The organism is Streptomyces albospinus, assembly GCF_014648695.1.
Lineage (GTDB): Bacteria > Actinomycetota > Actinomycetes > Streptomycetales > Streptomycetaceae > Streptomyces > Streptomyces albospinus.
This window is the reverse complement of sequence record NZ_BMRP01000019.1, coordinates 74,274-123,860: the sequence shown is the minus strand read 5'-3', so window position 1 is coordinate 123,860 and position 49,587 is coordinate 74,274. Positions and strand designations below refer to the sequence as shown.

Genomic DNA, 49,587 nt, shown 5'->3' with positions numbered 1-49,587 from the left:
ATCCGGCGGACGGCCAGGAACTCCAGCACCGTGTCGTCGCGGTGGAAGTCCACCACGAAACTCATGGCCTCCAGGAGGAGTTGCGGGTCCAGGCTGGTGACGTAGGTGCCGTCGCCCTGGCGGACGTCCAGGATCCGGATGAGCGAGAGCGCCCGCACCGCCTCCCGGAGGGAGTTGCGGGACAGCCCGAGTTCGGCCGCCAGCTCGCTCTCCTTCGGCAGCCGGTCGCCCGGCCGCAGCGACCCGGAGACGATCATGCCTTTGATCTTCTCGATGGCCTCGTCGGTGACCGCCATGGCCGCCCTCCCCGCTCGGACCCGCCCGGACCTCCGCACCGACCGGCACAGACATCCGATGTCTGGGCCCATTATGGCCCGCGGGGCCTTTGCCCGGGGCGCCCTCGCGCGGTTCTACACCCCTGCCTCCTCCCACAGGGTGCTCGGCGCCTCCCGGCGCACCACGGGCGCGATCTCCTCGGCGAACCGCTGAAGCGTCTCCAACTGCTCACCGTGCTCCAGGCCGAAGCCGTCGACGGTGATCGACTGGAGATCGTGCCCGTACACCCCGTGGTAGCCCAGGATCTTGTCGATGATCTGCTGCGGGGAGCCGATCAGCTGGGGGCCGTCGGCGATGGCGTCCTCGATGGTGCGGAACGGGGTGTTGTAGCCGGCCCGGCCCGCCAGGTGCGGTCGGAAGGTCTGGGCGACCCTGGCCTCGTAGAGGTCCTTGTAGCGCGCCGCGGCCTGCCGCTCGGTGTCCGCGACGAGCAGCCCGCCGGAGCCCGCGGCGACCCGCGCCCGCGCCGGGTCGTGGCCGTACGCGGCGAACCGCTCGCGGTAGTACGCGATGAGTTCGGCGTAGGCGGCGCGCGGCTGTATCGCGTTCGCGGTGAACAGCGGATCGCCGTGCTTCGCGGCCAGTTCGGGGGAGTTGCGGCTGGTGGCGGAGCCGTGCCAGATGCGCGGCGGCCCGCCGTAGGGGCGCGGCAGCGTCGTCACGTTCTTCAGCGGCGGCCGGAACTCGCTCCCAGTCCACGCCTTCCTCGCTCCACAGGCGGCGCAGCAGCTCGTACTTCTCGGCCTGGAGGTCCCACTGCCGCGCCTCGTCGAGCCCGAAGAGATCGAAGTGGCCGGCCTCCGCGCCCTTGCCGATGACCAGCTCGATCCGGCCGCGGGCGAGCTGGGTGAGCGTCGCGTAGTCCTCGGCGACCCGTACGGGATCGAGGACCGCCACCACCGTCACCCCGGTCAGCAGCCGGATCCGGGAGGTCCGGGCGGCCAGCGCCCCCAGCACCACCGACGGGCTCGACGACAGGAACGGCCCGGCGTGCCGCTCGCCGACGGCGTACGCGTCGAAGCCGAGCCGCTCGGCCGCAGCGCCGGTCGCGACGACCTCCTCGAACCGGTCCGCGGGGGAGGGGAGCCGGCCGGTCAGCGGGTGCGGTGCGTGGCCGATGAGGGAGAGCACGGAGAATTTCATGGGTCCTTCCGGCGTCGGATACCGCCCGTCGGGGGCCCTCTCACTGTGCGCGCCGGACATTGCCGCGGTATGTCAGTGGCATGGCACGGTCACGGGGTGTCCGGGCGCCGTCGTACGCGGCGTCCGCCCGGCCCCGGACACGGCGATGGGGCGGCCCTCGGCCGCCCCATCATCGTTCACCCACGGCGCTCTGACGCGCCGTCAGGTATGGGCGTCAGTCCGTCAGCATCCCCTTGACCCGGGCCCGCACGTCCTCCGTGTCCAGCCCGCGGATGGTCAGCGTGGTACGGCGGCGCAGCACGTCGTCGACCGTCGCGGCCCACTCGTGGTCCCGGGCGTAGGCGACCTGCGCCCAGATCTCCGGGGCGTCCGGGTGGATGCGCTCGGCCAGCGCCGGATCGTCGTTCGCCAGCCGGGCGATGTCGAAGGACAGCGAGCCGTAGTGGGTGGCGAGGTGCCGCGCGGTCTCGGGGGCCATCCGCGGTCCGGGGGTGCCGCCGTCGACGAGCAGCCGGTGGGCGACCGCGTTGGGGTTGGCGATACCGGGCAGCGGGAGCTTCTTCGGAAGCTGCGAGATCGGCTCCATGTCGTCGGCCAGCGGGTGGCCGGGCAGCGCGGCGAGCTTGTTCATGACCGTGCGGCCGATGTGCCGGAAGGTCGTCCACTTGCCGCCGGCGACCGACAGCATGCCGCCGCTGCCCTCGGTGACCACCGTCTCGCGCTTGGCCTTGGAGGTGTCGCCGGGGCCGCCGGGCAGTACCCGCAGACCCGCGAAGGAGTAGGTGATCAGGTCGCGGGACAGCTGCTGGTCGCGGATGGAGAACGCGGCCTCGTCCAGGATCTGGGCGGTGTCCTTCTCGGTGACCGTGAGGTCCGCGGGGTCGCCCTCGTACTCCTCGTCGGTGGTGCCGAGGAGCAGCATGTCCTCCCAGGGGAGGGCGAAGGTGATGCGGTACTTGTCGATCGGGGTGGCCAGCGCGGCCTTCCAGGGGGCGGTCCGCTTGAGGACCAGGTGGGCGCCCTTGGAGAGGCGGATGGAGGGGGCCGCGTTCGGGTCCTCCATCTTGCGCAGGTGGTCCACCCACGGGCCGGTGGCGTTGAGCACCAGGCGGGCGTTCACGCCGAACTCCTGGCCGTCCATCCGGTCCTTGAGCTCGGCGCCGGTGACCCGGCCCTGGGTGAAGCGGAGGCCGGTGACCTCGGCGTGGTTGAGGACCGTGGCGCCGGCCGCGACGGCCGCGCGGACGGTCATCAGGGCCATCCGGGAGTCGTTCATCTGGTCGTCGCCGTACACGGCCACGGCCTTGAGGTTGTCGGTGCGCAGCTCCGGCACGTCGCGCTGGGCCTTGGCCGGGCTTATGACGTGGCCGACGCCGTCACCGAACGCGGACAGCGCGGAGTAGGCGAAGACGCCCGCGCCGAGCTTGGCCGCGCCGTGCGGGCCGCCCTTGTAGACGGGCAGGTAGAAGGTGAGGGGGTTGGCGAGGTGCGGGGCGACCTGGCGGGACACCGCACGCCGCTCGAAGTGGTTCTCCGCGACCAGCTTGACCGCACCGGTCTGGAGGTAGCGCAGTCCGCCGTGCAGCAGCTTGGAGGAAGCGGAGGAGGTGGCGCCGGCGAAGTCGCCGGCGTCCACCAGGGCCACCCGCAGCCCGGCCTGCGCGGCATGCCAGGCGGTGGAGATGCCCAGGATGCCGCCGCCGATCACCAGGAGGTCGTACGTCGCCTTGGACAGCTGCTCCCGGGTTTCGGCGCGGCTCGGGGTGGAACCGTCGGCCGGGTGCGTCCCGAGGGCCGGGACGCTCTGCAGGGTGCTCATGATGTGCTCCTCGTCAGCTCTCGTCGTCGAGCCAGCCCATGGTCCGCTCAACGGCCTTGAGCCAGTTCTTGTACTCGCGGTCACGGGTGGCCGCGTCCATGCGGGGGGTCCATTCGGCGGCCCGGCGCCAGTTGGCGCGCAGCTCGTCGGTGCTGGACCAGAAGCCGACGGCCAGTCCGGCCGCGTAGGCAGCGCCGAGGCAGGTGGTCTCGGCGACCATCGGGCGCACCACGGGTGCGTCCAGGAAGTCCGAGATGGTCTGCATCAGCAGGTTGTTGGAGGTCATTCCGCCGTCGACCTTGAGCGCGGTCAGGTCGACGCCGGAGTCCTTGGTCATGGCGTCGGTGATCTCGCGGGTCTGCCAGGCGGTGGCCTCTAGGACGGCCCGGGCGATGTGCGCCTTGGTGACGTAGCGGGTCAGGCCCGCGATGACACCGCGCGCGTCCGAGCGCCAGTAGGGGGCGAACAGGCCGGAGAAGGCCGGCACGAAGTACGCGCCGCCGTTGTCCTCGACCGTGCTGGCCAGGGTCTCGATCTCGGCCGCGCTGTTGATGAGCCCCATCTGGTCGCGCATCCACTGGACGAGCGAGCCGGTGACGGCGATGGAGCCTTCCAGCGCGTAGACCGGCTGCTGGTCGCCGATGCGGTAACCGACCGTGGTGAGCAGCCCGTTGTACGAGTTGACCGGCTCGTGGCCGGTGTTCATCAGCATGAAGGTGCCGGTGCCGTACGTGGACTTGGCCTCGCCCTGGTCGAAGCAGGTCTGGCCGAAGAGCGCGGCCTGCTGGTCGCCGAGCGCCGAGGCGACGGGGACGCCGGCCAGCGCGCCGGAGGCGGAGGTGCCGTAGACCTCGGCGGAGGAGCGGATCTCCGGCAGCACGGCCGCCGGGATGTCGATCGACGCGAGGATCTTCTCGTCCCACTCCAGGGTGTGCAGGTTCATCAGGAGGGTGCGCGAGGCGTTGGTGACGTCGGTGACGTGGTGGCCGCCGTCGACGCCGCCGGTGAGGTTCCAGATGACCCAGGAGTCCATGGTGCCGAAGAGGATCTCGCCGCGCTCGGCGCGCTCGCGCAGGCCCTCGACGTTGTCCAGCAGCCAGCGGATCTTCGGCCCGGCGAAGTACGAGGCGAGCGGCAGCCCGGTCTCCCGGCGGAACCGGTCCTGGCCGACGTTGCGGCCGAGTTCCTTGCACAGCGCGTCGGTGCGGGTGTCCTGCCAGACGATGGCGTTGTGGACCGGCTCACCGGTGTTCTTGTCCCAGAGGACCGTGGTCTCGCGCTGGTTGGTGATGCCGATCGCCTTGACGTCGGCGGAGGTGATCCCGGCCTTCTGGACGGCGTTGTCGACGACCTGCTGCACATTGGCCCAGATCTCGGCCGCGTCGTGCTCGACCCAGCCCGGCTTCGGGAAGATCTGCTCGTGTTCCTTCTGGTCGACCGAGACGATCCGGCCGTCCTTGTCGAAGACGATGCAGCGGCTGGAGGTCGTGCCCTGGTCGATGGCGGCGATGAACGGACCGTGGCCGTGGGAGGAGGTGCTGTGGGTGTCGCTCATGGTGTGTGCTCCAAGAAGTCTGTGCGGGCTGAGGCGGGCGGTCGGACGGCTCAGGCGAACGCCAGCTGGTAGATGCCACCGGCGAGGACGCCGCCGACGAGCGGGCCGACGACCGGGATCCAGGCGTAACCCCAGTCTGAACCGCCCTTGTTCGGCAGCGGCAGCAGCGCGTGCACGATGCGCGGGCCGAGGTCGCGGACCGGGTTGATGGCGTATCCGGTCGGGCCGCCCAGCGACAGGCCGATGCCGGTGACGACCAGTGCGACCAGCAGCGTGCCGATCGGGCCGACGCCCTTGCCGTTGTCGCTCAGCCCGAGGGTGAGGATCGCCAGCACGAGCACAATGGTGGCGATGATCTCGGTGGCCAGGTTCTGCACGACGTTCCGGATCTCCGGACCGGTGGAGAAGATGCCGAGCACCGGGCCGGCCTTCGGCGCGGCGGTCGGATCGACCATGCCCTCTTCGCTGGTGTGGTTGGCCAGCACCTCGGGGTCGGTCAGATGGGCCCGGAACTGTCCGTAGTACACGACCCACACCAGCACCGCGCCGATCATGGCGCCGAGCATTTCACCGGCGAAGTACACCGGCACCTGGCTCCACTGGATGGCGCCCTTGATGGCGAGGCCGATGGTGACGGCGGGGTTGAGATGCGCGCCGGACTTCGCGGCGATGTAGGCGCCCGTGAGGACGGCGAAGCCCCACCCGAAGGCGATGGCGACCCACCCGGCGTTGAACGCCTTGGAGCGCTTGAACGTGACGGCGGCACAGACGCCGCCACCCATCAAGATCAGAACTGCGGTACCGATCGTTTCGCTGAGGAAGATGTCGGAGCTGGACACCGGCGACTCCTTTGTCCTTCGTCCAGGGGAAGGCGAACCCCGGGTCCCTCCGGTGGTCCGCGCCCTCCGAGAGGGCGTTGGTCGGCCCGCGGCAGTCCACACCATAGCGAATATTGTCGTTAGGTGTTCGACAATGCCGACCGACGAACGGCAGTTTTGTTCACCTCCCAGACCTCGTCAAGGGTTCTATGGCGAAAAACTTAGGTGGACATTCGCCACAAAACCGGTCAGAACCGTCCTGCTCCGAGATCCCTGGACACCGCACGTGCGCAATCCCTCACAGCAGCGACGATTTCCGGCCGCAGTTCGCCGTCCCGGCATACCCGCTCCACGGCTCCGGTGACCCCCACGGCGCCCACCGGCATCCGCCGCCGGTCATGGATCGGCGCGGCAATGGAGGCGACGCCATCCCAGGTCTCCTCCACGTCCGCGGCCCAGCCGCGCGCCCGCGTCAGGTCCAGCAGCCCCTCGAAGTCCGTCAGCCCGGTCACCGTCCGCGGCGTGAACGGCTCCCGCTCCGCCTCCACGACCTCGCTGTGCGCCACCGGGTCGTACGCCGACAGGACCTTGCCCAGCGCCGTGCTGTGCAGCGGCTGCATCGCGCCGACCTCCAGCACCTGCCGGCTGTCGTCCGGTCGGAAGACGTGGTGCACGATCAGCACGCCCTGCTGGTGCAGCACGCCCAGATAGACGCTCTCCCCGCTGGAGCGGGCCAGGTCGTCGGTCCACACCAGGGCGCGGGCGCGCAGCTCATGGACGTCCAGATAGCTGTTGCCCAGCCGCAGCAGCTCGGCGCCCAGCTGGTAGCGGCCCGAGGCCGCGTCCTGCTCGACGAATCCCTCCTGCTGGAGCGTGCGCAGGATGCCGTGCGCGGTGCCCTTGGCCAGCCCCAGGGAGGAGGAGATGTCGGAGAGCCCCAGCCGTCGTTCTCCCCCTGCGAGCAGCCGCAGCATCGCGGCTGCGCGCTCCAACGACTGGATGGTGCGTGCCATCGGGCGACCTCCGAAGTATGCGGTTCGACAATGCTGAACGATATCGGTCCATGCCGACTCTTGGGGAGCGATTCGGGCCAACAACGATCATGGATAGTCGATGGAGCCTCACCCGGGCGCCGCTGTCCACGGCGTGGAATGGGGAACGCCTGTCCTGCACCCGGCAGCTACGCTGGCCGGGTGCGCCCTCTCCAGGAGGGTGCAAAGCCGACAGCCGTCGCAACCCCGGGAGCATCTCCATGGCCTCGAAGACGCCATCGTCCACCAGCCCGACCCGAGTCGCCTCACTCCGCGAAGCCCTCGCCTCACGCGTGGTGGTCGCCGATGGGGCCATGGGCACGATGTTGCAGGCGCAGGACCCCTCCCTGGAGGACTTCCAGCAGCTGGAGGGCTGCAACGAGATCCTGAACGTCACCCGTCCCGACATCGTGCGCTCGGTCCACGAGGCGTACTTCGCCGTCGGCGTCGACTGCGTCGAGACCAACACCTTCGGCGCGAACCACGCCGCGCTCGCCGAGTACGAGATCCCCGAGCGGGTCTTCGAGCTGTCCGAGTCCGGCGCCCGGATCGCCCGCGAGGTTGCCGACGAGTTCACCGCCTCCACGGGGCAGCAGCGCTACGTCCTGGGCTCCATGGGCCCCGGCACCAAGCTGCCCACCCTCGGCCACGCCCCGTACCTCACCCTCCGCGACGCGTACCAGCAGAACGCCGAGGGCATGATCGCCGGCGGTGCGGACGCGCTGCTGGTGGAGACCACCCAGGACCTGCTCCAGACCAAGGCCGCCGTGCTCGGCGCCCGCCGCGCCCTGGCCGCCACCGGTACCGACCTGCCCGTCATCTGCTCGGTGACGGTGGAGACCACCGGCACGATGCTGCTCGGCTCGGAGATCGGCGCGGCGCTCACCGCCCTGGAGCCGCTGGGCATCGACATGATCGGCCTGAACTGCGCCACCGGCCCGGCCGAGATGAGCGAGCACCTGCGCTATCTGGCCCGGCACTCCCGCATCCCGCTGTCCTGCATGCCGAACGCCGGCCTGCCGGTGCTGGGCAAGGACGGTGCGCACTACCCGCTCACCGCCACCGAGCTGGCCGACGCCCAGGAGACCTTCGTCGGCGAGTACGGCCTGTCCCTGGTCGGCGGCTGCTGTGGTACGACGCCGGAGCATCTGCGGCAGGTCGTCGAGCGGGTGCGCGACCTCACGCCGCCCGCGCGCGAGCCGCGCCCCGAGCCCGGCGCCGCCTCCCTCTACCAGACCGTCCCGTTCCGCCAGGACACCTCGTACCTGGCCATCGGCGAGCGCACCAACGCCAACGGGTCGAAGAAGTTCCGCGAGGCGATGCTGGAGGGCCGCTGGGACGACTGCGTGGAGATGGCCCGCGACCAGATCCGCGAGGGCGCCCACATGCTCGACCTGTGCGTCGACTACGTCGGCCGGGACGGCGTCGCCGACATGGAGGAGCTGGCCGGCCGCTTCGCCACCGCCTCCACCCTGCCCATCGTCCTGGACTCCACCGAACTCGACGTGCTGCGCGCCGGCCTGGAGAAGCTGGGCGGACGCGCCGTCATCAACTCCGTCAACTACGAGGACGGCGACGGCCCCGAGTCCCGCTTCGCCAAGGTCACCGCGCTGGCCACGGAGCACGGCGCCGCGCTGATCGCGCTGACCATCGACGAGGAGGGCCAGGCCCGTACGGCGGAGCACAAGGTCGCCATCGCCGAGCGGCTGATCGCCGACCTGACGGGCAACTGGGGGGTGCGGGAGTCGGACATCCTCATCGACTGCCTGACCTTCACCATCTGCACCGGCCAGGAGGAGTCCCGCAAGGACGGCATCGCCACCATCGAGGCGATCCGCGAACTCAAGCGCCGCCACCCCGACGTCCAGACGACCCTGGGCCTGTCGAACATCTCCTTCGGCCTGAACCCGGCCGCCCGGATCATCCTGAACTCCGTCTTCCTCGACGAGTGCGTCAAGGCCGGTCTGGACTCGGCGATCGTGCACGCCTCCAAGATCCTGCCGATCGCCCGCTTCGAAGAGGAGCAGGTCACGGTGGCGCGGGACCTGATCCACGACCGGCGCGCCGAGGGCTACGACCCGCTCCAGAAGCTGATGGAGCTCTTCGAGGGCGCCACGGCGAAGTCGCTCAAGGCGGGCAAGGCCGAGGAGCTGGCGGCCCTCCCGCTGGAGGAGCGGCTCAAGCGGCGCATCATCGACGGCGAGAAGAACGGCCTGGAGGACGACCTCGACGCGGCCCTCCGGGACCGCCCGGCCCTTGAGATCGTCAACGAAACCCTCCTGGACGGGATGAAGGTGGTCGGTGAACTGTTCGGTTCCGGCCAGATGCAGCTGCCGTTCGTCCTCCAGTCCGCCGAGGTCATGAAGAGCGCGGTGGCCTACCTGGAGCCGCACATGGAGAAGTCCGACGCTGAGGGCAAGGGCACCATCGTCCTGGCCACCGTCCGCGGCGACGTCCACGACATCGGCAAGAACCTGGTCGACATCATCCTGTCCAACAACGGCTACAACGTCGTCAACCTCGGCATCAAGCAGCCGGTCTCGGCGATCCTGGAGGCCGCCGAGGAGCACCGTGCCGACGTCATCGGCATGTCCGGCCTGCTGGTCAAGTCCACGGTGATCATGAAGGAGAACCTGGAGGAGCTCAACCAGCGCAAGATGGCCGCCGACTTCCCGGTGATCCTCGGGGGCGCGGCCCTCACCCGCGCCTACGTGGAGCAGGACCTGCACGAGATCTACGAGGGCGAAGTCCGCTACGCCCGCGACGCGTTCGAGGGCCTGCGCCTGATGGACGCGCTGATCGCGGTCAAGCGCGGCGTGCCCGGCGCGACCCTGCCCGAACTCAAGCAGCGCCGCGTCCCCAAGCGGGACGGGCAGACCGCCGCCGAGGCAGCAGCGGCCGGCGCCGCGGGTCTGCGGGAGGAGGGCGCGGGCCGCTCCGACGTCGCCACCGACAACCCCGTCCCCACCCCGCCGTTCTGGGGCACCCGGGTCATCAAGGGCATCCAGCTCGCCGACTACGCCTCCTGGTTGGACGAGGGCGCGCTCTTCAAGGGCCAGTGGGGGCTCAAGCAGGCCCGTACCGGCGAGGGCCCCACCTACGAGGAGCTGGTGGAGACCGAGGGCCGGCCGCGGCTGCGGGGCCTGCTGGACAAGCTCCAGACCGAGAACCTGCTGGAAGCCGCCGTGGTGCACGGCTACTTCCCGTGCGTCTCCAAGGGCGACGACCTGATCCTGCTCCACGAGGACGGCACCGAGCGCACCCGCTTCACCTTCCCGCGCCAGCGCCGTGGCCGCCGGCTGTGCCTGGCCGACTTCTTCCGCCCGGAGGAGTCCGGCGAGACGGACGTGGTCGGCCTCCAGGTCGTCACCGTCGGCTCGAAGATCGGAGACGCCACCGCCGAGCTCTTCGCGTCCAACTCCTACCGCGACTACCTCGAACTGCACGGCCTGTCCGTCCAGTTGGCCGAGGCGCTGGCCGAGTACTGGCACGCCCGGGTGCGCTCCGAACTGGGCTTCGCCGGCGAGGACCCGGCCGACGTCGAGGACATGTTCGCGCTGAAGTACCGCGGCGCGCGCTTCTCGCTCGGCTACGGCGCCTGCCCCGACCTGGAGGACCGCGCCAAGATCGCCGACCTCCTCCGGCCCGAGCGGATCGGCGTCCAGCTCTCCGAGGAGTTCCAGCTCCACCCCGAGCAGTCCACCGACGCGATCGTCATCCACCACCCGGAAGCGAAGTACTTCAACGCACGGTAACCGGAGGTACGCGCCCCGCCCTCCGCACGGAGATCCGCGCTCGCCACGCGTTTCGCCGCACACGGTCGTACACTGGTCGGTCCGGTAGCGGCCGGTCGTTTCCCCAGCCCGGGGAGGCGGCCGGCCCTTTCGTCCCTCCGGGGACGTCCCAACGGAGGTGGATGGATGACCAGCAGCATCCCCGCAGTCGGCACCCGTACAGCCGAAGCCGCGACCCTCCAAGCCGTATTCCTCGATCTGGACGGCACCCTCGTCGATACGGAGGGGTTCTGGTGGGAGGCGGAGTCCGAGGTCTTCGCCGAGCTCGGCCACACCCTCGACGACGCCCACCGCGAGGTCGTCGTCGGCGGGCCGATGACCCGCAGTGCCGGCTATCTGCTCCGGGCCACCGGCGCCGACATCGGACTGGCGGAGCTGAGCGCGCTGCTCAACGCGGCGTTCACGGCCCGGATCGGCCGCGGGGTCCCGCTGATGCCGGGCGCCCGCAGACTGCTGGCCGAGCTGGCCGCCCACGAGGTCCCCACGGCCCTGGTCTCCGCCGCGCACCGGAGCATCATCGAGCGGATGCTGCACTCCCTCGGCCCCGAGAACTTCCGTCTGACGCTCGCGGGCGACGACCTGGAGCGTACGAAGCCGCACCCGGACCCGTATCTGACGGCCGCCGCGCGGCTGGGCGTGGACCCGGCCCGGTGCGCCGTCGTCGAGGACACCCTGACCGGGGTCACGGCGGGGGAGGCGGCGGGCTGCCGGGTGGTCGCGGTGCCGTCCGTGACGGCCATCCCGCCCGCCCCGGGCCGTACCGTCGTGGACTCGCTAGAGGAAGTCGATCTCCCTTTTCTCCGGGCGCTCATCACGGAAAGCCGCTGAGCCGTGCACTGAGCGTGTCCCGGGGAATCCCGCGGAACTCAGGGCAGCGGTTCGCTCATTTTCCGTGACGAATACACCTGTGAAATTCCTGTGGTCCACAGGTTCATTGAACGCGTGACGTTTCTCACGTCCCCGGCCGTCGACAGCGGGCCCGAACGGTGATCCACCCCGCTCCGCGGGGGGTTTCTACGGGGGTAAGTGTCCGGATTGGTGGAACAACGCGTGAAACGTTCCACCGTTCGGATATCGATCACCGTGCTGCCGCTATCCCGCGCCATATCGCTGCAACTCCATTGCGTCGATGACCCGCTGGCGGTGCCTACTAATCTCGACGCGAGCAACACCTCTGCGCTGATAAGGAACCTGCCGACGATGAATCGCAAGACCTTGGTGCTGCCGGCGCTGGCCGGACTCCTCGCCCCGGCTCTCGCTGCGTGCGGCAGCTCGGACGGCGCGGGCTCGGGCGGCTCGCCGATCGTCATCGGCGTCGCCGCGCAGATCGAGGCAGCCAAGGCGGCGCCGGCGCCCCTGGACCCGGCGCAGGCGTACGACGTCGACGCGTGGAACGTGTTGCGCAGCACCCTCCAGACGCTGATGCGGCAGCCCCGGACCGGTACCGCTCCGGTGCCGGAGGCCGCCGACTCGTGCGGCTTCCGCGACACCCAGAACGAGCAGTACCGATGTACCTTGCGCACCGGCCTGAAGTTTTCGAACGGGCATGCGCTGACGTCGCGGGACGTGAAGTTCTCCATCGACCGCCTGCGGACCATCAACTACACCAACGGCCCGGTGTCGCTGCTCAACGACATCGACCGGGTCGAGACCCCGAGCGACCGTGAGGTGGTCTTCCACCTCACCAAGCCGGACGCCACCTTCCCGCAGAAGCTCGCCACCCCGGCCGCCGCGATCGTCGACAGCCAGGTCTACCCGAACAACAGCCTCTACAAGGGCTGGGACGTGGTCGGCTCCGGCCCGTACACCGTCAAGACCGAGCGCGACGGCGACCACATCACCAAGGCCACCTTCACCAAGAACCCCGACTACAAGGGCGGGCTGACGGTGAAGAACGACAAGGTCGAGATGCGGTTCTTCGACAACTCCACGGAGATGGAGTCGGCGCTCCGCAAGGGCGACGTGGACCTGGTGAACCGCGGCCTGTCGCCGGACCAGGTCAAGGGACTCCAGAACTCCGGGGACAAGCACATCATGCTCCAGGAGATGCCGGGCCAGGAGATCCGCTACATCGCCTTCAACACCAAGGACCCGGCCGTCTCCAACAAGGCCGTACGGCAGGCGATGGCACAGGTCGTCAACCGCTCCCAGCTCGTGCGCGACGTCTACTCGTACACCGGCGACCCGCTCTACTCGCTCGTGCCCACCGGCCTCACCGGCCACATCAACTCCTTCTTCACCAAGTACGGCAACCCCGACGTCCCCGCTGCCCGCCAGACCCTGTCGCAGGCGAACATCACCACCCCGGTGAAGTTCACCCTGACGTACACCAAGAACCACTACGGCTCCAGCACGGCGAAGGAGTTCCAGGCGCTCCAGCAGCAGCTCAACAGCACCAAGCTCTTCGACGTCAGCATCCAGGGCGTCGACAAGTGGCAGCAGTTCCGCACCGACGAGTCGAGCGGCAAGTACGCGGCGTACGGCATGGGGTGGTTCGCCGACATCCCCGACGCGGACAACTACATCGCGCCCTTCATCGGCAAGGGGAACTTCCTCAACCTGCCCTACCGGAACGACAAGATCGAGTCAGATCTGATTCCGGCCACCCGGCAGCAGGCCGACCGCAACGCCGCCGCGGCTGGCTTCAAGGAGGCGCAGGACATCCTCGCCGACGACGTCCCGATCCTCCCGCTGTGGCAGGGCAAGCAGTATGTTGCCGCGCGCGATAACGTCACCGGCGTCGAATGGGCCCTCAACTCCTCCTCGGCGCTACAGATCTGGGAGCTCGGCCGCGGCGTCTCCCGCTGACCGCGTGCCGCGTACCCTCACCTCGCATCCACCTGCCGCCGCGGCGCCCCCGCCGCGGCCCGACCGGCATCACCCAGAACGTGAGGAACCACCGAGTGAAGCGTGACCAGTGGCTGGCCGCCCCGATCCGAGCGGGGCTGGCGACAGCTCTGCTCGCGGTCGCCGGATGCGGCACGGACAACTCACCGGCGGCCGGCCACGGGGAGCCCGTGGTCATGGGCATGACGGACAAGGTTGTCGCCACAGACCCCGCCGCCGGCTATGACCCCGGCTCCTGGCTTCTGTTCAACAACGTCTTCCAGTCGCTGCTGAGCTTCCCCAAGGGCAGTACGACCCCGGAACCGGAAGCCGCCGAGAGCTGCGGCTTCACCGACACCGCCAGCAAGGTCTACCGCTGCACCCTCAAGGACGGCCTGACCTTCAGCAACGGCGACAAGCTCACCTCACAGGACGTCAAGTTCTCCTTCGACCGCACGCGGCGGATCAAGGACAAGGACGGCCCCGCCGTGATGTTCTCCGCCCTCGACGCGGTCGAGGCCCCGGACGCCAAGACCGTCGTCTTCCGCCTCAAGACGCCCGACGCCACCTTCCCCATGAAGATCGCCTCGGGCGCCGGCTCCATCGTCGACCACGCCGTCTACCCCGCCGACCGGCTGCGCACCGACGGCAAGGCCACCGGCTCCGGCGTCTACTCCCTCGACTCCTACGGGCCCCAGCAGGCCAAGTTCTCCGTCAACTCGTCCTACAAGGGCCCCGCCAAGGTCAAGAACGCCGGTATGACCGTGAAGTTCTTCGGCGGCACCGACCAGCTCAAGAAGGCCGTCCAGAGCGGCGACGTCGACGTCGCCTACCGCGGTCTCGCCATGAAGGACATCGCCTTACTCGACCACGCCTCCCTGGAGCAGCAGCACGGCACCCAGGTCGTCGAGGGCGGCAGCGCCGAGGTCATGCACCTGGTCTTCAACCTGAACGACCCGGTCGCCGGCAAGATCGGCGTCCGCAAGGCCATCGCCTACCTGCTCGACCGCTCCACCCTCGTACGGGACGTCTACCAGCGCACCGCCGAACCGCTCTACTCGGTCGTCCCGGCCGGCATCACCGGCCACACCACCCCGTTCTTCGACACCTACGGCGACCGCCCGCAGCCCGACAAGGCCGCCGCGGCACTCCGCGAAGCCGGCATCCAGGGCAAGGTCCAGCTCACCCTGTGGGCCACCCCCGACCGGTACGGCCCCGGCACCGTCCCCGCCGTCCGGGAAATCGCCCAACAGCTCAACGCCAGCAAGCTGTTCGACGCCCAGGTGCGCAGCGTCCCCACCCACGAGTACGAGCAGGGCATGGCGTCCGGCCGCTTCGGCACCTACGTGAAGGGCTGGATCCCGGACTACCCGGACCCGGACAACTTCACCCAGCCGTTCTTCGGCAAGGACAACGTGCTGGACAACCACTACAACTCGCCCGTCATCTCGGGCCAGCTGCTGCCGAAGACGGCCGACCAGCCCAACCGCGGCGCCACCAAGGGGGCCTTCCGCGAGCTCCAGGACATCGTCGCCAAGGACCTGCCGGTCATCCCGATCTGGCAGGGCAAGCAGTACGCGGTGGCCCGCCAGGGCATCTCCGGCCTGGAGTGGACGCTCGACTCGTCGACCGTCTTCCGCTTCTGGGAGATCAGCAAGTCCGCCGCGGGCTGACCGGCCCGCAGACGACGCCGGGGCCGGTCCGGGAACTCCCCGGACCGGCCCCGCCTGCTCTGCGCTCCTGACGCGGCCCGCGGGCCGCCAAGGGCTACTGCGCGCCGGGCCGCACCAACCCGCTCTCGTACGCGTACACCGCGGCCTGCACCCGGTCCCGCAGCCCCAGCTTCGTCAGCACATGGCCCACATGCGTCTTCACCGTCGTCTCGCTGACGAACAGATCCGCCGCGATCTCCGCGTTCGACAACCCGCGCGCCACCAGCTTCAGCACCTCCACCTCCCGCTCGGTGAGCGTATGGAGGGTGTCCGGCACCGGCTCCTCGCCCGACGGCAGATGACCGGCGTACTTGTCCAGCAGCCGCCGGGTGATGCTCGGCGCGAGCATCGCCTCGCCGGCCGCCACCACCCGGATCGCCTGCACCAGCTCATTTGCCGGCGCGTCCTTCAGCAGAAAGCCGCTCGCCCCGGCCCGCAGCGCCTCGACGACATACTCGTCCAGATCGAACGTCGTCAGCACCAGCACCTTGGCCGGACCGTCCTTCGCCGGACCGGTGATCTGACGGGTCGCCTCGACACCGTCCATCCGCGGCATCCGGATGTCCATCAGCACCACATCGGGCTGGAGTGCCCGGACCTGGTCCAGCGCCTGGAGACCGTCGCCCGCCTCACCGACGACCGCCAGATCCTGCTCCGCCTCCAGAATCATCCGGAAACCCGTACGCAGCAGGGGCTGGTCGTCGACCAGCAGGACGCGGATAGCCACAAGCGCTCCTTCGACAGGGCTCGATCTATTCGATCAGCTCCATTCTGCCCTGCGGCCCGCCCTCGCCGTCCGCCGGGCGCACCAGCAACGACCGCGTCCGCGGGGAGCAACCCCCGGACCCCTGGCCGGATCAGCCACCGCCGCCCGCACGGGCTACGACTGCGTCTCCCGTGGGGCAACCCCCGGCCCTCCGGCCGGATCAGCCACCGCCGCCCGCACGGGCAACGGGTACACCGGGGGAGTGCCACCGAACTCCGGGCAGTGCGCCTGGTGGTCGCACCAGCCGCACAGCTTCGTCGGCCGGGGGCGCCAGTCCCCGGTCTCCGTCGCCACCCGGATCGCCTCCCACAGGGCCAGCAACTTCCGCTCCACGGCCCGCAGATCGGCCTCACCCGGGTCGTACGTGACCACCTCCCCGCTGCCCAGATACACCAGCTGGAGCCGCCGCGGCACCACACCCCGCAGCCGCCACACCACCAGTGCGTAGAACTTCATCTGGAACAGCGCGCCCTCGGCGAACTGCGGTCGCGGCGCCTTGCCCGTCTTGTAGTCGACCAGCCGCACCTCGCCCGTCGGCGCCACATCGACGCGGTCGATGAACCCCCGCAGCCGCAGCCCCGAATCCAGCACCGTCTCCACGTACAGCTCGCGGTCCGCCGGCTCCAGCCGCGTCGGGTCCTCCAGCGAGAACCACCGCTCCACCAGCGCCTCGGCCTCCGCAAGCCACTGCCCCAGCCGCGCCCCGTCCGCGTCGTCCTCGAACAACCCGGCCAGCTCCGGGCGCTTGGCCAGCAGCTTCTCCCACTCGCCGGGCACCATCGCCCGCGCCCCGGACGCCGTACGCTCCGCCGCCGGGGCGTCGAAGAGCCGCTCCAGCACCGCGTGCACGACCGTGCCCCGGGTCGCCGCCGCGCTCGGCTTCTCCGGCAGCTTGTCGATCACGCGGAAGCGGTAGAGCAGCGGGCACTGCATGAAATCGCCGGCCCGCGACGGCGACAGCGCCACCGGCGGCTGCGCCCCGCCCTGCGCCGGCACCCCGGCCGCCTCCTGCGCCGCACCGGACTCGCGCCCGCCACCCTGCGGCGCCGCCTCGGTCTTCTCCGTGCTCCATCCCATGCCACGAAACCCTACGGCCCGCCACTGACAATCGCCGACGGGTCACGAGCGGTGAGCGCCCCGGCCCGCGAACTGCCCGCCGCAGACCGGGTGACAGCCCCCGGCACCCGCGTCGGATCACGGCGGGAAGCTCCGCATACCATCGACGTCGGGCACCTTTGCCCTGCATGATCGAGTTATCACGCAGAGCAGGCGCCAATGCCGTATTCGACGAGGGGATGCCGTGGACGAGAGCGGGAAGCCGCAGGACCCCGAGGAGTCCGCGCAGACCCAGCCGCCCCAGCAGCCCGAGGACACCAGCGGCTCCAAGGGACCGGCGCCGGGCAGGCAGCGGGGCACCGGCGGCGGCATCCTCATGGGTCGCCCCTTCGGCGTGCCCGTCTACGTCGCGCCCAGCTGGTTCCTGGTCGCCGCCCTGATCACCTGGGTCTTCGGCGGCCAACTGGAGCGCGTGCTGCCCGAGCTCGGCGCCGCCCGCTACCTGGTCTCCCTCTTCTTCGCGGTCGCCTTCTACGCCTCCGTGCTCGTCCACGAACTCGCGCACACCGTCGCGGCGCTCAGCTTCAAGCTCCCCGTGCGCCGCATCCAGCTCCAGTTCTTCGGCGGCGTCTCCGAGATCGAGAAGGAGACCGAGACCCCCGGCCGGGAATTCGTCCTCGCCTTCGTCGGCCCGCTGCTCTCCCTCGTCCTCGCCGGCGTCTTCTACGTGGGCATGCAGATGGTCGAACCGGGCACCGTCCCCGGCGTCCTGCTCGCCGGCCTGATGATCTCCAACCTCATCGTCGCGATCTTCAACCTGCTCCCCGGCCTCCCCCTGGACGGCGGCCGGATGCTGCGCGCCGTCGTCTGGAAGATCACCGGCAGGCCCATGAGCGGCACCATCGCCGCTGCCTGGGTCGGCCGCGCGCTCGCCGTCACCGTCCTCATCGGCCTGCCGCTGCTCACCCACACCGGCGCTCTCGGCCGCGCCCCCGAAGAGATCGGCGGCGCCGACTCGCTCACCGACGCCCTGCTCGCCGCGATCCTCGCCGCCATCATCTGGACCGGCGCCGGCAACAGCCTCCGCATGGCCCGGCTGCGCGAACGCCTCCCCGACCTCACCGCCCGCACGCTCACCCGGCGCGCCATCCCCGTCGAGACCGACACCCCGCTCTCCGAGGCGCTGCGCCGTGCCAACGACGCCGGCGCCCGCGCCCTGGTCGTCGTCGACCGCCAGGGCACCCCCACCGCCCTCGTCCGCGAGGCCGCCATCGTCGGCGTCCCCGACCACCGCCGCCCCTGGGTCCCCGTGGGCACCCTCGCCCAGGACCTCAAGGACGGGATGCGCGTCGGCGCCGAACTGGCCGGCGAGGACCTCCTGGAGTACCTCCGCGCCACCCCGGCCACCGAATACCTGGTCGTGGAGGGAACCGGCGAGATCTACGGCGTCCTGTCCACCGCCGACGTGGAACGCGCCTTCGTCGCCGCCATGGCCCGCCCGTCCTGAGCCGCCTCGGCCACCCGTACGGTCCGCGCGTCCTAGCCTGCCCGCGCCGGCCCCGCACCGGCTGCGCGCGGCCGTCCTGCCGACGCCCTCGGCCGCACCCTCCCGCCCTCCCCGCCCCCCGGCCCGTCCCCGCACCCGCGGTTCTCGCCGCGCACCCCTGGGTAGCCCCCAGCCGGGGGGACAGCCGCGTTCGACGGTCCCGATAGCGCCCGGCCCGCGGCCCCCCCGCACCGCCGCCCGCCCGGAGGCGCGGCCGGCCCCGCGCTCCGGCACCCCGCCCGCGGCTCCCCTGGTACGGGGCATGCCGCGTGGCCGGTAGGCTGGTCACATGTCCGAACCGACCGGTGCCGCCCGCCGTCGCGGGCCCTTCAAGGTCGGGGACCAGGTCCAGCTCACCGACCCCAAGGGACGCCACTACACCTTCACGCTCGAAGAGGGCAAGAGCTTCCACACCCACAAGGGAGCCTTCCCCCACGACGAGCTGATCGGCGCTCCCGAGGGCAGTGTTGTCCGTACCACCGGGAACGTCGCCTACCTCGCGCTGCGCCCCCTGCTCCCCGACTACGTCCTGTCCATGCCCCGCGGTGCCGCCGTGGTCTACCCCAAGGACGCGGGGCAGATCCTGGCGATGGCCGACATCTTCCCCGGCGCCCGCGTCGTCGAGGCGGGGGTGGGATCCGGCTCCCTCAGCAGCTTCCTGCTGCGCGCCATCGGCGACGACGGCATGCTGCACTCCTACGAGCGCCGCGCCGACTTCGCCGAGATCGCCACCCAGAACGTGGAGCGTTACTTCGGCGGCCCGCACCCCGCCTGGACGCTCACCGTCGGCGACCTCCAGGACAACCTCTCCGACACCGACGTCGACCGCGTCATCCTGGACATGCTCGCCCCCTGGGAGTGCCTGGAGGCCGTCTCCAAGGCGCTGGTGCCCGGCGGCATCCTGTGCGCCTACGTGGCCACCACCACGCAGCTGGCCCGCACCGTCGAGGCGATCCGCGAACACGGCACCTTCAACGAGCCGTCGGCCTGGGAGACCATGGTCCGCACCTGGCACGTCGAGGGCCTCGCCGTCCGCCCCGACCACCGCATGATCGGCCACACCGGCTTCCTGCTCACCGCGCGCCGTCTCGCCGACGGCGTCGAGCCCCCGCTGCGCCGCCGCCGGCCGGCGAAGGGCGCCTACGGGGAGGACTACACCGGGCCGGGTGGGCGGGAGAAGAGCGCACCCGGAAGGCCCGACGGGGCGGCGGCAACCGGCCGCCCGGACGGCTCCGCCGAGGGCGGCTGACGCACCCGGCCCGGCCGCCGAACCACCAGGCGCCGCCGACGAGTTCCCCTGTCCGGGAACCGCCGGCGGCGCCGTTTCGTTTCCACCCCGGCATCTGCACGGAAAACTCCGCCCCCGCCGGTTCCTTGCCGCCCTCTCCTGTGGAACGATGCTGGGCACTCCCACCGCCACAGCACTTCACAGGAGTTACCCCACGTGCAGCCCTTGGCAGGCCAGGACCTGTTGCACACCCAGCCCCACTCCATGCACTGGCTCGCCACCGCGACCGCCATCTCGGCGGTCATCGCGGTCTCGTCCCTCATCCAGCCGCCCGATGCCACGGCCACGGCGGTCGCCACCACCCGGTCCGCCCGGTCCGCGCCGGCCCCCGACCCGGGCAGGGTGACGTTCCCGGTCGACTGCGGACCCAACCGCCTCGACGTGACCCGGAAGGTCTCCGGCGACCTCGACGGCACCGGCGGCACGGAGACCGTCGCCGTGGTCCGCTGCCACAGCGACACCGGCACCCCGCCCAGCGGCGTCTACGTCCTCGCGCAGCCCTCCGACCCCAAGGCCGCACCGCGCATCGTCGCGACCCTCCTGGCGCCCGCCCAGCGGCTCACGGTCCAGGACCTCGACATCCAGGGCCGGGAGATCTCCACGACGCTCCTGGGCTACTCCACGCTCGATGTGCCGCGCTGCTGCCCCGACGTCCACAAGAGCCTCAAGTGGCAATGGCGGGGCGGGAAGTTCGTCCAGAGCGAACTCCCCGCCGGTGCCACAACCGAGGGTGCCTGATCCGTCACACGACGTGCTCGCATCCGGCGTTTCCCTACGCCTCGGCTACGCCCTGTCCGTGCCGCGTCTACGCCGCGTGATCCATGCCGTTCACTCCGCGTCCGGCCCGTAGACCTCGACCAGGTCGGCGACGCGGCGCACGTGGATGCAGTCGCCGGGGCACTCGTTGGCCGAGTCCCGTACATCGTTGAGCAGCGGCAGGGGGACGGGGGTTGTGGCCCCCTTCTCCTGCAACAGCTCGTCGTCGGGGCTCTTGACATACGCCAGGCCGTCGATGTCCAGCTCGAAGACCTCCGGCGCGTACTGCGCACAGATGCCGTCCCCGGTGCACAGGTCCTGGTCGATCCAGACTTCCAGCTCCGGTGCTTCGTCCTGCGCGGTCATCTCGCCTGCCGTTCCTGCGTACGTGAACCGTTTTTGCCTAAGTGGCGCCAGCCCTGACGGGTGTTGACCGACTCGACGATACAACCGCTCGCTTTCCGATGTTGTTGGGTGGGTATTCCCTTGGCGTGAGGACGTGCGCAAGGGTGAAGATCGGACACACCCCGACAGTCTTTTCGATCTAGGGGTTTCAACCTGCACCGGCCCAGGTAGGGTCAGGAAGCGTCCAGCTCCTTGGAGGAGGTGAGGACCGTGGCAGCCCACGACGACGACATCAACCGCGGCATCCGGCCGGGGCGCGGGTCTGAAGATCCAGCCGGCCAGGTTGCCTATCTTGAGCAGGAGATCGCCGTCCTGCGACGCAAGCTCGCCGACTCTCCGCGGCACACGAGGATTCTCGAAGAGCGGATCGTCGAGCTGCAGACCAACCTGGCCGGCGTTTCCGCTCAGAACGAGCGTCTCGCCAATACGCTCCGCGAGGCCCGCGACCAGATCGTCGCGCTCAAGGAGGAGGTCGACCGGCTCGCACAGCCGCCGGCCGGCTTCGGTGTCTTCCTACAGGCCAACGAGGACGGCACGGTCGACATTTTCACCGGAGGGCGAAAGCTCCGGGTGAACGTCAGCCCCAGCGTTGAGATCGACGACCTCCGGCGCGGCCAAGAGGTGATGCTCAACGAAGCGCTCAACGTGGTCGAAGCCATGGAGTACGAGAGCGCCGGCGACATCGTCACCCTCAAGGAAATCCTTGAGGACGGCGAGCGCGCGCTGGTCATCGGGCACACCGACGAGGAAAGGGTGGTGCGGCTCGCCGAGCCGCTGCTGGACACCACCATCCGCCCCGGCGACGCCCTGCTGCTCGAATCCCGCTCCGGCTATGTCTACGAGGTCATCCCGAAGAGCGAGGTCGAGGAACTGGTCCTCGAAGAGGTTCCGGACATCGACTACACCAAGATCGGCGGTCTGGGCGGCCAGATCGAGCAGATCCGGGACGCGGTCGAGCTCCCCTACCTCTACCCCGACCTCTTCAAGGAACACGAACTCCGCCCGCCCAAGGGTGTCTTGCTCTACGGCCCGCCCGGCTGCGGCAAGACGCTCATCGCCAAGGCGGTCGCCAACTCCCTTGCCAAGAAGGTCGCCGAAGTCACCGGGCAGCCGGCCGGGAAGAGCTTCTTCCTGAACATCAAGGGCCCCGAGCTGCTCAACAAGTACGTCGGCGAGACCGAGCGGCACATCCGCCTGGTCTTCCAGCGCGCCAGGGAAAAGGCGAGCGAGGGCACGCCCGTCATCGTCTTCTTCGACGAGATGGACTCCCTCTTCCGCACCCGCGGATCCGGTGTCAGCTCGGACGTGGAGAACACCATCGTCCCCCAGCTGCTCTCCGAGATCGACGGTGTGGAGGGCCTGGAGAACGTCATCGTGATCGGTGCCTCGAACCGCGAGGACATGATCGACCCGGCGATCCTGCGCCCCGGCCGGCTCGACGTGAAAATCAAGATCGAGCGTCCGGACGCGGAGGCCGCCAAGGACATCTTCTCGAAGTACCTCACGGAAAACCTCCCGCTGCACGCCGACGATCTCGCCGAACACGGCGATTCGCGCAAGGCCGCGGTCAGCGGGATGATTCAGTCGGTCGTCGAGCAGATGTACGCGGAATCCGAGGAAAACCGATTCCTGGAGGTCACCTATGCCAATGGTGACAAGGAAGTCCTTTACTTCAAGGATTTCAACTCCGGTGCGATGATCGAAAACATCGTCGGACGTGCGAAGAAGATGGCCATCAAGGCTTTCCTCGAGCACAACCAGAAGGGTCTGCGGGTCTCCCACCTCCTCCAGGCGTGCGTGGACGAGTTCAAGGAGAACGAGGACCTGCCCAACACCACCAACCCGGACGACTGGGCCCGGATCTCCGGAAAGAAGGGCGAGCGGATCGTATACATCCGCACCCTTGTCACCGGAAAGCAGGGCGCGGACACCGGTCGCTCCATCGACACGGTGGCGAATACCGGCCAATACCTGTAACACCGCTCTCCGGCTGCGGATGTCCTGCACGGGGCGTCCGCAGCCGGACGCTTTTCCGGGGGCGAGCGGACCGCCCCCGACAGCAGCGATGAACCAGGGAAAACCGGACTGGAGCAATGACTGTAATGATCTCCCCAGCGCCGCAGAGGCGTTCTAGGCTCTTCGGTACCGCTGCGTCACGCTGTGCGGACGCGGGGCACGCACACGGACCGGAAGCGCAGCGGTACTTGAGCGCCGTCCCCACCCGGGGGCGCCGCCGGGCAAGGAGGGCCGCATGACCGTACGGCGAGTAATGGGGATCGAGACGGAGTACGGGATCTCCGTCCCCGGCCACCCGAATGCCAATGCCATGCTCACCTCGTCCCAGGTCGTCAACGCCTACGCGGCAGCGATGCACCGGGCGCGACGTGCCCGCTGGGACTTCGAGGAGGAGAACCCGCTGCGGGACGCCCGCGGCTTCGACCTCGCCCGCGAGGCCGCCGACTCCAGCCAGCTCACCGACGAGGACATCGGCCTGGCCAATGTCATCCTCACCAACGGGGCCAGGCTCTACGTCGACCACGCGCACCCCGAGTACAGCGCTCCCGAGGTCACCAATCCGCGGGACGCGGTCCTCTGGGACAAGGCCGGTGAGCGGATCATGGCCGAGGCCGCCGAGCGGGCCGCCCAGGTCCCCGGCGCCCAGCCGATCCACCTCTACAAGAACAACACCGACAACAAGGGCGCCTCCTACGGGACGCACGAGAACTACCTGATGAAGCGGGAGACCCCCTTCTCGGACATCGTGCGCCACCTGACGCCGTTCTTCGTCTCCCGCCAGGTCGTCACCGGCGCCGGCCGGGTCGGCATCGGCCAGGACGGCCACGAGCACGGCTTCCAGATCAGCCAGCGCGCCGACTACTTCGAGGTGGAGGTGGGCCTGGAGACGACCCTCAAGCGGCCCATCATCAACACCCGCGACGAACCGCACGCGGACGCGGAGAAGTACCGCCGGCTGCACGTGATCATCGGCGACGCCAACCTCTCCGAGATCTCGACGTACCTGAAGCTGGGCACCACCTCTCTGGTGCTGTCCATGATCGAGGACGGCTTCATCGCCGTCGACCTGGCCGTCGACCAGCCCGTACGGACCCTGCACCACGTCTCGCACGACCCCACGCTGCAACACCTGATCACGCTCCGCAGCGGCCGTACGCTCACCGCCGTACAGCTCCAGATGGAGTACTACGAGCTGGCCCGCAAATTCGTCGAGGACCGCTACGGGGCGGACGCGGACGAGCAGACCAAGGACGTCCTGACCCGGTGGGAGGACGTGCTCGGGCGGCTGGAGAACGACCCGATGAGCCTGTCCGGCGAGCTGGACTGGGTCGCCAAGCGCGAGCTCATGGAGGGCTACCGCCGCCGGGACGGCCTGGACTGGGACGCCGCCCGGCTGCACCTCATCGACCTCCAGTACGCCGACGTACGGCCGGAGAAGGGCCTGTACAACCGTCTGGCGGCCCGCGGCAAGATGAAGCGGCTCCTGGACGAGCCGGCGGTCGAGCGGGCCGAGCTGAAGCCTCCGGAGGACACCAGGGCCTACTTCCGCGGTCGCTGCCTGGAGCAGTACGCGGACGACGTCGCCGCCGCCTCGTGGGATTCGGTCATCTTCGATCTGCCCGGCCGTGACTCCCTGCAACGGGTTCCCACGCTGGAGCCACTGCGCGGGACCCGTAAGCACGTCAAGGAGCTGCTGGACCGGTGCCGGACGGCAGAGGAGCTGGTCAGGACGCTGGCCGGCCGCTGATGTGCGGCAGGTTCATGGCAAATTCGCCATGATCGGCAGCTGATCCACGGCTGAAAAGGCCGCGGCGCGGGAATCATGGAGGTGACTCCCGGGCGTTGCACCAAGTGCAGGGCCGATGTCGGACCCTGCTTGTAGGGTCGGATCTTGAAGGTCACATCGAGCGGGGCGAACCGAGCGGGGTGAGGGATATGGCGACCAAGGACAGCGGCGGCGGACAGCAGAAGGCCACCCGTTCCACCGAAGAGGTCGAGGAGCAGGCGCAGGACGCGCAGGCTTCGGGCGACCTCAAGGAACGCCAGGAGAAATTGTCGGACGACGTGGATTCGGTGCTGGACGAAATCGACGACGTACTTGAGGAGAACGCCGAGGATTTCGTGCGGTCATTTGTGCAAAAAGGTGGGCAATAACGGGCATGCCGGATTCGCTCGACAAGCAGTGCACCGGGTGTAAGCGCCGTTTTTCGCTCACCTCGTTCGCTGCGGACAAGAACCGGCGTGATGGCCTTCAAGTGCGGTGCCGAGAGTGCGTGGCGGAGTGCAGCGCCGCGCGCTATCGGCGCCGCCAGGCCGCTCTGGGTAAGACGGTCCGCGAGAAGAGAGACGTCCCGCCTGGACACAAGCAGTGCCGCAGGTGCGGTGAGATCAAGCCGCACAGCGAGTGGCATCGCAACGCAACCGCCTCGGACGGACTGTCGACCCGTTGCAAATCATGCAGAGCCGCTGAAGGACGGGCCGGGTACTCGAAGCGCGAGTACGGCATCAGCGAAGCGGATCGCGACGCGATGCTCAAGGAGCAGTGGGGGTTGTGCCCGATCTGCCTGGAGTCCGACGCCGTGCATGTGGATCACGATCACGCGACGGGTAGGGTCCGGGGCGTACTGTGCTTCAGCTGCAACGCAGCCTTGGGTCAATTCAAGGACCGGCCGGACGCCTTGAGGCGGGCGGCCGGGTATCTGGAAGGAAACGTGTGGAAGCCAATACTCGAAGCACCGGGCGTCTACCGGCTGCCTTCCTGACGCCTGGATCCTCGTCGTTCATGGACTTTCTCGGCGGGCAGGCGCCCGAGCTGCTGCCGGGCAAGCGCCCGTTGCCGCCGGTGCAGGGCGCCATCGAGGCACCGCACGGCACGACCATCGTGGCGGTGTCGTTCCCCGGCGGTGTGGTGCTCGCCGGTGACCGCCGGGCGACGATGGGCAATGTGATCGCGCAGCGCGACATCGAGAAGGTCTTCCCGGCCGACGAGTACTCGGCGGTCGGCATCGCGGGCACGGCCGGGCTCGCGGTGGAGATGGTCAAGCTGTTCCAGCTGGAGCTGGAGCACTTCGAGAAGGTCGAAGGGGCCCAACTCTCCTTGGAGGGCAAGGCGAATCGTCTCTCGACGATGATTCGCAGCAACCTCGGGATGGCCATGCAGGGCCTCGCCGTGGTGCCGCTGTTCGCCGGCTACGACATCGACCGCGAGAAGGGCCGTATCTTCTCGTACGACGTCACCGGCGGGCGCTCCGAGGAGCACGGCTTCGCGGCGACGGGCTCCGGCTCGGTCTTCGCGCGCAGTGCGCTGAAGAAGCTCTTCCGCGAGGACTTCACGGAGCATCAGGCCGCCACCGCCGTCGTCCAGGGGCTGTACGACGCCGCCGACGACGACTCGGCGACCGGCGGGCCGGACATGGCGCGGCGGATCTATCCGATCGTCACGGTGATCACCGAAGAGGGCTTCAAGAAGCTCACCGAGGCCGAGGTCTCGGAGATCGCCCGTGCGGTTCACGAGCGCCGCCTCGAACAGCCCGACGGCCCGCGCGCCGCGCTGCTCTGACGGGACGGATGTTCCGCAATGCATTCGCCAGTGAGAGAGCTTTTGACAGGAAGGGACGGATAGCCGGTGTCGACGCCGTTCTATGTCTCACCCCAGCAGGCCATGGCCGACCGTGCCGAGTACGCCCGCAAGGGCATCGCGCGCGGTCGCAGCGTCGTGGTCTTGCAGTACACCGACGGCGTGGTCTTCGTCGCCGAGAATCCCTCCCGCGCCCTGCACAAGGTCAGCGAGATCTATGACCGCATCGCCTTCGCGGCGGTCGGCAAGTACAACGAGTTCGAGAACCTGCGGATCGGCGGCGTGCGCTACGCCGATCTGCGCGGCTACACCTACGACCGGGAGGACGTGACAGCGCGCGGTCTGGCGAACGTCTACGCCCAGACGCTCGGCTCGATCTTCTCCAGCGCGGCCGAGAAGCCCTACGAGGTCGAGCTGATCGTGGCCGAGGTGGGCAACGCCCCCGAGGACGACCAGATCTACCGGCTGCCGCACGACGGCTCGATCGTGGACGAGCACGGCTCGGTCGCGGTGGGCGGCAACGCCGACCAGATCAGCAGCTATCTCGACCAGCGGCACCGCGACGGGATGACGCTGGCGGAGGCGCTGCGGCTGGCGGTGGATTCGCTGTCGCGGGACACCAACGGCGGCGAGCGGACGCTGACCGCCGAGCATCTGGAGGTCGCCACCCTGGACCGTACGCGCCCGCAGCAGCGGAAGTTCAAGCGGATCCTGGGCCGCCAGCTGTCCCGGCTGCTGGACGAGCACGGTGGCTCGGGGGCGGAGAAGCCCGAGGCCGGTGCCGAGGGGGACGCGGGCGAGTCCTCGGGGGCCGGTGACGCGGCCGGCAAGGGTGCCAAGGGAAAGGGCGCCAACGGCAAGGCGGCCGACGGCGGCACCGGCGCCAAGGACGACTCCGGTCCGGGGGCCGCGGACGGGAGCGAAGCGGAGTCCGGGTCCGAGGACTGAGGATTCCGGAGGATCGCCGCCGGGCCGGTGTGCCCGGATCGCGCGCCCCGGTGGGTCATCGCCCGCCGGGGCGCGCGCTGTTGTGCGGGTCGCCCGGCGGCGGGGCCGTGGAGCCGCGCGGGACGAGCGTGACGGGGAGCGTCGGGGCGTCGGCGGGGACGCCGTCCAGTACGGCCATCAGGGCGCGCATACCGGCCTCGCCGAACTCCTCGGCGGGGAGCCGTACGGTCGTCAGTTCCGGTTCCACGGCGACGGCCAGGGCCAGGTCGTCGAAGCCGGTGACCGAGATGTCCTCGGGGATGCGCAGGCCGAGGCGGCGCACGGCCTTGCAGGCGCCGGCGGCGATGATGTCGTCGTCGCAGAGGAGCGCGGTGGGGCGGGGGCCGGGGGCGGTCAACGCGGTGTGCGCGGCGCGGAGTCCGGCCGCGACGCTCAGCGCGGCCGGCTGCCGGCACAGCACGGCGCCCGGGACGCCGGCCAGGGCGTCGGTGAGGGTCCCGGCGCGGACGGCAAAGGTCCAGGAGTCGACATCGGCCGCGAGATGGGTGATGCGGCGGTGCCCGAGGCCGGTGAGGTGGCCGGCCAACTGCCGTACGCCGTCGGCGATGTCGAGGTTGACGGTGGCGGTGGCGCGGGTGTCGGCGGGGTCGCTGTCGAGCATCACCAGGGGCAGGCCGGCGGTGCGCAGCGGGGTGAGGGCGTCGGCGGCCATGGAGGAGGCGATGACGCCGTCGAGGGTGGCGGCGGCCGAGTCGAAGGGGTCGCGGGCCGGGCCGATGCCCTCGGGGGAGGGGTAGAGGACCACGCCGAAGTCGTGGTCGGCGGCGATGCGGGCGGCGCCCGTGTAGACCCGGGCGAAGAACTCGGTGGTCAGCGCGGGGACGACGAGCAGCGCCGTACGGGTGCGGCCCATGCGCAGGCTGCGGGCGGCGAGGTTGGGGCGGTAGCCCAGCTCGCGGGCGGCGGCGCGGACGGCGTCGGCCTTGCCCGGGGAGACCCGGCCGCGCCACTTGTCGCCGAGGACGAGGGAGACGGCGGCCTGCGAGACGCCGGCGGCGCGGGCGACATCGCGGCTGGTGACGCGGCCGGCGGCGGCCGGGCTACGAGGGGGCGCGGCGTCGGCCGCTCCAGTGGAGCCGGTGCTCGCACCGGGAGGCTGCGCGGCCTCGTTGCTGGTCACCGGGGGGTCACTCCTTGCTTCCGTCCGCTGCGGGGTGGACCCGCGGATTGCCGCCATGGTACGTATGACGCCGGAAGTTATACGTAACACGTCCGGGCCGGCCCGGACGGAGAGGGGCAGGTATGGCCGCCGGATATGCGGATTTGCTCAGAACCCGGCATGCGGCCCGGCTGCTGGCGGGGACCCTGGTGGGCCGGCTGCCGAACGCCACCGCGCCGCTCGCGGTGGTCCTCTTCGTCCGTGCCGAGGGCGGCAGCTACGCGCTGGCCGGAGCGCTCTCCGCGGCCTACGGCGTCTGCAATGCGATCGGCCAGCCGCTCCTCGGACGGGCGGTGGACCTCTACGGGCAGCCGCGGGTGATGCTGCCCGCCTCGGTGCTCTCCGCGCTCGGGATGGCGCTGCTGGCGGCCGTGGGGATCGATCCGCTGTGGCTCGCCTATGCCGCCGTGGTGATCGCCGGCTTCTTCACCCCGCCGCTGGAAGGAGGGCTGCGGGCGCTGTGGCCGGGGGTGCTCCAGCGCGCGGACCGGGTGCACGCCGCGTACGCGCTGGACGCGGTGGCGCAGGAAGTCATGTTCGCGGTGGGGCCGTTGCTGGTCACGCTGTGCGTGGCGGCCTGGTCGGCCGGCGCGGCGCTGCTGGTCATCAACGCGCTCGGGGTGCTCGGTGCGCTGTCCGTCGTGGTCTCCGAGCCCTCCCGGGAATGGCGCAGCGGGCCGCGCGAGGCGCACTGGCTGGGGGCGCTGCGCTCGGCCGGGATGCTGGTGCTGATCGGCACGTTCTTCTTCGTCGGGCTGGCGCTGGGGTCGATCGCGGTGGCGGCGGTGGCGTACGCCGATGAGCACGGCGGCGGGATGATCTCCAGCTATCTGCTCTCCGCGCTCGGCGTCGGCGCGCTGGCCGGCGGCATCGTCTACGGCGCCCGGGAGTGGCCGGGGCGTCCCGAAGGGCGGCTGCGGCTGCTCGTCGCGCTGCTGGCGCTGGGGTATCTGCCGCTGGCGCTGGTGCCGGGTGTGGCCGGGATGACGGCGCTGACGGGGGTGGCCGGGGTGTTCCTGGCGCCGGCGCTGGCCTGCGCGTTCGTGGTGGTGGACCGGCATGCGCCCAAGGGGACGGTGACGGAGGCGTTTTCCTGGTTGGTGACCACGTTCGGGGTCGGATCGGCCGTGGGTGCCTCGGTGGTGGGCCCGGTGGTGGAGGCCGGCGGTTCGGCGGCCGGGTTCGCGGTCGCCGGGGCCGGCGGGATCGCCGCGCTGCTCGTCCTTTTGTCGACGAAGCGATTTCTGGGTGATCCGGTGCAGCGTACAGCGGGTGCGCGCCCGGCGGAAAATGATCGAAACGGGGCTGTCGAACCCGGTTTCAGAGCAGGCCATCAGGCGTAATGTTCAGTCATGGACCGCCGCATTTTCGGGCTGGAGAACGAGTACGGCGTCACGTGCACGTTCAGGGGACAGCGCCGACTGTCTCCTGACGAGGTGGCGCGGTACCTCTTCCGCCGTGTCGTGTCATGGGGCCGCAGCAGCAATGTCTTCCTGCGGAACGGCGCCCGCCTGTACTTGGACGTGGGTTCGCACCCGGAATACGCAACTCCCGAGTGCGACAACGTGACCGAGCTGGTCACCCACGACAAGGCCGGTGAGCGCATTCTCGAAGGTCTGCTCGTCGACGCCGAACGCCGCCTGCACGAGGAGGGAATCGCGGGCGACGTCTACCTCTTCAAGAACAACACCGATTCGGCGGGAAACTCCTACGGCTGCCACGAGAACTATCTCGTCGCCCGGCACGGTGAGTTCTCCCGGCTCGCGGACATCCTCATTCCGTTCCTGGTCACCCGGCAGCTGCTGTGCGGCGCGGGCAAGGTGCTCCAGACGCCGCGGGGCGCCGTGTACTGCGTCAGCCAGCGCGCCGAACACATCTGGGAGGGCGTCTCCTCGGCGACCACCCGCTCCCGGCCGATCATCAACACCCGCGACGAGCCGCACGCGGACGCCGAGCGCTACCGCCGGCTGCACGTCATCGTCGGCGACTCGAACATGTCCGAGACGACGATGATGCTGAAGGTCGGCGCCACCGATCTCGTCCTGCGCATGATCGAGGCGGGCACGGTCATGCGCGATCTGACGCTGGAGAACCCGATCCGGGCGATCCGCGAGGTCAGTCACGACATCACCGGACAGCGCAAGGTGCGGCTGGCGAGCGGGCGCGAGGCGTCGGCGCTCGAAGTCCAGCAGGAGTACTACGAAAAGGCCGTCGACTTCTGCGATCGGCGCGGAATCCGGACGGGCACCGTCGCACGGGTCCTGGAGTTGTGGGGCCGTACGCTGGAGGCGATCCGGGACGAGGAACTGGACCGTATCTCCACCGAGATCGACTGGGTGATGAAGCATCAGCTCATCGAGCGCTACCGCGCGAAGAACAACATCACCATGTCCCACCCGAGAGTGGCGCAGATAGACCTCGCTTATCACGACATCCACCGCCGCCGGGGGCTTTACTACCTCCTGGAGCGGAAGGGGCAGGCGGAGCGGATCTGCAACGACTTGAAGATCTTCGAGGGCAAGTCGGTGCCGCCGCAGACCACACGTGCGCGGCTGCGCGGTGACTTCATTCGCCGGGCGCAGGAGCAGCGGCGTGATTTCACGGTCGACTGGGTGCATCTGAAGCTCAATGACCAGGCGCAGCGCACGGTCCTGTGCAAGGACCCGTTCCGTTCCGTCGACGACAGGGTGGAGAAGCTGATCGCCGGGATGTGACCGGCGGAAATGCCAGGCGGTGCGCCGGGAGCGGAATGCTCCCGGCGCATTGCGTGTGTGGTGACGGGAAACCGCCACAGGCACAGGTCGTAGAGTGGCGGCCATTGCCCATCTACCCCACGAGCCCGAGTTGGACAGATGCTGAATTCTCCCGGGGGACGCTTCCCCCGTTCGTTCACCAAGCACACCCGTCGCGCCGTTGCCGCGCTGGCCGTGCCCGTTCTGCTCTTCACCGCCGCCTGCGGGTCCGACGACGGCAAGACCTCCGGCGAAGCGGTGGTCAAGGTGACGGGCACCGCGGGCAAGAAGCCCACGATCACCGTGCCCAAGAACGCCAAGCCGGCCGACAAGGCCGTCACCAAGACCCTCATCGAGGGCAAGGGCGCGGTCGTCAACAAGGGTGATCTGGTTCGGCTGGACTTCGTCGCGCAGACGATGAAGGGCCAGAACCTCGGCAGCAGCTGGACGCCCCAGCCGGGCGCCAAGCCGGGTGCGCCGCGGACCCAGGTGGTCAGCGAGGTCACCGACCAGATGACGCAGCAGATGCTGCCGCCCAAGGTCATGACCGCGGTGGCCGGGCAGAAGGTCGGCGGCCGGTTCGAGGTCGAGGGCAGCGCGAAGGCGCTGATCGGCGAGGGCCTGAACCCGCAGTCCGGCATCAAGCCGGAGGACGGCCTCGTGTGGGTCGTGGATGTGGTCGGCGCGAAGAAGGTGGACAAGAAGGCGAAGGCCGAGGGCACCCAGGCGGCGCCGGAGGACGGGATGCCGGAGGTCAAGGCCGAGGACGCCAAGGCCGCGACGATCACCATCCCCAAGGGGGAGAAGGCACCCGCGGACCTCAAGCAGCAGGTGCTGATCCAGGGCAAGGGCGCCGAGGTGAAGGCCGGTGACGGGCTGATCGCCCAGTACACCGGTGTGAAGTGGGAGGACGGCAAGAAGTTCGACTCGTCCTGGGACCACGGGGGCGCGACGGCGTTCCAGATCGGGACCGGGCAGGTCGTCCAGGGGTGGGACCAGGCGCTGGTCGGCAAGCACGTCGGGGACCGGGTGGAGATCGTGATCCCGCCGAAGCTGGGCTACGGCGCGAGCCCGGAGCACGAGCTGGCGAAGAACACGCTGGTCTTCGTGGTGGACATCGTCGGCACGGTCTGACGGCGGGTGCCGCAAGATCTGCAAGACTGGCCCGGTAATCGTAAAGATTCGTAAGTAGGAGCACATTCGTGAGCATCGACAAGCCCGAGATCGACTTCCCCGAGGGCCCGGCTCCCACCGAGCTGGAGATCGTGGACCTGAAGGAGGGCGACGGGGCGGTCGCCAAGGCCGGGGACTTCGTCAAGGTCCACTACGTCGGCGTCTCCTTCAGCAGCGGTGAGGAGTTCGACGCGAGCTGGAACCGCGGCAAGCCGCTGGAGTTCCAGCTCGGTGCCGGCCAGGTCATCCCGGGCTGGGACCAGGGTGTGCAGGGCATGAAGGTCGGTGGCCGGCGTCGCCTGACCATCCCGCCGCACCTCGCCTACGGTGAGCGCGGCGCCGGTGGCGGCCGTATCGCGCCGAACGAGACGCTGATCTTCGTCTGCGATCTGGTCGCGGTCTGAGACCCCGTCCGACGCTCCGAGGGCCCATGCTGGATGGCATGGGCCCTCGGCTTTTGCCGCACGCACACAGGACGGTACGGTCAGCGGTCGGGAGCTCAACGAGAAAGGGCGTCGATGGCGATTGCCAAGGCCGAGCGGCTGATGAGTCTGGCGCTGTGCCTGCTGGGGACGCGACGCCCGCTGTCCAAGCGCGAGCTGCGGACGTCGATCGAGGCTTACATCGAGGTCGGTAGACCGGGAAGTGCTGGGGTCGGTAGACCGGGAAGCGCTTCGGTCGGTAGGCCCGGAGGCACTGCGGCCGGTGGGGACGAGTCCTTCAACCGGATGTTCGAGCGGGACAAGGACGATCTGCGCGAACTCGGCCTGGTCATCGAGACCGTCGACGGAATCGACGGCGAGGTCGGCTATCTCGCCCGCCGCGACAGCAACCGGCTGCCCCCCATCACCCTGGACGCCGAGGAGGCCGCCGCCCTCGGGCTCGCCGCCAAGGTCTGGCAGCAGGCCCGGCTCGCCGGCGCGGCCAGCGGCGCCCTTCAGAAGCTGCGGGCGGCCGGGATGCCGCTCGCCGGGGACGACGGGGACGTGGACGCCGGGCAGCCGCACAGCGCCCTGGAACCGCGGATCCCGACCCATGAAGCCGCCTTCGAGCCGCTGATGCTGGCCTGCCGCGACCGCCGCCCGGTCGTCTTCGACTACCGCAAGTCCAATGCCGCGCGCCCCGAGCAGCGGCACATCGAGCCGTGGATCCTGGAGTGCTGGCGCGGCCACTGGTACGTCGCCGGCTGGGACCGGGAGCGGAAGGCCGAGCGGGTCTTCCGGCTGTCCCGGATCACCGGCAAGGTCCGTTCCCGGCAAGGGGCGTTCACCGCTCCGGTGCCCGACCACGTCACCGTCCGCGAGACCGTCGAGAGCTGGGCCGGGGAGACCGCCACCGGCACCGCCCGGATCAAACTCCGCGCCGAGCACGGCTATCCGCTGCGCGCCCGGGCGCTGACCGTCCGCGCGCTGGGCGGCGGCTGGGACGAGCTGGAGATCCCGTACGGGCACGGACTGGACGCCTGGCTCGTCGAGTTCGGGCCCGATGTGGTCGTACTGGAACCCGCGGAGCTGCGCGCCGACGTCATCGACCGGCTGCGCGCCGTGGCCAAGGGCTGAGAGGGACGGGAAGCGGACTCCATGGCGACGAACGCGATCGACCAGACCCGCCGGATGCTGTCGCTGGTGACGTATCTGCGCGAGCGCCCCGGCGCCCGCGTCGGCGATGTCGCCCGCGCCTTCGGCATCACCGAGGACGAGCTGATCGGCGACCTCGACGTGCTGCCGATGTGCGGGACGAGTTTCCGCGGCGGTGACCTCCTGGACATCGACACGGACGGCGACCGCATCTGGTGGCACAACCCCGACGACGTCGCCGAGCCGTTGCGGCTGGCCGCCGACGAGGCCACCGCGCTGCTGGTCGCGGCGCGTGCGGTGGCCACCCTCCCCGGGCTGCGCGAGGGCGACCGGCAGGCGCTGCTGCGGGCCACCGCCAAGCTGGAGGCGGCGGCGGGCGAGGCGGCCGGGGCCAGCTCCCGGCTGTCGGTGACCTTCGAGTCCGAGGGCGGGGTGTTCGCCGATGTGGACCGCGCCATCGCCGAGCGCCGCCGGCTGTGGCTGCGCTACTACTCCCCGGCACGCGACGAGCTGACCGAGCGCGAGGTGGACCCGATCCGGCTGTTCGCCGTCGGCCACACCTACATGGAGGCGTGGTGCCGGCTCTCCGAGGCCCGGCGGACGTTCCGGCTCGACCGGGTGGCCGAGATCAAGCTGCTGGACGCGCCGGCCGATCCGCCGCCCGTCGAGCTGCGGGATCTGTCCGAGGGGCTGGTGCAGCCCGCGGCCGAGGACCCCGAGGTCGTGATCGAGGTCGGGCCCGGCGGGCGCTGGGTCGCCGAGTACTACCCGCACGACCGGGCCGACGAACTCCCCGACGGCGGGCTGCGGATCACCCTGCGCACCCCCGACCCGGCGTCGCTGCGGCGGCTGGCGCTGCGGCTGGGCCGGGACGGCCGGATCGTGTCTCCCGCGGAGCTCGCGGACAGCGCCCGGCAGGCGGCCGGGCAGGCGCTCGCGGCGTACGGCGGGTGAGCCCGGACCGCGCGGGCGCACCGATGACCGCAGGAGACAGCGAAGGATGACGACCACGATGGCGACGACCACCCTGGCGGGCATGACCGCTCCGGTGCTCTTCAAGGCGGCCTGCCCGGACTGCCGGGGCCGCTTCGAACTGGCCTCGGACGCCTTCCGGCTGGCGATCGGCGCCAGCAGCCGCACCACCTTCTACTCCTTCACCTGCCCCGAGTGCGACCGGGCGGTGCGCAGGCCGGCGGGGGAGCGCATCGTGCAGCTGCTCACCGGCGGCGGGGTGCGGACGCTGCGGCTGCACATCGGCTGAGGGGCCGAGCGCACCCGGCCGGCTTCCGGAGCGGCACCGCCGTACGTCCGGCGCAGGCGGGTCCGGCGTGGGCCGCTCCGGTGGCGGCCGTCCCGGTGGCGGCCCGACCGATAGGCTCGCCCCATGCTCTGGCCCATGATCGCAATCGCCCTCGGCTTCCTGGGGATCGCCGTCCTAGGCGTCCTCGCCGTCCGTGTCTTCGTCGAGGTACGGCGGCTGGCCCGGCAGGTCGGTACGGCCACGGAGCGGATCCAGCGGGCCGCACAGGACTTGGAGCGGGCCGCGGTCCCGCTCGCCTCCCGGATGCACGATGCCCGCCGTGACTGACTGCGGCGCTCTGCTCCGTGGAGATCCCGGAAGGTAGGCTGCACCAGCGGGTCAGGTCGCGCGGTGGCGCGGGCAATCCGGAATACGCACGGGGATTGCCGGACGTTCACCACCGAACGTTACGATCGAGGCACCATCAGGACACCAGTCCGACCCCATCGGCAGGCACCACAGGAAACGCCGCCCCGGCGAGAAGGTAGTCGCACATGCTAGCCAACCTGAGGCCCACCGAGATTCTGCTGATCCTCGCCGTGGTCTTCCTGCTGTTCGGCGCGAAGAAGCTTCCCGACATGGCGCGTTCGCTCGGCAAGTCGGCCCGCATCCTCAAGAGCGAGGCCAAGGCGATGAAGAAGGAGAGCGAGGCGGAGCGGGCGGCTGAGAGCGGCACCTCGACCCAGGCTCCTGCCGACGCCGCACCCCAGGCACCTCGTACGATTCAGGCTGCGCCCGGTGATGTGGCCAGCTCGCGCCCCGTGGCCGAGCCGAACCGCACCACCCAGAGCTGACCGAGCCGGATCCAGCCGTCCCGACGCCGTCGGAACGGCTGACGCACGAGACGAGGAAGTGGGTTGCCCAAGTCTGCCCGCAAGCAGGAGAAGGACCCCGAGGGGCGGATGCCCCTCGCGGCGCATCTGCGTGAGCTGCGCAACCGGCTGCTGAAATCGGTGCTGGCGATCCTTGTGGTCACCATCATCGCGGCGCTCAAGTACAGGGCGATCGCCGATTTCATCACGGGCCCGACCATCGCGGCCGTCGGCTGCCCCAAGGGCGGCTCAGCGGCCAGCGGCCACCCCTGCGCGAACATCGTCGCGCAGGGTTTCATCGCGCCGTTCACGATCATGCTCAAGCTGTCGCTGACCGTGGGACTGGTCGCCGCCAGCCCGCTGTGGCTCTACCAGCTCTGGGCCTTCCTCGCCCCCGGTCTGCACAAGCACGAGAAGAAGTACGCACTGAGCTTCGTCGCCGCCGGTGTACCGCTCTTCCTCGGCGGTGCCTACCTCGCCTACGCGGTGCTGCCCACCACCGCCGCCGCACTGGTCGGACTGACCCCCGAGAACTGGTCCAACCTCTTCCCGGCCGACGACTTCTTCGACATCGTCACGCGGATGGTGCTGGTCTTCGGCTTCTCCTTCGAGCTGCCGCTGCTGCTGGTGCTGCTCAACAAGGGCGGGGTACTCACCGGCCAGCGGATCCTGAGCTGGTGGCGGTTCATGGTGCTGGGCATCACGATCTTCGCGGCCGTCGCCACCCCCACCGGTGACCCGCTGACCATGTCGCTGCTGGCCGCCCCGATCATCCTGCTGTACTTCGGCGCCGTCGGCATCTGCCTCCTCAACGACCGCCGCCGCAAGCTCGCCGACCCGAACGCGGGTCTGTCCGACGACGAGGCGTCGGAGCTGGATCTGACGCCGTCGGACGTCGGTGCCATCGAGCCGGTCTCCTCCCAGAGGATGCTGCCGGAGCAGTCGAGCGGCGAGAACGACGGCAGCCGCCGCGGCGGCTACGACGACGCGACGTGAACGGCGGTGAGCGGGCGGCGCGCGGGAGATGATGCGTAGTCGCCGCGTCACGTGAAGTGACGCTCCGTGGACCGGCCTTGCGGCCCCCGAGCTCTTCGAGCCGGGGGCCGTCGGCTTGTGCGGGGGAGAGGGGCGGATGCCGGGTGAGCCGGGTAAAGGCCCGCCATAAAGATCGGGTCGTTGTCAGAGGTGGCCGGTAGGCTCGTAAGCACGATGACCGAGGACATGTCCCCTGCTGAGCGCTATGCCGCCGCCAAGCTCCGGGCGGCCGAGCAGGCCACCGCACTCGCCCCTTTCCGGGAGCTGTACGACTTCGAGCTGGACCCGTATCAGGTCGAGGCGTGCCAGGCCCTGGAGGCCGGTAAGGGTGTGCTGGTCGCTGCTCCCACCGGATCCGGCAAGACGATCGTCGGCGAATTCGCCGTCCACCTGGCCCTGGAGCAGGGCCGCAAATGCTTCTACACCACGCCCATCAAGGCGTTGTCCAACCAGAAGTTCCAGGACCTGGTCAAGCGCTACGGCCCCGAGAAGGTCGGCCTGCTGACCGGCGACAACAGCGTCAATGGCGATGCCCCGGTGATCGTGATGACCACCGAGGTCCTGCGGAACATGCTCTATGCGGGCTCGCAGTCGCTGGTGGGCCTGGGCCATGTGGTCATGGACGAGGTGCACTACCTCTCCGACCGGTTCCGCGGCGCCGTCTGGGAAGAGGTGATCATCCATCTTCCCGAGTCGGTGACGCTGGTGTCACTGTCCGCGACGGTCTCGAACGCCGAGGAGTTCGGGGACTGGCTGGACACGGTCCGCGGCGACACCGCGGTGATCGTCTCCGAGCACCGCCCGGTGCCCCTGTGGCAGCACGTCCTCGCGGGCCGCCGGATATACGACCTCTTCGAGGAGCGGGACGGGCAGAGCGGCGGCCGGCGGGAGGTCAACCCCGATCTGGAGCGGCTGGCGCGGATGGAGAACAGCCGGCCCACCTTCGGCCGCGACAAGCGCCGCGGGCGGAACATGCGCGAGGCGGACCGCGAGCGCGAGCGGCGCCAGCGGGCCCGGATCTGGACGCCGAGCCGGCCCGAGGTGATCGAGCGGCTCGACAACGAAGGGCTGCTGCCCGCCATCACCTTCATCTTCAGCCGCGCCGGGTGCGAGGCGGCCGTCCAGCAGTGCCTGTATTCCGGCCTGCGGCTCAACGACCAGGAGGGCCGTGAGCAGGTCCGCCGGATAGTCGAGGCCCGGACGGCCGGCATCCCGGACGACGACCTGCACGTGCTGGGCTACTTCGAGTGGCTGGAGGGCCTGGAGCGGGGCATCGCGGCGCACCACGCCGGCATGCTGCCGACGTTCAAGGAGGTCGTCGAGGAGCTGTTCGTCAAGGGCCTGGTCAAGGCCGTCTTCGCCACCGAGACGCTGGCGCTGGGCATCAACATGCCTGCCCGGTCGGTGGTGTTGGAGAAGCTCGTCAAGTGGAACGGCGAGCAGCACGCCGACATCACGCCCGGCGAGTACACCCAGCTGACCGGCCGCGCCGGGCGCCGCGGTATCGACGTCGAGGGCCATGCGGTGGTGCTCTGGCAGCGCGGCATGAATCCGGGCGCGCTGGCCGGTCTCGCCGGGACGCGGACGTATCCGCTGCGCTCCTCGTTCAAGCCGTCGTACAACATGGCGGTCAATCTCGTCTCGCAGTTCGGGCGGCACCGTTCGCGGGAGCTGCTGGAGATGTCGTTCGCGCAGTTCCAGGCGGACAAGTCGGTGGTCGGGATCTCCCGGCAGGTGCAGAAGAACGAGGAGGGACTGGCCGGATACCGCGGCTCGATGGTCTGCCACCTCGGCGACTTCGAGGAATACTCCCGGCTGCGGCGGGAGTTGAAGGACCGCGAGACGGAGCTGGCCAAGCAGGGCGCGGTGCAGCGGCGGGCGGCGGCAGCGGCGGCGCTGGAGAAGCTGAAGCCCGGCGATGTCATCCATGTGCCGACCGGCAAGTACGCGGGCCTGGCGCTGGTGCTGGACCCGGGCATGCCCTCGGGGCGGACCAACGGCCATCGCGGCTTCGACGCCCAGGACGGGCCCCGGCCGCTGGTGCTGACCGCCGAGCGGCAGGTCAAGCGGCTGGCCTCGATCGATTTCCCGGTGCCGGTCACCGCGCTGGACCGGATGCGGATCCCGCGCACCTTCAACGCCCGCAGCCCGCAGTCGCGGCGCGATCTGGCGTCCGCGCTGCGCACCAAGGCCGGTCATCTGGTGCCCTCGCGGCACCGCAGGCCGCGGGCGGAGGCGGCCGACGACCGGGAGATCGGCCGGCTGCGGACGGAGATCCGGGCGCATCCCTGCCATGGCTGCGACGAGCGCGAGGACCACGCCCGCTGGGCGGAGCGCTATCACCGGCTGCTGCGGGACACCCGCCAGCTGGAGCGGCGGATCGAGGGGCGTACGAACACCATCGCGCGCACCTTCGACCGGATCTGCGCGCTGCTGACCGAGCTGGACTACCTCGAAGGCGACACCGTCACCGACGAGGGCCGCCGGCTGGCCCGGCTCTACGGCGAGCTGGACCTGCTGGCCAGCGAATGCCTGCGTGCGGGGGTCTGGGAGGGCCTGGGTCCGGCGGAGCTGGCGGCCTGCGCCTCGGCGCTGGTCTACGAGGCGCGGCAGGCGGACGACGCGGTGGCGCCCAAGCTGCCGGCCGGCAGGGCGCGGGACGCGCTGGCGGAGATGGTCCACATCTGGGGCCGGTTGGACGCCCTGGAGGAGGACCACAAGATCAGCCAGGCGGAGGGCGTCGGCCAGCGCGAGCCGGACCTCGGCTTCGCCTGGGCCGCGTACCGCTGGGCCTCCGGCTTCGGTCTGGACGAGGTGCTCCAGGAGGCGGACATGCCCGCCGGCGACTTCGTCCGCTGGTGCAAGCAACTGGTGGACGTCCTCGGGCAGATCGCGACGGCGGCACCCCCCGAGGGCACGGTCGCACGGTCCGCCCGCAAGGCCATGGACGGGGTGCTGCGCGGGGTCGTGGCGTATTCGTCGGTGGGGTAGCGGCGGGCCGGCCGGTTCGTACGGCTGTGGTGCCGGGCCGTCGCGGCGGGATGCGTCGCGACGGCCCGGCCATGGCCCGCCCGGACAGGCCCTACGAAGCCGGCTCGGCCGCCGTCCGCTCCGCGTCCCGCTTGGCGACCTCTTCCCGGACGAGCGGGATGACGTACCGGCCGAAGTCGATGGCGTCGTCGAGGAGGTCGTAGCCGCGGGCGGAGAGGACGCTCACGCCCAGGTCGTAGTAGTCCAGCAGGGCCTGGGCCACGGTCTCCGGTGTGCCGACCAGGGCGGTGGAGTTGCCGGCGCCGCCGGTCTCCGCGGCGGTCGGCGTCCACAGCGCACGGTCGTGCCGCTCGCCCTCGGCGGCCACCGCCAGCAGCCGCTGCGAGCCGGCATTCTGAGGGCTCGTCAGCGGATGGCGGCGGCTCGGCGGGCCGCCCGCCTTGCGCGCCTTGATCCGGCCGAGGGTGCGGTGCGCCTTCTCCCAGGCCAGCTCCTCCGTGGGCGCGATGATCGGCCGGAAGGCGACCTGGATCCGGGGGACGTCGCTGCGGCCGGCCGCCTGCGCCGCCGCTCCGACCGAGGCGATCTGTTCGGCGGTCTGCGCCAGCGGTTCGCCCCACAGGCAGTAGATGTCCGCCTCGGCGCCGCCCGCCGCGTACGCCGCGGGCGAGGAGCCGCCGAACGAGACCTGCGGATGCGGCTGTTGGACGGGGAAGGTGTCGCTGACGAAGTCGTGGAAGCGGTAGTGGGTCCCCTCGTGGTCGAAGGGCTCGTGGGTGGTCCAGATCTTCTTGACGATCCGGATGTACTCGCGGGTGCGGGCGTAGCGCTCGTCCTTGGTGAGGGTGTCGCCCTCGCGGCGCTGCTCGTGGTCGTTGCCGCCGGTGATGAAGTGGACGGCGAGCCGGCCGTCGCTGATGTGGTCCAGGGTGGCGAAGGTCTTCGCCGCGAACGTCGGGTAGGAGACGTTGGGGCGGTGCGCGACCAGGATCTGGAGGGTGTCGGTCCGGGCGGCGACATAGGCGGCTGCCGGGGAGGGGTCGGGGGAGCCGGATCCGTACGCGAACAGGACCCGGTCCCAGCCGTGGTCCTCGTGGGCGCGGGCGAGCTTGAGCGTGTACTCCTTGTCGAAGGAGACGCCGGATCGGGGGGTGACTTCGGATCCGTCGTTGGTCGCGGCGATGCCGAGGAACTCGACAGGCATGGGTACGGCCTCGTCTTCTCGTGAAAGGTGCCTGGGTGTCGGTGGCGGGGTCGAGAAGTCAGCGGCAACAGGAGGCCGACCACACACGACCGAAGTCGATGTGGTCCCGGGTGACCAGCCGTTGCCGAGGTCGCATGCAGCCAGTGGAACAGGCAGATCCATGCGTCGTCAACCATTTACCGGACAAGGGCCCCGCGCCGGACCCGCGGCCAGGGCCTGGTTTGCCGGGGCCGCACGGCGTGCATCTCTCCCTACGGAAGGTCCCCGCGGAAGGCACGACGCGACGCTCGCAGCGAAAGGCCGCCGGTATGCCCGCAACCATGCCGCCGTCCCCGCCCGGTCCCGACGCCCGATGTGAACTGCTGCTGCGCGGCGGGGTGTTGGCCGACCCGGAGGCCGGGACGCTGACGCCGGGCGAGCTGGCCGTCGCCGGCGGGCGGATCGCCGCGGTCGGCGCGCCCGGGACGCTGTCCGCGGCGGGCGCCGAGGTGTACGACGCGAGCGGGCTGCTGGTCACCCCGGGGCTGATCGATCTGCACGCCCATGTCTACGGAGGGGCAACGGATCTGGGGCTCCCGGCCGACCGGGCGGGGATCGAACGGGGCGTCACCACCGTTGCCGATGCGGGGAGTTGCGGCAGCGACGACTGGGCGGACTTCGCCGCGTCGGTCGTCGCACCGGCCGGCACCCGGGTACTGAGCTGGCTCAATGTCGCGCGGCACGGGCTGGTCGGAGGGAACGGTGAACTGGCGGGCGGGGCGGCCGATCTGGATCCCGATGCCACCGCCGGCATTCTGGCCCGGGAGCGGGGGACGGTGCGCGGGCTCAAGGTGCGGATGAGCCGCTCGGCGCTCGGCGGCAGCGGCCTGGCACCGCTGCGGGTCGCCCGTGAGGTGGCGCAGGCGTGCGGGGTGCCCGTGATGGTGCATGTGGGGAACGGGCCGCCGGCGCTGGGCGCGGTGCTGGATCTGCTCGGGCCGGGCGATGTGGTCACCCATGCGTTCCATGGGAAGGCCGGCGGGCTGTTCGGGGGCGGCCCGGAGCCGCTGCCGCAGGTGCGGGCGGCGCTGGAGCGGGGGGTGCGGCTCGACGTGGGGCACGGCAGTGCGAGCTTCGCGTTCGGCACGGCGGAACGGGCGCTGGCGGCGGGCATCCGGCCGTACACCATCAGCACCGATCTGCACCTGCGGAACGCGGCGGGACCCGTGCACGACCTGACCACCACGATGGGCAAGCTGCTGGCGCTGGGGATGCCGCTGCCGGAGGTGATCCGGTGTGTCACCGCCCGGCCGGCCGAAGTGCTGGGAAAGGACGGGGAGTTGGGGACGCTGCGGGTCGGGGCGGTGGCCGATCTGACCGTGCTGGAGGTGGGTGCGGCGGCCGGGCCGCGGTGGCTGGTCGACGCGGCGGGGGACCGCCGGGGGTCGCGGCGGTGGCTGATGCCGGTCGCGGCCGTACGCGCGGGGCGGCTGGTGCCGGTGCGGGAGGCCGCCGAATGACGGGCATGGAGCGGGTCGCCGCCCTCGTCGAGCGGCTGGCCGCCGTTGTGGCGGCCGGCGATGACCCGGTGACGGAGGCGGACCGCCGGGACCTCGCCCGGCTGCTGCCGCTGATCGCGGAGCGGGCCGCCGCGGAGCGGCTCGCGTTCGACGACGAGCGCGGGCTGGCGTTGGCCGTGCACGCCCTCGGGTTCGTGCGGCGGGTGCGGTGCGGCCACCACCTGGATGCGCTGGACGCCGCGCTGGCCGAGGAGCTCGCGCCGCGGCTGCTGGCCGCGGCCCGTACGGCGATCGACACGTATTGCGCGCCCCTCGGCTTCTGCGCCCGGGACGCCGAAGTCCTGCTGCTGGCCCTGCACTTGGCGATGGCCCGGCAGGGCGGGCCGGGCAACCGGCCGACTCCACGACAAGGGAGCACCGCATGACAGTCAAGATCGTGATCGGGCACCGGCTCGGCAAGGGCCAGGCGGTCGCCGACGGCATCCGGGCGGCGGGTGCCGTACCGGTGCTGATCCCGGGGCCCGGTGCGGACATGAAGGTCGGCGACGTGATGGCCGCCGAGGGGGCGGCGCTCGGGATCTCGTTCTGCGGGAGCGGCGGCGCGGGGGCGGTGACCGCCCGGACCCGGTACGGGCACGACATCGCGTTCGGGCTGCGCTCGGCCCAGGCCGGGGTCACCGCCGTACAGGAGGGCCGGACGGTGCTCGGCTTCGGGTTCCTGGACACCGAGGAGCTGGGTTACCAGGTGGCCGAGGCGCTGCTGCGGAAGCTGGGGGAGCCGGCGTGAACGAGGAGCGGCGCACGGTCCGGGTCAGCGGCGGCGGGCCGACCCGGGAGCGGGCGTTCGCCGCCGCGCTGCACCAGGTCTCCGCGGCGGTCGGGAAGGCCGTGGACGGGGTCTGCTACCGGGTCGAGCCGCTGGCCGTGGAGGTCGTCTCGGCGGTCGAGCACCGGTGGACGGAACGGTTCCTGGGGCTGCTGTTCCCCCGGGAGCGCCGGCGGTACGAGCTGACGCTGCGGATCGAGGTGCGGGTCGCCGCGCTCGATCCGGACGCCATCGCCTTCACCGTCCGCGAGGAGCGGCTGACGCTCCTTCAGCACGCGCTCCGCATGAGGTGAGGACACCCGTATGACCTGAGGTGAGGACACCTGTGATGAGCAGCCTCCTGTACGCCGTCGGGCACACCACCGTGAGCATCGCCCTGGGCCGGACGGCCACCGTCGCGCTGGAGTCGATGGTCATCGGCGCCCTGATCGGCTTCGGGGCGGGCGCCGGCGTGGCCCGGATGTTCCACGCGCCCACCGTGCAGGGCATGGGCGCCTTCCGCACCCTGGGCGAGCTGAACGCCTGCGAGAACGACCCCGCCGCGCACTTCTCCTTCGGGCTCGGCTTCTTCTTCCACGCCTGGGCGAGCGCCGTCGGCACCGGTGCGCTGACCTCGGACGTGGACCACCGGATCGTTCCGCACGGGGCGGCGGCGCTGTCCATGGCCCGGCGCGGCAGCCGGCGGGCCGCCGGGACGCTGCACGACCCGCGGCGGATGGCGGTGGTCGGGGCGGCCGTCGGCCTCGTCCTGGTGACCGTGCTGAACACCACCGCGGCGGCCGTTCCGCACTCCTTGCAGCAGGTCGCCGCGGACGTCCTGGGACCGGCGTCGGCGTGGCTGATCAACCCGGTGATGCCGGTCGTCTTCTGGATGGCGGCAGTCGACGCGGGGCGGCGCACCGGCGGCTGGGGCACGGCGCTCGGCGGGCTGGCGCATGTGGTGATGGGCAACGCGGTGCCGGGCATCGTGCTCGGCATCGTCGTCGGCAAGGGCGTCGACGAGCTGGGCTGGACCCGGGTCACCAGGGTGCTGTGCGGGGCGGTGGTGGCGCTGTTCGCGGTCAGTGCGGTGCTGCGCGGTGTCGATCTCCAGCTGCTGCACCAGATGCACGCCGACGTGCCGCGGTGGCTGCGGCAGATACACCACTGCACCGGTACCGGACCGGCGACGTGAGGAGGCGCGGAGCGAGGGGGAAAGGGCCACGGGACGCCCCCGGGGAAGGGGGCTTCTGGCTCTCCGAAGGGGCCTTTCCGCTCTTCGCGGCGTGTCTGGCGGCGGGCATCTTCGCCGGGACGCAGCTGTACTACGTCCACCGCACCGGCACCTTCAGCGATGTCGCGGTCACCGCGCTGCTCAAGGCCGGTATCGACACCGGGAGTTACGGCGCGGCGGCGGCCTTCGGCGCGGGCTTCCTCTTCGCCCGGGTCGTCGAGGGGCCGATGGTCGGCATCCTGGACATCGGCGGCTCCCTCCAGACCGGCGTCGGCATCGGCATCCCGGCGCTGCTGCTGGCGGCCGGGGTCACCGCCCCGCTGGAGCACTTCTGGCTGGCGGTGCCCACCGGGGCCGTACTGGGCGCGCTGATCGGTGCGGTCGTCCTCGCGGTCCGCCGGGCCACGGTGCACTCCGCCGGCGGTGGCGGGTCGACCTTCGGGGCCGATGTGATGATGGGCGCCGGCAATGCCGCGGGACGGTATCTCGGCCCGCTCGTCATCATCGCCGCGGCCACCGCGTCGCTGCCGGTGGGCCTGGGCGCCACGCTCGGGGCGGCGCTCTTCTACCGGTGGCGCAAGCCGCTCACCGGTGGGGCGGTCCTCGGCGCGATGCTCTTCGGGGTGTTCTTCCCGATCACGGGGAAGTGAGGGAGAGGACAAGGGAGTCGGTCCGGCCCGGCGCACCGACCACCACCGCTGACGGAAGGCACCCCACCATGAGCACCCTCCACGAGGACCTGGGCGTCACCCCCGCCATCAACGCCGCCGGCAAGCTGACCGTGCTCGGCGGCAGCAGGCTCGACGAGGCGGTGATCGCCGCGATGGGCGAGGCGGCCCGCAGCCATGTGGTGATGGACGATCTGCTGGCCGCCGCGGGCCGGGAGCTGGCCCGCGCCACCGGTACGGAGGACGCCTGCCCCACCACCGGCGCCGCCGCCGGGATCGCCATCGCGGTCGCCGCGCTGATCGCCGGTACGGACCCGGCGCGCATCGAGCGGCTGCCGGACGCCGGCGACGCCCCCGACGAGGTGGTGCTCCAGAAAGGGCACGCGGTCCACTTCGGCGCCCCGCTGACCCAGATGATCGCCCTGGGCGGCGGCCGTCCCGTGGAGGTCGGCAGCGTCAACGCGGTGCGTCCCGAGCACCTTTCGGCCGCCGTCACCGAGCGCACCGCCGCGCTGCTGTACGTCCAGTCGCACCACGCGGTGCAGAGCGGCGAGGTGCCGCTGGAGATGGTGGTGGCGATCGGGCGGGCGCACGGGGTGCCGGTGATCGTGGACGCGGCGGCCGAGGAGGACCTGCGGTACTGGCCGGCCACCGGCGCCGACCTGGTCGTCTACAGCGGCGGCAAGGCCATCGGCGGCCCCACCTCCGGACTGGTCTGCGGGCGGGCGGAGCTGATCGCCGCCTGCCGCGCCCAGTACGGGGGCATCGGCCGTCCCATGAAGGTGAGCAAGGAGGCCGTGTTCGGCCTCGTCCAGGCGGTGCGGGCGTACGACGGGGCCGGCGGCGCGGATGCGGCCGGGCGGGCGGCGGCGCAACGATCCCGGATGGCGCGGCTGGTGGCGCGGCTGGACGGGCTGCCGGGGGTGTCGGCCCGGGTCGTACGGGACCCGGCCGGGCGGGGTATCCACCGCGCCGAGCTGACCATCGATCCGGAGGCGGCGGGGCGGGACGCGGCGGGCCTGGCGGCGGAGCTGGCGGCCGGCGACCCGCCGATCTTCCTGAGGGGGCATCACATGGCGGCCGGGCGGCTGGCCGTCGACCCGCGCCCGCTGACGGCCGACGAGGAGGAGCAGGTGGTGGCGCGGCTCACCGGGATCCTGACCGGGGCCGCGCCGGTGGCGGAATCGGACCCCGGGGACGAGGTGGTCGAATGCCGCCTGGTCGTCACCGAGCCGGCCGGGCTGCACGCCCGCCCCGCCGCCGTCTTCGCGCAGACCGCGGGCCGGAGCGCGGCGGTGGTGACCGTCCGCCGCGCCCGGCCGGGGTCCGGTCCCGGGGGCGGCTCCCGGGAGGTCTCGGCGCGCAGTGTGCTGTCGCTGATGTCGATCGGCATCCGCTGCGGCGAGGAGATCGTGCTCAGCGCACGGGGTCCCGAGGCGGCGCAGACGCTGGCCGAACTGGCCGAGATCGTGGCGCCCCGGCACCGCTGACCACCCCGGCCCGCCGCCGCACCACCGCCCGCAGGCCCAGGAAGACCAGGACGCCGAAGGGGGAGAGCAAGGCGGGCTGCGCGGCCCGGCGTTGAGCCGCGCCGCGGGAGGGGGAGAGCAGGGGGCGGGAGGGGGAAAGCAGTAGGGGGAAGGGAGTCAGGAGGCGAGTGCCGTCGGCGTCTCCTGCTCGGCCTCCACCTGCTGGTTCCATTCGCGCTTGCCGGCCTGCCAGCCGTCCTCGTCCTGGCCGGTGCGCCAGTAGCCGGAGATCGACAGATCCTCGCGCGGGACGCCGCGCTCGATGCGCAGCAGCCGGCGCAGCTCCTTGACGAAGCCCGCCTCACCGTGGACGAACGCCTGGACCTGGCCCTCCGGGAACGTCAACGCCCGTACGGCGGCGACCAGTTCACGGCCGACCGGGGCGGCGCCGCGGTGCAGCCAGGTGATCCGGGCGCCGGCCGGAGCGGTCAGCTCCTGCTGCTCCTCAGGGCCCGCGACCTCGATGAAGGCGTGCACCGCGGCGTCCGCAGGCATGCCGGCGAGCGCCGCCGCGATGGCCGGCAGGGCGCTCTCGTCGCCGGCCAGCAGATGCCAGTCGGCGGCGGGGTCCGGGGCGTAGGCGCCGCCGGGGCCGAGGAAGCCGATCTCGTCGCCCGGCTGGGCGGCCACCGCCCACGGCCCGGCCAGTCCGGTGTCCCCGTGCACGACGAAGTCCACCGCGAGCTCGCGCGCCGCCGGGTCCCAGGAGCGCACGGTGTACGTACGCGTCCTGGGCCACTGGTTGCGCGGCAGGTCGGCCCGGATCCGGGCCATGTCGAACGGCTCCGGGTAGCGGATGTGCGGCAGCGGGAAGACCAGCTTGATGTAGTGGTCGGTGAACTCGCCGGCGGCGAATGCCGCCAGTCCCTCGCCGCCCAGGACCACCCGCACCATGTGCGGGCTCAGCCGTTCGGTGCGCCGTACCCGGGCGCGGTGGAGGGTGGGTGTTCTGCGGGCCGGACGCTCTGCTGCCACGGCAATCTCCCCTGACGCGGTCGACGACGGGTGGACCCGCTGGGTGCCCCCGTTTATTAGGTTTACCTAACCTAACAGCTCACCGCTGGAGCGTGCCGAGCAACCGCTGCAATGCGCCACCCAGCCCCCACTGCGCGGCCAGCGCCTCCAGCCGCTCCGGATCGGCCGGTTCGCCGGGCAGCGCCGGGTCGAAGTCCGGAACCGGTACGTCGGTGGCGACCCGCACCACCTTCGGCGCGACGTCCAGATAGGAGCCAGCCTCGGTGAGCCGAGCGCGCTGCGCCGGGGTGATCTTGCTGGCCGGGTCCCCGGCGGCGGCCCGGATCCCGGCCAGGTCGCCGTACGCGTCCAGCAGCTTGGCCGCGGTCTTCTCGCCGATGCCCACCACCCCCGGCAGCCCGTCGCTGGGGTCGCCGCGCAGCAGCGCCAGATCCGCGTAACCGGGGCCGTCCACCCCGTACTTCTCGCGCAGCAGCGCCCCGTCGGTGATCTGGAGGGTGCCGACGCCCTTGAGGGGGTACAGGACGCGGATGCCGCGGGCGTCGTCGACGAGCTGGAAGAGGTCGCGGTCGCCGGTGACGATGTCGACCGGGCCGTTCGCCCGCGCGGTCAGGGTGCCGATGACGTCGTCGGCCTCGTAGCCCGCCGCGCCGATCCGGGCGATGCCGAGCGCGTCGAGGACGTCCTCGATCACCGGGACCTGCGGGGAGAGGGTGTCCGGAATCTCTTCCTCGTCCGGCTCGGCGGAGCCGGCGGGGGCCTCCTCGGCGACCCGGTGCGCCTTGTACGACGGGATCAGGTCGACCCGCCACTGGGGGCGCCAGTCGAAGTCCATGCAGGCGACCAGATCGTCGGGGTGGTGGTCCTGGACGAGCCGGGCGATGAAGTCCAGCAGACCGCGTACCGCGTTCACCGGAGTGCCGTCCGGGGCTTTGACCGATTCCGGTACCCCGAAATAGGCGCGGAAGTAGAGGGAGGCGGTGTCGAGGAGCATCAGGCGTCGATTCACACCCCGCATGATGCCGTATGCCCCAAACGCGAACCGGACGTGAGCCGGATCACCGTTGTGTTTGCGCCGTATAAAGGCGGGCGGGCGCGCAGCCGGAGTGGTCCCGGTTGAGATCCACCGTGCGACCGGTGAAGGCGAGCCGACCTCGTCCAACAACCAGATCAAGCCGCTCGGCAACAAGAGCTTCCCGAAGAAGTTCCCGGAGTTCTACGGCTGGCTGAAGAACTGGAAGAGGACCCCCGACGAGCTCGGCGGCCTGGAGCAGGACATCCAGGAAGCCGGCAAGGGCAACGAGAACAAGGGCGTCGAGAAGTGGATCGGCGACCACCCCGGCATCGTCGACGAGATGGCCCCGGTTACCCCGGTCAAGTAGCACCGCTCAAGTAGCCCGGTTCCACGGGCATTTGGGTGGCGAGCCCCGCCCCGGCAGCAG

Annotated in this window: 44 protein-coding genes and 1 pseudogene; 32 read left to right on the top strand and 13 right to left on the bottom strand. The window is 70.8% G+C overall.

What is annotated here, in order from left to right; genetic code table 11:
* The 6 genes and pseudogenes from IEZ17_RS42780 to IEZ17_RS24890 form a co-directional block, all read right to left on the bottom strand.
* The coding region (locus tag IEZ17_RS42780; protein WP_229852606.1) for a FadR/GntR family transcriptional regulator at window positions 1-296 on the bottom strand (296 nt) is incomplete at its 3' end.
* Window positions 297-410: 114 nt separating this feature from the next.
* A pseudogene (locus tag IEZ17_RS24910) lies at window positions 411-1,479 on the bottom strand (LLM class flavin-dependent oxidoreductase).
* Window positions 1,480-1,693: 214 nt separating this feature from the next.
* Window positions 1,694-3,298: a glycerol-3-phosphate dehydrogenase/oxidase gene (locus IEZ17_RS24905; RefSeq protein WP_189303705.1), complete on the bottom strand. Its 1,605-nt coding sequence runs from the start codon at window positions 3,296-3,298 to the stop codon at window positions 1,694-1,696.
* A 13-nt stretch (window positions 3,299-3,311) separates the two neighbouring features.
* Window positions 3,312-4,853, bottom strand: coding sequence for a glycerol kinase GlpK (gene glpK, locus IEZ17_RS24900; protein WP_189303703.1), 1,542 nt, complete (start codon window positions 4,851-4,853; stop codon window positions 3,312-3,314).
* 50 nt (window positions 4,854-4,903) lie between these two features.
* Window positions 4,904-5,692, bottom strand: a complete 789-nt coding sequence (locus IEZ17_RS24895) for an MIP/aquaporin family protein (protein ID WP_189303701.1) — start codon at window positions 5,690-5,692, stop codon at window positions 4,904-4,906.
* A gap of 227 nt (window positions 5,693-5,919) precedes the next feature.
* On the bottom strand, window positions 5,920-6,684 hold the full coding sequence (locus IEZ17_RS24890; RefSeq protein ID WP_189303699.1) for an IclR family transcriptional regulator: 765 nt from the start codon (window positions 6,682-6,684) through the stop codon (window positions 5,920-5,922).
* A gap of 239 nt (window positions 6,685-6,923) precedes the next feature.
* On the opposite strand from IEZ17_RS24890, the gene metH reads away from it, so the two are divergent.
* The 4 genes from metH (at window position 6,924) to IEZ17_RS24870 (ending at window position 14,995) form a co-directional block, all read left to right on the top strand.
* Entirely contained in the window at window positions 6,924-10,457 is a 3,534-nt protein-coding gene (gene metH / locus IEZ17_RS24885) for a methionine synthase (RefSeq protein WP_189303697.1), read from the top strand.
* 165 nt (window positions 10,458-10,622) lie between these two features.
* The gene (locus tag IEZ17_RS24880; protein ID WP_189303695.1) at window positions 10,623-11,324 is read left to right on the top strand and encodes an HAD family hydrolase; all 702 of its coding nucleotides are present in this window, start codon (window positions 10,623-10,625) and stop codon (window positions 11,322-11,324) included.
* Window positions 11,325-11,696: 372 nt separating this feature from the next.
* Entirely contained in the window at window positions 11,697-13,304 is a 1,608-nt protein-coding gene (locus IEZ17_RS24875; protein WP_189303692.1) for an ABC transporter substrate-binding protein, read from the top strand.
* 95 nt (window positions 13,305-13,399) lie between these two features.
* Window positions 13,400-14,995 carry an ABC transporter substrate-binding protein gene (locus IEZ17_RS24870; protein ID WP_189303690.1) on the top strand — a complete coding sequence of 532 codons (1,596 nt, stop codon included), beginning with the start codon at window positions 13,400-13,402 and terminating at the stop codon, window positions 14,993-14,995.
* Between the two features lie 94 nt (window positions 14,996-15,089).
* Here the strand turns inward: IEZ17_RS24870 and IEZ17_RS24865 are convergent, their stop codons facing one another.
* Both IEZ17_RS24865 and IEZ17_RS24860 read right to left on the bottom strand, forming a co-directional pair.
* Window positions 15,090-15,761: a response regulator gene (locus IEZ17_RS24865; RefSeq protein WP_136743828.1), complete on the bottom strand. Its 672-nt coding sequence runs from the start codon at window positions 15,759-15,761 to the stop codon at window positions 15,090-15,092.
* A gap of 153 nt (window positions 15,762-15,914) precedes the next feature.
* Window positions 15,915-16,877 (bottom strand): RecB family exonuclease, encoded by a 963-nt coding sequence (locus IEZ17_RS24860; protein WP_189303688.1) that lies wholly within the window; start codon window positions 16,875-16,877, stop codon window positions 15,915-15,917.
* Window positions 16,878-17,100: 223 nt separating this feature from the next.
* Between IEZ17_RS24860 and IEZ17_RS24855 the strand changes: the two genes are divergently transcribed.
* The 3 genes from IEZ17_RS24855 (at window position 17,101) to IEZ17_RS24845 (ending at window position 20,428) form a co-directional block, all read left to right on the top strand.
* Complete coding sequence (locus IEZ17_RS24855) at window positions 17,101-18,363, top strand: site-2 protease family protein (RefSeq protein WP_189303686.1); 1,263 nt, start codon at window positions 17,101-17,103, stop codon at window positions 18,361-18,363.
* Window positions 18,364-18,691: 328 nt separating this feature from the next.
* A complete protein-coding gene (locus IEZ17_RS24850; RefSeq protein ID WP_189303685.1) occupies window positions 18,692-19,651 on the top strand; it encodes a tRNA (adenine-N1)-methyltransferase in 960 nt (319 codons plus the stop codon).
* Window positions 19,652-19,846: 195 nt separating this feature from the next.
* Window positions 19,847-20,428, top strand: coding sequence for a hypothetical protein (locus IEZ17_RS24845; RefSeq protein WP_189303683.1), 582 nt, complete (start codon window positions 19,847-19,849; stop codon window positions 20,426-20,428).
* Between the two features lie 90 nt (window positions 20,429-20,518).
* Here the strand turns inward: IEZ17_RS24845 and IEZ17_RS24840 are convergent, their stop codons facing one another.
* Window positions 20,519-20,812 (bottom strand): ferredoxin, encoded by a 294-nt coding sequence (locus IEZ17_RS24840; protein WP_189303681.1) that lies wholly within the window; start codon window positions 20,810-20,812, stop codon window positions 20,519-20,521.
* Between the two features lie 249 nt (window positions 20,813-21,061).
* Here IEZ17_RS24840 and arc point away from each other — a divergent pair, with 249 nt between their 5' ends.
* From arc to prcA, 6 genes are all read left to right on the top strand, one after another.
* A complete protein-coding gene (arc, locus tag IEZ17_RS24835) occupies window positions 21,062-22,828 on the top strand; it encodes a proteasome ATPase (RefSeq protein WP_189303679.1) in 1,767 nt (588 codons plus the stop codon).
* Between the two features lie 274 nt (window positions 22,829-23,102).
* Window positions 23,103-24,614, top strand: a complete 1,512-nt coding sequence (dop, locus tag IEZ17_RS24830; RefSeq protein WP_373299919.1) for a depupylase/deamidase Dop — start codon at window positions 23,103-23,105, stop codon at window positions 24,612-24,614.
* A gap of 188 nt (window positions 24,615-24,802) precedes the next feature.
* Window positions 24,803-25,021, top strand: a complete 219-nt coding sequence (locus IEZ17_RS24825; RefSeq protein WP_189303677.1) for a ubiquitin-like protein Pup — start codon at window positions 24,803-24,805, stop codon at window positions 25,019-25,021.
* A 5-nt stretch (window positions 25,022-25,026) separates the two neighbouring features.
* Window positions 25,027-25,629: an endonuclease VII domain-containing protein gene (locus IEZ17_RS24820; RefSeq protein ID WP_189303675.1), complete on the top strand. Its 603-nt coding sequence runs from the start codon at window positions 25,027-25,029 to the stop codon at window positions 25,627-25,629.
* Complete coding sequence (prcB, locus tag IEZ17_RS24815; RefSeq protein WP_189303673.1) at window positions 25,581-26,426, top strand: proteasome subunit beta; 846 nt, start codon at window positions 25,581-25,583, stop codon at window positions 26,424-26,426. The genes IEZ17_RS24820 and prcB overlap by 49 nt, the downstream gene beginning before the upstream one ends.
* 66 nt (window positions 26,427-26,492) lie before the next feature.
* Entirely contained in the window at window positions 26,493-27,392 is a 900-nt protein-coding gene (gene prcA / locus IEZ17_RS24810; RefSeq protein WP_189303671.1) for a proteasome subunit alpha, read from the top strand.
* Window positions 27,393-27,447: 55 nt separating this feature from the next.
* Here prcA and IEZ17_RS24805 read toward each other — a convergent pair whose 3' ends face one another.
* Complete coding sequence (locus IEZ17_RS24805) at window positions 27,448-28,572, bottom strand: LacI family DNA-binding transcriptional regulator (RefSeq protein WP_189303669.1); 1,125 nt, start codon at window positions 28,570-28,572, stop codon at window positions 27,448-27,450.
* A gap of 122 nt (window positions 28,573-28,694) precedes the next feature.
* Here IEZ17_RS24805 and IEZ17_RS24800 point away from each other — a divergent pair, with 122 nt between their 5' ends.
* The 11 genes from IEZ17_RS24800 (at window position 28,695) to IEZ17_RS24750 (ending at window position 40,231) form a co-directional block, all read left to right on the top strand.
* Window positions 28,695-29,954 (top strand): MFS transporter, encoded by a 1,260-nt coding sequence (locus IEZ17_RS24800; protein ID WP_189303667.1) that lies wholly within the window; start codon window positions 28,695-28,697, stop codon window positions 29,952-29,954.
* A 9-nt stretch (window positions 29,955-29,963) separates the two neighbouring features.
* On the top strand, window positions 29,964-31,325 hold the full coding sequence (pafA, locus tag IEZ17_RS24795; protein ID WP_189303665.1) for a Pup--protein ligase: 1,362 nt from the start codon (window positions 29,964-29,966) through the stop codon (window positions 31,323-31,325).
* 138 nt (window positions 31,326-31,463) lie between these two features.
* Window positions 31,464-32,477: an FKBP-type peptidyl-prolyl cis-trans isomerase gene (locus IEZ17_RS24790; RefSeq protein ID WP_189303663.1), complete on the top strand. Its 1,014-nt coding sequence runs from the start codon at window positions 31,464-31,466 to the stop codon at window positions 32,475-32,477.
* Between the two features lie 68 nt (window positions 32,478-32,545).
* Entirely contained in the window at window positions 32,546-32,920 is a 375-nt protein-coding gene (locus IEZ17_RS24785; RefSeq protein WP_189303661.1) for an FKBP-type peptidyl-prolyl cis-trans isomerase, read from the top strand.
* A gap of 114 nt (window positions 32,921-33,034) precedes the next feature.
* On the top strand, window positions 33,035-34,075 hold the full coding sequence (locus IEZ17_RS24780) for a helix-turn-helix transcriptional regulator (RefSeq protein WP_189303659.1): 1,041 nt from the start codon (window positions 33,035-33,037) through the stop codon (window positions 34,073-34,075).
* Window positions 34,076-34,096: 21 nt separating this feature from the next.
* Window positions 34,097-35,047, top strand: a complete 951-nt coding sequence (locus IEZ17_RS24775; RefSeq protein ID WP_189303657.1) for a helix-turn-helix transcriptional regulator — start codon at window positions 34,097-34,099, stop codon at window positions 35,045-35,047.
* 46 nt (window positions 35,048-35,093) lie between these two features.
* A complete protein-coding gene (locus tag IEZ17_RS24770) occupies window positions 35,094-35,354 on the top strand; it encodes a hypothetical protein (RefSeq protein ID WP_189303655.1) in 261 nt (86 codons plus the stop codon).
* 123 nt (window positions 35,355-35,477) lie between these two features.
* Window positions 35,478-35,681 carry a hypothetical protein gene (locus IEZ17_RS24765; protein WP_189303653.1) on the top strand — a complete coding sequence of 68 codons (204 nt, stop codon included), beginning with the start codon at window positions 35,478-35,480 and terminating at the stop codon, window positions 35,679-35,681.
* Window positions 35,682-35,887: 206 nt separating this feature from the next.
* Window positions 35,888-36,187: a Sec-independent protein translocase subunit TatA gene (gene tatA / locus IEZ17_RS24760; RefSeq protein WP_189303651.1), complete on the top strand. Its 300-nt coding sequence runs from the start codon at window positions 35,888-35,890 to the stop codon at window positions 36,185-36,187.
* 63 nt (window positions 36,188-36,250) lie between these two features.
* Entirely contained in the window at window positions 36,251-37,201 is a 951-nt protein-coding gene (gene tatC / locus IEZ17_RS24755) for a twin-arginine translocase subunit TatC (protein WP_189303649.1), read from the top strand.
* Window positions 37,202-37,414: 213 nt separating this feature from the next.
* Window positions 37,415-40,231 (top strand): DEAD/DEAH box helicase, encoded by a 2,817-nt coding sequence (locus IEZ17_RS24750; protein ID WP_189303647.1) that lies wholly within the window; start codon window positions 37,415-37,417, stop codon window positions 40,229-40,231.
* 91 nt (window positions 40,232-40,322) lie between these two features.
* Here the strand turns inward: IEZ17_RS24750 and IEZ17_RS24745 are convergent, their stop codons facing one another.
* Window positions 40,323-41,435: an LLM class flavin-dependent oxidoreductase gene (locus IEZ17_RS24745; RefSeq protein ID WP_189303645.1), complete on the bottom strand. Its 1,113-nt coding sequence runs from the start codon at window positions 41,433-41,435 to the stop codon at window positions 40,323-40,325.
* A 308-nt stretch (window positions 41,436-41,743) separates the two neighbouring features.
* Between IEZ17_RS24745 and IEZ17_RS24740 the strand changes: the two genes are divergently transcribed.
* From IEZ17_RS24740 to IEZ17_RS24710, 7 genes are all read left to right on the top strand, one after another.
* Window positions 41,744-42,934 (top strand): amidohydrolase/deacetylase family metallohydrolase, encoded by a 1,191-nt coding sequence (locus IEZ17_RS24740; RefSeq protein WP_189303642.1) that lies wholly within the window; start codon window positions 41,744-41,746, stop codon window positions 42,932-42,934.
* A complete protein-coding gene (locus IEZ17_RS24735; RefSeq protein WP_189303641.1) occupies window positions 42,931-43,359 on the top strand; it encodes a hypothetical protein in 429 nt (142 codons plus the stop codon). The genes IEZ17_RS24740 and IEZ17_RS24735 overlap by 4 nt, the downstream gene beginning before the upstream one ends.
* A complete protein-coding gene (locus IEZ17_RS24730) occupies window positions 43,356-43,721 on the top strand; it encodes an SFCGS family glycine-rich protein (RefSeq protein ID WP_189303639.1) in 366 nt (121 codons plus the stop codon). Before IEZ17_RS24735 ends, IEZ17_RS24730 begins: the two co-directional genes overlap by 4 nt.
* Window positions 43,718-44,053 carry a DUF4312 family protein gene (locus tag IEZ17_RS24725; protein ID WP_189303637.1) on the top strand — a complete coding sequence of 112 codons (336 nt, stop codon included), beginning with the start codon at window positions 43,718-43,720 and terminating at the stop codon, window positions 44,051-44,053. Before IEZ17_RS24730 ends, IEZ17_RS24725 begins: the two co-directional genes overlap by 4 nt.
* A gap of 35 nt (window positions 44,054-44,088) precedes the next feature.
* Window positions 44,089-44,934, top strand: coding sequence for a DUF4311 domain-containing protein (locus IEZ17_RS24720; RefSeq protein WP_189303635.1), 846 nt, complete (start codon window positions 44,089-44,091; stop codon window positions 44,932-44,934).
* Complete coding sequence (locus IEZ17_RS24715; RefSeq protein WP_189303633.1) at window positions 44,931-45,623, top strand: DUF4310 family protein; 693 nt, start codon at window positions 44,931-44,933, stop codon at window positions 45,621-45,623. The genes IEZ17_RS24720 and IEZ17_RS24715 overlap by 4 nt, the downstream gene beginning before the upstream one ends.
* A 68-nt stretch (window positions 45,624-45,691) precedes the next feature.
* Entirely contained in the window at window positions 45,692-47,131 is a 1,440-nt protein-coding gene (locus IEZ17_RS24710; RefSeq protein ID WP_189303631.1) for a DgaE family pyridoxal phosphate-dependent ammonia lyase, read from the top strand.
* A gap of 156 nt (window positions 47,132-47,287) precedes the next feature.
* On the opposite strand, the gene IEZ17_RS24705 is transcribed toward IEZ17_RS24710, so the two are convergent.
* Both IEZ17_RS24705 and IEZ17_RS24700 read right to left on the bottom strand, forming a co-directional pair.
* The gene (locus IEZ17_RS24705; protein WP_189303629.1) at window positions 47,288-48,145 is read right to left on the bottom strand and encodes a siderophore-interacting protein; all 858 of its coding nucleotides are present in this window, start codon (window positions 48,143-48,145) and stop codon (window positions 47,288-47,290) included.
* Window positions 48,146-48,224: 79 nt separating this feature from the next.
* Entirely contained in the window at window positions 48,225-49,139 is a 915-nt protein-coding gene (locus IEZ17_RS24700; protein WP_189303794.1) for a 5'-3' exonuclease, read from the bottom strand.
* Between the two features lie 112 nt (window positions 49,140-49,251).
* Here IEZ17_RS24700 and IEZ17_RS24695 point away from each other — a divergent pair, with 112 nt between their 5' ends.
* Window positions 49,252-49,527, top strand: a complete 276-nt coding sequence (locus IEZ17_RS24695) for a glycine betaine ABC transporter substrate-binding protein (protein WP_229852605.1) — start codon at window positions 49,252-49,254, stop codon at window positions 49,525-49,527.
* The last annotated feature ends 60 nt before the right edge of the window (window positions 49,528-49,587 follow it).

Bases quoted from the DNA above. Each gene is read 5' to 3' on its own strand.
- IEZ17_RS24905 (WP_189303705.1), bottom strand. From the start codon at position 3,298: ATGAGCACCCTGCAGAGCGTCCCGGCCCTCGGGACGCACCCGGCCGAC.
- glpK (WP_189303703.1), bottom strand. From the start codon at position 4,853: ATGAGCGACACCCACAGCACCTCCTCCCACGGCCACGGTCCGTTCATC.
- IEZ17_RS24890 (WP_189303699.1), bottom strand. From the start codon at position 6,684: ATGGCACGCACCATCCAGTCGTTGGAGCGCGCAGCCGCGATGCTGCGG.
- metH (WP_189303697.1), top strand. From the start codon at position 6,924: ATGGCCTCGAAGACGCCATCGTCCACCAGCCCGACCCGAGTCGCCTCA.
- IEZ17_RS24880 (WP_189303695.1), top strand. From the start codon at position 10,623: ATGACCAGCAGCATCCCCGCAGTCGGCACCCGTACAGCCGAAGCCGCG.
- IEZ17_RS24875 (WP_189303692.1), top strand. From the start codon at position 11,697: ATGAATCGCAAGACCTTGGTGCTGCCGGCGCTGGCCGGACTCCTCGCC.
- IEZ17_RS24860 (WP_189303688.1), bottom strand. From the start codon at position 16,877: ATGGGATGGAGCACGGAGAAGACCGAGGCGGCGCCGCAGGGTGGCGGG.
- IEZ17_RS24850 (WP_189303685.1), top strand. From the start codon at position 18,692: ATGTCCGAACCGACCGGTGCCGCCCGCCGTCGCGGGCCCTTCAAGGTC.
- IEZ17_RS24840 (WP_189303681.1), bottom strand. From the start codon at position 20,812: ATGACCGCGCAGGACGAAGCACCGGAGCTGGAAGTCTGGATCGACCAG.
- dop (WP_373299919.1), top strand. From the start codon at position 23,103: ATGACCGTACGGCGAGTAATGGGGATCGAGACGGAGTACGGGATCTCC.
- IEZ17_RS24825 (WP_189303677.1), top strand. From the start codon at position 24,803: ATGGCGACCAAGGACAGCGGCGGCGGACAGCAGAAGGCCACCCGTTCC.
- IEZ17_RS24820 (WP_189303675.1), top strand. From the start codon at position 25,027: ATGCCGGATTCGCTCGACAAGCAGTGCACCGGGTGTAAGCGCCGTTTT.
- IEZ17_RS24800 (WP_189303667.1), top strand. From the start codon at position 28,695: ATGGCCGCCGGATATGCGGATTTGCTCAGAACCCGGCATGCGGCCCGG.
- pafA (WP_189303665.1), top strand. From the start codon at position 29,964: ATGGACCGCCGCATTTTCGGGCTGGAGAACGAGTACGGCGTCACGTGC.
- IEZ17_RS24790 (WP_189303663.1), top strand. From the start codon at position 31,464: ATGCTGAATTCTCCCGGGGGACGCTTCCCCCGTTCGTTCACCAAGCAC.
- IEZ17_RS24780 (WP_189303659.1), top strand. From the start codon at position 33,035: ATGGCGATTGCCAAGGCCGAGCGGCTGATGAGTCTGGCGCTGTGCCTG.
- IEZ17_RS24775 (WP_189303657.1), top strand. From the start codon at position 34,097: ATGGCGACGAACGCGATCGACCAGACCCGCCGGATGCTGTCGCTGGTG.
- IEZ17_RS24770 (WP_189303655.1), top strand. From the start codon at position 35,094: ATGACGACCACGATGGCGACGACCACCCTGGCGGGCATGACCGCTCCG.
- IEZ17_RS24765 (WP_189303653.1), top strand. From the start codon at position 35,478: ATGCTCTGGCCCATGATCGCAATCGCCCTCGGCTTCCTGGGGATCGCC.
- tatA (WP_189303651.1), top strand. From the start codon at position 35,888: ATGCTAGCCAACCTGAGGCCCACCGAGATTCTGCTGATCCTCGCCGTG.
- IEZ17_RS24750 (WP_189303647.1), top strand. From the start codon at position 37,415: ATGACCGAGGACATGTCCCCTGCTGAGCGCTATGCCGCCGCCAAGCTC.
- IEZ17_RS24745 (WP_189303645.1), bottom strand. From the start codon at position 41,435: ATGCCTGTCGAGTTCCTCGGCATCGCCGCGACCAACGACGGATCCGAA.
- IEZ17_RS24740 (WP_189303642.1), top strand. From the start codon at position 41,744: ATGCCCGCAACCATGCCGCCGTCCCCGCCCGGTCCCGACGCCCGATGT.
- IEZ17_RS24735 (WP_189303641.1), top strand. From the start codon at position 42,931: ATGACGGGCATGGAGCGGGTCGCCGCCCTCGTCGAGCGGCTGGCCGCC.
- IEZ17_RS24730 (WP_189303639.1), top strand. From the start codon at position 43,356: ATGACAGTCAAGATCGTGATCGGGCACCGGCTCGGCAAGGGCCAGGCG.
- IEZ17_RS24720 (WP_189303635.1), top strand. From the start codon at position 44,089: ATGAGCAGCCTCCTGTACGCCGTCGGGCACACCACCGTGAGCATCGCC.
- IEZ17_RS24710 (WP_189303631.1), top strand. From the start codon at position 45,692: ATGAGCACCCTCCACGAGGACCTGGGCGTCACCCCCGCCATCAACGCC.
- IEZ17_RS24700 (WP_189303794.1), bottom strand. From the start codon at position 49,139: ATGCTCCTCGACACCGCCTCCCTCTACTTCCGCGCCTATTTCGGGGTA.